General features: G+C 71.7%; 49 protein-coding genes and 1 tRNA gene (2 of these 50 only partly in view). 31 read left to right on the forward strand and 19 right to left on the reverse strand.

From position 1 onward, the window contains the following. The 4 genes from ACIPUC_RS28655 to ACIPUC_RS28670 form a co-directional block, all read left to right on the forward strand. Nucleotides 1-94, forward strand: the 3' portion of a protein-coding gene (locus tag ACIPUC_RS28655; protein ID WP_446593383.1) for a flavin-containing monooxygenase. Its footprint begins 1,430 nt before the window's first position; the window shows 94 of its 1,524 coding nt (coding positions 1,431-1,524); its start codon lies beyond the left edge, outside the window; the stop codon is at nt 92-94. Then, nucleotides 91-1,026 carry an alpha/beta fold hydrolase gene (locus ACIPUC_RS28660; RefSeq protein ID WP_446593208.1) on the forward strand — a complete coding sequence of 312 codons (936 nt, stop codon included), beginning with the start codon at nt 91-93 and terminating at the stop codon, nt 1,024-1,026. Before ACIPUC_RS28655 ends, ACIPUC_RS28660 begins: the two co-directional genes overlap by 4 nt. Continuing rightward, nucleotides 1,023-1,907 (forward strand): SDR family oxidoreductase, encoded by an 885-nt coding sequence (locus ACIPUC_RS28665; RefSeq protein WP_446593209.1) that lies wholly within the window; start codon nt 1,023-1,025, stop codon nt 1,905-1,907. The genes ACIPUC_RS28660 and ACIPUC_RS28665 overlap by 4 nt, the downstream gene beginning before the upstream one ends. Nucleotides 1,908-1,983: 76 nt before the next feature. Further along, nucleotides 1,984-2,253 (forward strand): hypothetical protein, encoded by a 270-nt coding sequence (locus ACIPUC_RS28670; protein WP_446593211.1) that lies wholly within the window; start codon nt 1,984-1,986, stop codon nt 2,251-2,253. A 95-nt stretch (nt 2,254-2,348) separates the two neighbouring features. Here the strand turns inward: ACIPUC_RS28670 and ACIPUC_RS28675 are convergent, their stop codons facing one another. Further along, nucleotides 2,349-5,609 carry a S41 family peptidase gene (locus tag ACIPUC_RS28675; protein ID WP_446593213.1) on the reverse strand — a complete coding sequence of 1,087 codons (3,261 nt, stop codon included), beginning with the start codon at nt 5,607-5,609 and terminating at the stop codon, nt 2,349-2,351. Nucleotides 5,610-5,778: 169 nt separating this feature from the next. Here ACIPUC_RS28675 and ACIPUC_RS28680 point away from each other — a divergent pair, with 169 nt between their 5' ends. Together ACIPUC_RS28680 and ACIPUC_RS28685 are read left to right on the forward strand one after the other, a co-directional pair. After that, nucleotides 5,779-6,369: a TetR/AcrR family transcriptional regulator gene (locus tag ACIPUC_RS28680; RefSeq protein WP_446593214.1), complete on the forward strand. Its 591-nt coding sequence runs from the start codon at nt 5,779-5,781 to the stop codon at nt 6,367-6,369. Between the two features lie 131 nt (nt 6,370-6,500). Continuing rightward, entirely contained in the window at nt 6,501-8,717 is a 2,217-nt protein-coding gene (locus ACIPUC_RS28685) for an MMPL family transporter (protein ID WP_446593215.1), read from the forward strand. 106 nt (nt 8,718-8,823) lie between these two features. Here the strand turns inward: ACIPUC_RS28685 and ACIPUC_RS28690 are convergent, their stop codons facing one another. Beyond that, a complete protein-coding gene (locus ACIPUC_RS28690; protein ID WP_446593216.1) occupies nt 8,824-9,219 on the reverse strand; it encodes an SsgA family sporulation/cell division regulator in 396 nt (131 codons plus the stop codon). Between the two features lie 166 nt (nt 9,220-9,385). Between ACIPUC_RS28690 and ACIPUC_RS28695 the strand changes: the two genes are divergently transcribed. From ACIPUC_RS28695 to ACIPUC_RS28710, 4 genes are read left to right on the forward strand one after another with little or no spacing between them, the layout of a single operon-like run. Beyond that, nucleotides 9,386-10,441, forward strand: coding sequence for an energy-coupling factor ABC transporter permease (locus ACIPUC_RS28695; RefSeq protein ID WP_446593218.1), 1,056 nt, complete (start codon nt 9,386-9,388; stop codon nt 10,439-10,441). A gap of 1 nt (nt 10,442) precedes the next feature. Beyond that, a complete protein-coding gene (cbiQ, locus tag ACIPUC_RS28700) occupies nt 10,443-11,204 on the forward strand; it encodes a cobalt ECF transporter T component CbiQ (protein WP_446593219.1) in 762 nt (253 codons plus the stop codon). Next, nucleotides 11,192-11,950 (forward strand): energy-coupling factor ABC transporter ATP-binding protein, encoded by a 759-nt coding sequence (locus tag ACIPUC_RS28705; protein WP_446593221.1) that lies wholly within the window; start codon nt 11,192-11,194, stop codon nt 11,948-11,950. The genes cbiQ and ACIPUC_RS28705 overlap by 13 nt, the downstream gene beginning before the upstream one ends. Before the next feature lie 22 nt (nt 11,951-11,972). After that, nucleotides 11,973-13,148 carry a serine hydrolase domain-containing protein gene (locus ACIPUC_RS28710; RefSeq protein WP_446593385.1) on the forward strand — a complete coding sequence of 392 codons (1,176 nt, stop codon included), beginning with the start codon at nt 11,973-11,975 and terminating at the stop codon, nt 13,146-13,148. Here the strand turns inward: ACIPUC_RS28710 and ACIPUC_RS28715 are convergent. Both ACIPUC_RS28715 and ACIPUC_RS28720 read right to left on the reverse strand, forming a co-directional pair. Beyond that, the gene (locus ACIPUC_RS28715; RefSeq protein ID WP_446593222.1) at nt 13,145-13,621 is read right to left on the reverse strand and encodes a YbaK/EbsC family protein; all 477 of its coding nucleotides are present in this window, start codon (nt 13,619-13,621) and stop codon (nt 13,145-13,147) included. The two genes, ACIPUC_RS28710 and ACIPUC_RS28715, sit on opposite strands and share 4 nt — an antisense overlap. A 113-nt stretch (nt 13,622-13,734) precedes the next feature. Further along, the gene (locus tag ACIPUC_RS28720; RefSeq protein WP_446593223.1) at nt 13,735-16,455 is read right to left on the reverse strand and encodes an ATP/GTP-binding protein; all 2,721 of its coding nucleotides are present in this window, start codon (nt 16,453-16,455) and stop codon (nt 13,735-13,737) included. A gap of 120 nt (nt 16,456-16,575) precedes the next feature. Between ACIPUC_RS28720 and ACIPUC_RS28725 the strand changes: the two genes are divergently transcribed. Further along, nucleotides 16,576-17,289, forward strand: coding sequence for a 2OG-Fe dioxygenase family protein (locus tag ACIPUC_RS28725; RefSeq protein WP_446593225.1), 714 nt, complete (start codon nt 16,576-16,578; stop codon nt 17,287-17,289). Nucleotides 17,290-17,392: 103 nt separating this feature from the next. Here the strand turns inward: ACIPUC_RS28725 and ACIPUC_RS28730 are convergent, their stop codons facing one another. Then, nucleotides 17,393-19,036 (reverse strand): penicillin-binding transpeptidase domain-containing protein, encoded by a 1,644-nt coding sequence (locus tag ACIPUC_RS28730; protein WP_446593226.1) that lies wholly within the window; start codon nt 19,034-19,036, stop codon nt 17,393-17,395. 168 nt (nt 19,037-19,204) lie between these two features. Between ACIPUC_RS28730 and ACIPUC_RS28735 the strand changes: the two genes are divergently transcribed. Beyond that, on the forward strand, nt 19,205-19,876 hold the full coding sequence (locus ACIPUC_RS28735) for a histone deacetylase (RefSeq protein ID WP_446593228.1): 672 nt from the start codon (nt 19,205-19,207) through the stop codon (nt 19,874-19,876). Between the two features lie 192 nt (nt 19,877-20,068). Continuing rightward, complete coding sequence (locus ACIPUC_RS28740) at nt 20,069-21,001, forward strand: helix-turn-helix domain-containing protein (protein ID WP_446593387.1); 933 nt, start codon at nt 20,069-20,071, stop codon at nt 20,999-21,001. 128 nt (nt 21,002-21,129) lie between these two features. Here ACIPUC_RS28740 and ACIPUC_RS28745 read toward each other — a convergent pair whose 3' ends face one another. Together ACIPUC_RS28745 and ACIPUC_RS28750 are read right to left on the reverse strand one after the other, a co-directional pair. Further along, on the reverse strand, nt 21,130-22,692 hold the full coding sequence (locus ACIPUC_RS28745) for an ice-binding family protein (RefSeq protein WP_446593230.1): 1,563 nt from the start codon (nt 22,690-22,692) through the stop codon (nt 21,130-21,132). Nucleotides 22,693-23,030: 338 nt separating this feature from the next. Then, nucleotides 23,031-24,803: a dolichyl-phosphate-mannose--protein mannosyltransferase gene (locus ACIPUC_RS28750; protein WP_446593232.1), complete on the reverse strand. Its 1,773-nt coding sequence runs from the start codon at nt 24,801-24,803 to the stop codon at nt 23,031-23,033. 87 nt (nt 24,804-24,890) lie between these two features. Between ACIPUC_RS28750 and rsmI the strand changes: the two genes are divergently transcribed. The 13 genes from rsmI (at nt 24,891) to ACIPUC_RS28815 (ending at nt 40,926) form a co-directional block, all read left to right on the forward strand. Then, entirely contained in the window at nt 24,891-25,799 is a 909-nt protein-coding gene (gene rsmI, locus ACIPUC_RS28755; RefSeq protein WP_446593233.1) for a 16S rRNA (cytidine(1402)-2'-O)-methyltransferase, read from the forward strand. A gap of 160 nt (nt 25,800-25,959) precedes the next feature. After that, nucleotides 25,960-26,457 carry a hypothetical protein gene (locus tag ACIPUC_RS28760; RefSeq protein ID WP_446593234.1) on the forward strand — a complete coding sequence of 166 codons (498 nt, stop codon included), beginning with the start codon at nt 25,960-25,962 and terminating at the stop codon, nt 26,455-26,457. A gap of 10 nt (nt 26,458-26,467) precedes the next feature. Further along, nucleotides 26,468-27,364 (forward strand): TatD family hydrolase, encoded by an 897-nt coding sequence (locus ACIPUC_RS28765; protein ID WP_446593235.1) that lies wholly within the window; start codon nt 26,468-26,470, stop codon nt 27,362-27,364. A 127-nt stretch (nt 27,365-27,491) separates the two neighbouring features. Beyond that, on the forward strand, nt 27,492-29,075 hold the full coding sequence (locus ACIPUC_RS28770; RefSeq protein WP_446593237.1) for a ubiquitin-like domain-containing protein: 1,584 nt from the start codon (nt 27,492-27,494) through the stop codon (nt 29,073-29,075). Beyond that, nucleotides 29,072-29,974 (forward strand): 16S rRNA (adenine(1518)-N(6)/adenine(1519)-N(6))-dimethyltransferase RsmA, encoded by a 903-nt coding sequence (gene rsmA, locus ACIPUC_RS28775; protein WP_446593238.1) that lies wholly within the window; start codon nt 29,072-29,074, stop codon nt 29,972-29,974. The genes ACIPUC_RS28770 and rsmA overlap by 4 nt, the downstream gene beginning before the upstream one ends. Continuing rightward, nucleotides 29,971-30,879, forward strand: coding sequence for a 4-(cytidine 5'-diphospho)-2-C-methyl-D-erythritol kinase (locus tag ACIPUC_RS28780; RefSeq protein WP_446593240.1), 909 nt, complete (start codon nt 29,971-29,973; stop codon nt 30,877-30,879). Before rsmA ends, ACIPUC_RS28780 begins: the two co-directional genes overlap by 4 nt. Nucleotides 30,880-31,020: 141 nt before the next feature. After that, the gene (locus ACIPUC_RS28785) at nt 31,021-32,343 is read left to right on the forward strand and encodes an acyltransferase family protein (protein WP_446593242.1); all 1,323 of its coding nucleotides are present in this window, start codon (nt 31,021-31,023) and stop codon (nt 32,341-32,343) included. Nucleotides 32,344-32,371: 28 nt separating this feature from the next. Next, nucleotides 32,372-34,180: an ABC-F family ATP-binding cassette domain-containing protein gene (locus ACIPUC_RS28790; protein WP_446593244.1), complete on the forward strand. Its 1,809-nt coding sequence runs from the start codon at nt 32,372-32,374 to the stop codon at nt 34,178-34,180. A 155-nt stretch (nt 34,181-34,335) separates the two neighbouring features. Further along, entirely contained in the window at nt 34,336-36,009 is a 1,674-nt protein-coding gene (locus ACIPUC_RS28795; protein WP_446593246.1) for an outer membrane protein assembly factor BamB family protein, read from the forward strand. Between the two features lie 41 nt (nt 36,010-36,050). Beyond that, on the forward strand, nt 36,051-37,817 hold the full coding sequence (locus ACIPUC_RS28800) for an outer membrane protein assembly factor BamB family protein (protein WP_446593248.1): 1,767 nt from the start codon (nt 36,051-36,053) through the stop codon (nt 37,815-37,817). Between the two features lie 124 nt (nt 37,818-37,941). Continuing rightward, entirely contained in the window at nt 37,942-38,631 is a 690-nt protein-coding gene (locus tag ACIPUC_RS28805; RefSeq protein ID WP_446593388.1) for a response regulator transcription factor, read from the forward strand. 73 nt (nt 38,632-38,704) lie between these two features. Continuing rightward, a complete protein-coding gene (gene galE / locus ACIPUC_RS28810) occupies nt 38,705-39,664 on the forward strand; it encodes a UDP-glucose 4-epimerase GalE (RefSeq protein ID WP_446593390.1) in 960 nt (319 codons plus the stop codon). A gap of 488 nt (nt 39,665-40,152) precedes the next feature. Beyond that, on the forward strand, nt 40,153-40,926 hold the full coding sequence (locus ACIPUC_RS28815) for a LuxR C-terminal-related transcriptional regulator (protein ID WP_446593249.1): 774 nt from the start codon (nt 40,153-40,155) through the stop codon (nt 40,924-40,926). On the opposite strand, the gene ACIPUC_RS28820 is transcribed toward ACIPUC_RS28815, so the two are convergent. Beyond that, complete coding sequence (locus ACIPUC_RS28820) at nt 40,885-41,382, reverse strand: MarR family winged helix-turn-helix transcriptional regulator (protein WP_362591802.1); 498 nt, start codon at nt 41,380-41,382, stop codon at nt 40,885-40,887. The two genes, ACIPUC_RS28815 and ACIPUC_RS28820, sit on opposite strands and share 42 nt — an antisense overlap. A gap of 161 nt (nt 41,383-41,543) precedes the next feature. On the opposite strand from ACIPUC_RS28820, the gene ACIPUC_RS28825 reads away from it, so the two are divergent. Further along, the gene (locus ACIPUC_RS28825) at nt 41,544-42,401 is read left to right on the forward strand and encodes a trans-aconitate 2-methyltransferase (protein ID WP_446593250.1); all 858 of its coding nucleotides are present in this window, start codon (nt 41,544-41,546) and stop codon (nt 42,399-42,401) included. Between the two features lie 2 nt (nt 42,402-42,403). Next, complete coding sequence (locus tag ACIPUC_RS28830) at nt 42,404-42,781, forward strand: VOC family protein (protein ID WP_446593251.1); 378 nt, start codon at nt 42,404-42,406, stop codon at nt 42,779-42,781. 80 nt (nt 42,782-42,861) lie between these two features. On the opposite strand, the gene ACIPUC_RS28835 is transcribed toward ACIPUC_RS28830, so the two are convergent. Both ACIPUC_RS28835 and ACIPUC_RS28840 read right to left on the reverse strand, forming a co-directional pair. Beyond that, nucleotides 42,862-43,536 carry a TetR family transcriptional regulator gene (locus ACIPUC_RS28835; protein WP_386186608.1) on the reverse strand — a complete coding sequence of 225 codons (675 nt, stop codon included), beginning with the start codon at nt 43,534-43,536 and terminating at the stop codon, nt 42,862-42,864. Continuing rightward, nucleotides 43,533-44,513, reverse strand: coding sequence for an acyl-CoA desaturase (locus ACIPUC_RS28840; protein WP_446593252.1), 981 nt, complete (start codon nt 44,511-44,513; stop codon nt 43,533-43,535). The genes ACIPUC_RS28835 and ACIPUC_RS28840 overlap by 4 nt, the downstream gene beginning before the upstream one ends. 322 nt (nt 44,514-44,835) lie before the next feature. On the opposite strand from ACIPUC_RS28840, the gene ppc reads away from it, so the two are divergent. Beyond that, the gene (ppc, locus tag ACIPUC_RS28845; RefSeq protein ID WP_446593254.1) at nt 44,836-47,607 is read left to right on the forward strand and encodes a phosphoenolpyruvate carboxylase; all 2,772 of its coding nucleotides are present in this window, start codon (nt 44,836-44,838) and stop codon (nt 47,605-47,607) included. A gap of 73 nt (nt 47,608-47,680) precedes the next feature. Here the strand turns inward: ppc and ACIPUC_RS28850 are convergent, their stop codons facing one another. The 7 genes from ACIPUC_RS28850 to ACIPUC_RS28880 all read right to left on the reverse strand — a co-directional run bounded on the left by ACIPUC_RS28850 (nt 47,681) and on the right by ACIPUC_RS28880 (nt 53,736). Next, the gene (locus ACIPUC_RS28850) at nt 47,681-48,439 is read right to left on the reverse strand and encodes an LPXTG cell wall anchor domain-containing protein (protein ID WP_446593255.1); all 759 of its coding nucleotides are present in this window, start codon (nt 48,437-48,439) and stop codon (nt 47,681-47,683) included. A 186-nt stretch (nt 48,440-48,625) separates the two neighbouring features. Beyond that, nucleotides 48,626-49,216, reverse strand: a complete 591-nt coding sequence (pth, locus tag ACIPUC_RS28855) for an aminoacyl-tRNA hydrolase (RefSeq protein ID WP_446593257.1) — start codon at nt 49,214-49,216, stop codon at nt 48,626-48,628. A 90-nt stretch (nt 49,217-49,306) separates the two neighbouring features. Continuing rightward, the gene (locus ACIPUC_RS28860; protein WP_446593258.1) at nt 49,307-49,891 is read right to left on the reverse strand and encodes a 50S ribosomal protein L25/general stress protein Ctc; all 585 of its coding nucleotides are present in this window, start codon (nt 49,889-49,891) and stop codon (nt 49,307-49,309) included. Between the two features lie 176 nt (nt 49,892-50,067). Next, on the reverse strand, nt 50,068-51,045 hold the full coding sequence (locus tag ACIPUC_RS28865) for a ribose-phosphate diphosphokinase (protein WP_031138975.1): 978 nt from the start codon (nt 51,043-51,045) through the stop codon (nt 50,068-50,070). 134 nt (nt 51,046-51,179) lie between these two features. Beyond that, nucleotides 51,180-52,625 carry a bifunctional UDP-N-acetylglucosamine diphosphorylase/glucosamine-1-phosphate N-acetyltransferase GlmU gene (gene glmU, locus ACIPUC_RS28870; RefSeq protein WP_446593260.1) on the reverse strand — a complete coding sequence of 482 codons (1,446 nt, stop codon included), beginning with the start codon at nt 52,623-52,625 and terminating at the stop codon, nt 51,180-51,182. Nucleotides 52,626-52,748: 123 nt separating this feature from the next. Then, nucleotides 52,749-52,819: transfer RNA gene (locus ACIPUC_RS28875), tRNA-Gln, on the reverse strand. Nucleotides 52,820-52,830: 11 nt separating this feature from the next. Next, a complete protein-coding gene (locus ACIPUC_RS28880) occupies nt 52,831-53,736 on the reverse strand; it encodes a hypothetical protein (protein ID WP_446593261.1) in 906 nt (301 codons plus the stop codon). A 131-nt stretch (nt 53,737-53,867) separates the two neighbouring features. Between ACIPUC_RS28880 and ACIPUC_RS28885 the strand changes: the two genes are divergently transcribed. Then, entirely contained in the window at nt 53,868-55,133 is a 1,266-nt protein-coding gene (locus ACIPUC_RS28885; protein WP_446593263.1) for a sensor histidine kinase, read from the forward strand. 41 nt (nt 55,134-55,174) lie between these two features. On the opposite strand, the gene ACIPUC_RS28890 is transcribed toward ACIPUC_RS28885, so the two are convergent. Both ACIPUC_RS28890 and ACIPUC_RS28895 read right to left on the reverse strand, forming a co-directional pair. Continuing rightward, entirely contained in the window at nt 55,175-55,684 is a 510-nt protein-coding gene (locus ACIPUC_RS28890) for an SUKH-3 domain-containing protein (RefSeq protein WP_446593265.1), read from the reverse strand. Between the two features lie 2 nt (nt 55,685-55,686). Next, nucleotides 55,687-56,319 carry a YwqJ-related putative deaminase gene (locus ACIPUC_RS28895; protein ID WP_446593266.1) on the reverse strand — a complete coding sequence of 211 codons (633 nt, stop codon included), beginning with the start codon at nt 56,317-56,319 and terminating at the stop codon, nt 55,687-55,689. Nucleotides 56,320-56,549: 230 nt separating this feature from the next. Between ACIPUC_RS28895 and ACIPUC_RS28900 the strand changes: the two genes are divergently transcribed. Then, nucleotides 56,550-57,385, forward strand: partial view of an SMI1/KNR4 family protein gene (locus ACIPUC_RS28900; RefSeq protein ID WP_446593267.1) — the 5' portion only. 172 nt of this gene lie beyond the right edge of the window; only the first 836 of its 1,008 coding nucleotides appear in the window; its start codon is at nt 56,550-56,552; its stop codon lies beyond the right edge, outside the window.

Raw genomic sequence — 57,385 nt, forward strand, 5'->3', positions numbered from 1 at the left:
GACCGTGGACCTCGCCGAGTACGAGGTCGTACGGCTCCGCGAGCGGATCCCGGCGAACGCCGGCGGGACGGAAGAGGCGGAGGGCGCCGCGTGAGCCGGCTGACGCACGTCACCGCGGGGCCCTACGCCCCGCCCGCCGCACGGCGCGAGCTCGTCGCCGAATCCGCCGACGGGGCCCGGCTGCACGTCGAGGTCCACGGGGACGAGGGCGCGCCGACCGTGGTGCTGGCGCACGGCTGGACCTGCTCCACCGCCTTCTGGGCCGCGCAGCTGCGGGACCTGTCCAAGGACCACCGGGTCATCGCCTACGACCAGCGCGGCCACGGCCGCAGCCCCGCCGCCCGGACCCACAGCACCACCGCCCTCGCCGACGACCTGGTCGCCGTGTTCAAGGCCGCCCTGGCTCCCGGGGAGCGGGCGGTCGTCGCGGGGCACTCCATGGGCGGCATGACCATCATGGCGGCCGCCGCCCGGCCGGAGTTCGCCGAGCACGCCGCGGCCGCGCTGCTGTGCAGCACCGGCAGCGCGCGGCTGGTCGAGGAGGCGCGGGTCCTGCCGCTGCGTCCCGGACCGGCGCGGACCCGTATCACCGCCGCCGTCCTCGGCTCCCGGGCCCCGCTCGGCCCGGTCACGCCCGCCGCCAGGAAGATCCTCAAGTACGCCACCATGGGCGCCGGTTCGGCGCCCGAGAAGGTCGAGGCGTGCGCCCGTATCGTGCACGCCTGCCCCACCAGGGTCCGCCGCGCCTGGTCCGAGGTGCTGGCCGGGCTGGACCTGGACGCCGACGTGGCCCGGCTGACCGTGCCCACCGCCGTCATCGGCGGCAAGGACGACCGGCTCACGCCCGTCGTGCACGCACGGGGACTCGCGGCCGCACTGCCGAACTGCGTGAGCCTCACCGAGCTCACCGGCATGGGGCACATGACCCCGATCGAGGCCCCGGAGGCCGTCACCAACGCCGTGCGCGAGCTGGCCTCGCAGTTCTTGGATCAGCACGGCCTCGACCAGAAGGAGAAGTCGCTGTGAGCGCTCGCAGGAGTCTGGAAGGCCAGGTCGCCGTCGTCACCGGCGCCGCCCGCGGGGTCGGCGAGCTCCTCGCCCGCAAACTCTCCGCGCGCGGCGCGAAGATCGCGCTCGTCGGCCTGGAGCCGGAGGCCCTCAAGGAGGTCTCCGAGCGGCTGCGCACCGACAGCGGCCACTGGTACGCCGACGTCACCGACCACGAGGCCATGGCCCGGGTCGCGCAGGAGGTCAAGCAGCGCTTCGGCAAGGTCGACATCGTCGTAGCCAACGCGGGCGTGGCCTCCGGCGGGCCGTTCGCCGACTCCGACCCCGACGCCTGGCGCCGGGTCATCGAGGTCAACCTCATCGGCGGGGCCGTCACCGCCCGCGCCTTCCTGCCGGTCCTGACCGAGAGCCGCGGCTACTTCCTCCAGATCGCCTCGCTCGCCGCGATCACCCCGGCGCCGATGATGACCGCCTACTGCGCCTCCAAGTCCGGCGTCGAGGCCTTCGCCCACTGCCTGCGCGCCGAAGTCGGCCACAAGGACGTCAAGGTCGGCGTCGGCTACCTCTCCTGGACCGACACCGACATGGTGCGCGGGGCCGACCAGGACGAGGTCATGCGGGAACTGCGCCAGCGCCTGCCGTGGCCCTCGAACCGCACGTACCCGCTGGGCCCGGCCGTCGACCGGATCGTCGCGGGCATCGAGCGGCGCTCGGCGCACGTGTACGCGCAGTGGTGGCTGCGCGGCATGCAGGGCACCCGCGGCTACCTGCCCGGCATCATCGCGACGGTCGGCAAGCGTGAGATGAAGCGGTTCGAGCCGCGGCTGGCCGGTGTGTCCAAGGGGCTCGTCGGGGCCGGCGGGGCGGCGGACGAGCGGGAGCGCACGCAGAGTAACTGATCGAAATGCGTGCTTTGTCCGCCCGTGCCAGTCTGGTCGAGGCCCCACCACCAACACCCCTCATGGAGTGAAGCACATGGGTATCAAGGACCAGTTCAACGAAAAGGCGCAGGAGCTCAAGGGCAAGGCCTCGCAGGCAGCGAAGGGCGTTCGGGACGAGGCGTCCGAGCGCACCCAGCAGCTCAGGGAGAAGAAGCAGCCGCAGCAGCCGCAGACCAAGCAGCCGCAGCAGCCCCAGGCCAAGCAGCCGCAGCAGCCCCAGGCCAGGCAGCCGCAGCAGCCGCAGCCCAAGCGGCCGCCGGCCGACAGGGCCCGCGACGAGCTCGACGAGAACTGGGACGCCTGACCCGATCGAGCCGAAGGGGCGCGACCATCCGGTCGCGCCCCTTCCGCATGCCCCGTCCTGTCCGCATGCCCCGTCCTGCCTGCGGCCTCCGCTGCCTACGGCCTCGGCGGCAGCTTCGGGCGCCGCAGGTCCGGTACGTCGGTGTAGCCGGGCGGCACCGCGGCCGGGTCCTGCTCCAGCAGTTCCAGCGCCAGGTGCACGGCGTCGTCCAGCTGCGCGTGCCGCCCCTCCGCCCAGTCGAGCGGGGTGCGCAGGACCGCGACGTCCGGTTCCACCCCGTGGTTCTCCACCGACCAGCCGTATTCCGGGAACCAGGCGGCGTTCATCGGCACCGTGATCACCGTGCCGTCGCCGAGGGTGTGCCGGCCGGTCATCCCGACCACCCCGCCCCAGGTGCGCTGGCCCACCACCGGGCCCAGCCCGAGCAGTTTGATGGCCGCGGTGATCATGTCCCCGTCCGAGGAGGTCGCCTCGTCGGCGAGCGCGACGATCGGACCGCGGGGCGCGTTGGAGGCGTACGAGACGGGCTGGGCGCCCCGCGTGAGGTCCCAGCCGAGGATGGAGCGGGTCAGCTTCTCCACCACCAGCTCGCTGATGTGCCCGCCCGCGTTGCCGCGTACGTCCACGATCAGCGCGGGCCGGGACATCTCCATCCGCAGGTCGCGGTTGAACTGGGCCCAGCCCGAGCCGCCCATGTCGGGGATGTGCAGGTAGCCGCACCGGCCGCCGCTGAGCTCGCGGACCACCGCGCGCCGCTTCGACACCCAGTCGTGGTAGCGCAGCGGCCGTTCGTCGATCAGCGGTACGACGGCCACCCGGCGGGAGCGGCCCTCGCCCTCCGCGGGCTCGAAGGTGAGCTCGACGGTGGTGCCCCCGGCCCCCGACAGCAGCGGGTAGGGGCCGGTCACCGGGTCCACCGGGCGCCCGTCCACATGCGTGAGCACGGCGCCCTCCCGGATGCCGGTGCCTGCCAGCGGGGAACGGGCCTTGGAGTCGGAGGACTCGCCGGGCAGGATCCGGCTGAGCACCCACGCCCCGTCCCGCGGCACGAAGTTGGCGCCGAGCAGCCCGATCGCCCGCTGGTAGTGCGGGGGGCCCTCGTTGCGGCGGGAGGCGGCGACGTACGCGTGGGAGGTGCCGAGTTCGCCGAGGACCTCGCGCAGCAGGTCGCCGAACTCGTCGGGCGAGGCGACGCGTTCGACCAGGGGGCGGTACTGGCGCAGCACGCCGTCCCAGTCGATGCCGCACATCTTCGGCTCCCAGAAGTACGCGCGGATGATCCGCCCGGCCTCCTCGAAGGCCTGGCGCCACTCGGCCGCCGGGTCCACCTCGTGCAGGATGCGCCGCAGGTCCAGATAGACGGTCGAGTCGCTGTCGCCCGACTCGGTGGCCGGGACCGCCCGCAGGTCGCCGTCGTCGTTGATCACGAGCCGGGTGCCGTCGCCGCTGACCGCGAACCAGTCCAGCCCCGAGGCCAGTTCGGTCTTGCGTGCCTTGGTGAGGTCGAAGTGCTCCAGCGTCGGCTTGCCGCTGATGTCGGCCGGGTTGGCGAAGGTCTCGCCGAGCGCGCCCGAGATCGGCCAGCGCAGCCACACCAGTCCGCCGCCGTGCACCGGGTAGAGGGCCGAGTACTTGGACGCGGTCACCGGGAAGGGCGTGACCCGGCTCTCCAGGCCCTCCACCTCCACGGTCACCGCGCCGTCGCCTTCCGGCTCCCCTTCGGCGGGATCGAGTCCGCCCGCCGCCGGGCGCCCCTCGGCGGACAGGGCGAACGGCGAGGGGGTCGCGGAGGAGAGCGGTACCAGGTAGGGGCGGCAGCCCAGCGGGAAGGACAGGTCGCCGGTGTGCACGTCGTACACCGGGTCGAAACCGCGCCACGAGAGGAAGGCCAGGTAGCGGCCGTCCCGGGTGAAGACCGGATTCTCGTCCTCGAAGCGGCCGTTGGTGACGTCCACGACGGTCCGCGCGCCCGGTCCGGAGATCCGGGCCATCTTGATCTGCCGCAGCGACCGCCCGATGCCCGGGTGCGACCAGGTCAGCCAGGCCCCGTCGGGCGAGAAGGCCAGGTCGGTGACGGGCCCGTTGATGGACCGGATCAGCTCGGTGACCTCGCCGTTGGACTCCTCCGTCGCGTCGATCAGGAGCAGCCGCCCGTCGTTGGAGGCGATGGCGAGCCGCTCCCCGTCCGGGTCCGAGAGGAGCTCGGTCACGCGCCCCAGCTCGCCGGAGGCCAGCCGGCGCGGCTCCCGGTCCCCGGACGCCCGCGGCAGGTAGGCGATCTCGACGGCGTCCTCGCCCTCGGCGTCGGTCACGTACGCGACCTGCCCGCCGCTGCCGAGCATCTCGGGCAGCCGCACCCGTACGCCCGGGGTGTCGGCGATGGTCCGGGCCGGGCCGTCGCGGTGGGTCAGCCAGTACAGGCTGCCGCGTACGACGACCGCGCTGGCCCGGCCGGTGGCGTCGACGGACAGCGAGTCGACGTGGCTGGCGGCCGGTACCTGGTAGGAGCGGCGGCCCGCGCGCGGCCCGCCGAGCCGGACGTCGAGCCGGCGCGGGAGGGCGTCGGGCGCCAGGGACTCCACGAGCCAGATCTCCCCGGCGCACTGGTAGACGATCCGGGTGCCGTCGCTGGAGGCGTGCCGGGCGTAGAACTCCTCGTGGTCGGTGTGCCGGCGCAGGTCGGTGCCGTCGGCAAGGCAGGAGTAGAGGTTGCCGATGCCCTCGTGGTCGGAGAGGAAGGCGATCCGGCCGCCGACGAACATCGGGGAGTCGAGGTGGCCCTCGATGTCCTCCAGCAGCTGCCGGCCGTGCAGCCACAGCCGGCCGGTGGCGCCGCCGCGGTAGCGCTTCCAGGCGGCGGGCTCGTGCGGAGGCTTGCCGGTCAGCAGCAGGGTGCGGTGCTCGCCGTCGATGTCGGCGACCTGGATGTCGGAGCAGGGGCCCCAGGGGAGGCGGCCGCCGGGGCTGCCGTCCGTGGGCAGCTTGTAGGCCCAGGCGAAGTACGAGAACGGCTGGCCGTGCGAGGAGACCGCCAGGACGTTGCCGTCCGGGTCCCAGCCGCAGACCCGGGTGTCGGTGGAGCCCCAGTGGCTGAGCTGGCGGGCCGGGCCGCCGTCGACGGGGGCGAGGTGGATTTCGGGATCGAGGCTGCGCCAGGTGGTGAAGGCGATGTGCCGGCCGTCGGGGGAGAAGCGCGGGTGGCTGACCCGGGTGCGGTCCACGGTGATCCGCCAGGCGCGGCCGACCGGAGCTCCAGGGGGAACCAAGGGCGCCACCCAAAGATCGTCCTCGGTGGCGAAGCACAGGAGGTCGTCGTGCAGGTGCGGGAAGCGGAGGTACGCGACGTCGTGACTCACCCCCCAATGCTTTCCGCGCCAGGGGGGCCCGGCAACTCGTACAGGTGATCCATGCCACTCCCCGAAGCGAAACGGAACGGTTTCGTTTCGCTGGACCCCGGGGTATCGTCGTACACGTACGGAACACATTCGTTTCGATAAGAGGCGCGTTCGGACGGGAGGCACGGAGATGACCGAGGCGATGGCAGCCCGGCGCAGCCGGATCACCCCCGAGCGGGAAGCCGAACTCCACGGAGCGGTCCTGGACCTGCTCCGCGAAGTGGGGTACGAGGCGCTGACCATGGACGCGGTCGCCGCCCGCACCAAGTCCAGCAAGGCCACCCTCTACCGCCAGTGGGGGAGCAAGCCCGAGCTGGTCGCCAAGGCCCTGCGATGCACGCAGCCCGTCTCGCTGCGGGAGATCGACACGGGCAGCCTGCGCACGGACTTCGCGCGCATGGTCGAATGCTCCGACGACGCGCAGATGGCCAAGGACACCGCGCTGATGCGGGGTCTGGCCCATGCCGTCCACGAGAGCCCGGAGCTCCACAAGGCCCTGCGGGACCTGCTGGTCGATCCCGAGATCAACGGCCTTCAGGCGATGCTCCAGCGTGCGGTGGACCGGGGCGAGATCAGCCCGGACTGCCCGGCACTGGACTTCGTACCGCACATGCTCATCGGGGCGTTCATCGCGCTTCCGCTGATCGAGGACCGCCCGGTGGACCGGGACTTCCTCGGCCACTTCATCGACGCCGTGGTCTTCCCCGCCCTCGGCGTCTGAACTCCCCGCCCAGCCCCGTCCCCGCTGTACCTCCTGCTGTTCCTGACACGCCGCTCTCGTCGTCGGGCCGGCTTTCCATGCCCTGATCCGCACCGGATCCATCCCACGACCCGAACGGGAGAACCACCGACGTGGCCACCTTCCTCTACCGCCTCGGCCGGGGCGCCTTCCGGCGCCGCGGCCTTGTCGCCCTCATCTGGGTGGCGCTGCTGTTCGCCGCCGGATTCGGCGCGGCATCGGCGTCCGCACCCACCTCAGGCTCCTTCTCGATACCCGGCACGGAGGCCCAGAAGGCCTTCGACGTGCTGGACCAGAAGTTCCCCGGAATGGCCGCCGACGGCGCCACCGCCCGGATCGTCATCAAGGCCCCGGCCGGGGCCAAGGTCACCGACCCGGAGCCCAAGGCCCAGGTCGAGAAGATCGTCCAGGACCTGAAGTCCGGTCCGGGCAAGGACCAGATCTCCTCGGTCGCCGACCCGTACCAGAGCCAGGCCGTGAGCCAGGACGGCTCCACCGCCTACATCAGCACCAAGTACAAGGTCAGCGGCATGGAGCTGACCGACGCCACCCGCGACGCGCTGAAGGAGTCCGGCAAGGACGCCCAGGCGAAGGGCCTCACCGTCGAGATCGGCGGCGACGCGCTGATGGCGGCCCCCGAGACCGGCTCCGGTGAGATCATCGGCATCGCGGTCGCCGCGATCGTCCTCGTCATCACCTTCGGCTCGCTGATCGCGGCCGGGCTGCCGCTGCTGACCGCGCTGATCGGCGTGGGCATCGGCGTGTCCTCCATCACCGCGCTCGCCAACGTGCTGGACCTCGGCAACACCACCTCCACCCTCGCGATGATGATCGGCCTCGCGGTCGGCATCGACTACGCCCTCTTCATCGTCTCCCGCTACCGCGCGGAGCTCGCCGAGGGCCGCGAGCGCGACGAGGCCGCCGGCCGGGCCGCCGGAACCGCCGGTTCCGCCGTCGTCTTCGCCGGTCTGACCGTGGTCATCGCGCTGGTGGGCCTGGCCGTCGTCAACATCCCGATGCTGACCAAGATGGGCTTCGCGGCCGCCGGAACCGTGGTCATCGCGGTGCTGGTCGCCCTCACGCTGGTCCCCGCCATCCTGGGCTTCGCGGGCAAGAAGGTCCTGCCGGCGGGCGAGAAGAGCAAGCTGTTCGGCAAGGGCACGCGCAACCCTTCTGGTGCCGGCCACGAGAAGAAGGCCAACGGCGGCACCCGCTGGGCCCGCTTCGTCCTGCGCCGCCCGGTCATGGTCCTGCTGGCCGGTGTGATCGGCCTCGGCGTCATCGCCATCCCGGCGAGCAAGCTGGAGATGGGCCTGCCGGACGACGGCGCCCAGCCGGTCTCCACCACCCAGCGCCAGGCGTACGACATGCTGTCCGACGGCTTCGGCCCGGGCTTCAACGGCCCGCTGATGGTGGTCGTGGACGGCGACAAGGCGCTCGCCGACCGGACCGTGGACCGGATCAAGGGCCTGGAGGGCGTGGCCGCGGTCATGCCGCCGATGCCCAACGAGGCCGGCGACGCCTCGATGATCACCGTCATCCCGAAGGACCGCCCGTCCTCCACGCAGACGGAGGACCTGGTCCACACGATCCGCGACGGCAGCGGGGACGACGTCATGGTCACCGGCGCCACCGCGATGAACATCGACTTCTCGCAGAAGATGAACGACGCGCTGCTGCCCTACCTGGCGCTCGTGGTCGGCCTCGCCTTCCTGCTGCTGATGCTGGTGTTCCGCTCGATCCTGGTCCCGCTCAAGGCGGCCCTCGGCTTCCTGCTCTCGGTGGTCGCCGCCCTCGGCGCGGTCGTCGCGGTCTTCCAGTGGGGCTGGCTCGGCTCGCTCTTCGGGGTGGAGCAGACCGGTCCGATCATGTCGATGATGCCGATCTTCATGGTGGGCGTGGTCTTCGGCCTGGCCATGGACTACGAGGTCTTCCTCGTCACCCGCATGCGGGAGGCGTACGTCCACGGCGAGCGCCCGGGCCAGGCCGTGGTGACCGGCTTCCAGTACAGCGCGCGGGTGGTCGTGGCCGCCGCCGTCATCATGATCGCGGTGTTCGCGGGCTTCATCGGAGCCAGCGAGCAGATGGTCAAGATGATCGGCTTCGGTCTGGCCGTCGCCGTCTTCTTCGACGCCTTCGTGGTCCGGATGGCCATCGTCCCGGCGGTGCTGGCGCTGCTCGGGCACAAGGCCTGGTGGCTGCCGCGCTGGCTGGACCGGCTGATGCCGAACGTGGACGTGGAGGGCGAGAGCCTGCGCCGGCACCTCAAGGACGCGGCCGGTGACGGCTCGGAGGGCCCGGACAAGGACCGCGAGCTGGTCAACGCCTGACCCCGCCCCGTACCGCTGCGGCTTTCCGTACGGCTTTCCGTACGGCCGGCACCCCGGCCCCGTACCGTCTGATCACCAGGCGGTACGGGGCCGGGGTGCGTTGCGCCTAACGGGTGGCGGGGGAGTACGTACGGCGCAGGAAGCGGCGCAGGGCCGCGATGTCGAACTGGACCACGGCAACGCCGTCGGGGGAGTGGAACTCCACGACGGCCTGGACGCGGCCGCAGGGCCAGACGCGTACGTCCCCGGTTCCGGTCGGGGCCTGGAGGCCCGCCTCGAGGAGGGCGCGGGGGAAGACCCACTCGTTGTCGGTGCCCTCGGGGGACAGGTCCGCGGGGAAGACGATCCGCACGGCCAGCGGCTCGGACGCGGCGAAGCGCAGGGCCACCGGAACCTTCCGGTAGAGCGGGTCGTCGCTGATCACGCGCGCGGTGACGCGCTCCTCGACGGCGATCGCGGTCGCGGTGGCGGTCGCGGGGGGATTCTCGGCGGTGGCTGACACGACAAGACTCCTCTATTCGGAACATACGCGTCCGTTTATCCTCAAGCCTCGCATACCCACACGAATCCGCACGGATCTTTTTGTGACGGAGACGCTCTTGCCAATCGTTTGCAACTGGGCCCTATTCTTGAACGGTTAAAGACGGTGTGAGGAGCGGAGCCACTCCATGCATGTGCCCGACGGATTCATCAATGCACCCGTATCGGTGGCCGCCGGAGTGGCGGCCGCCGCCGCTGTCGCGGTCAGCCTCCGCGGCGCCCGGCGGGAGCTCGACGAGCGGACCGCGCCCCTGGCCGGCCTCGTCGCCGCCTTCATCTTCGCCGTGCAGATGCTGAACTTCCCCGTCGCGGCCGGCACCAGCGGGCACCTGCTGGGCGGTGCGCTCGCCGCGATACTCGTCGGTCCCTACACGGGTGTGCTGTGCGTGTCGGTGGTCCTGCTGATGCAGGGCATCCTCTTCGCCGACGGCGGCCTGACCGCCCTCGGCGTCAACATCACCGTCATGGGCGTCGTCACCGTCGTCCTCTCCTACGCGGTCTTCCGCGGGCTGCTCAAGGTGCTGCCCGGCACCCGCCGCTCGGTGACCGTCGCCGCCTTCGCCGGAGCCCTGGTCTCCGTGCCCGGCGCGGCCGCAGCCTTCACCGCGCTCTACGCGATCGGCGGCACCACCGACGTCTCCCTCGGCAAGGTGCTCACCGCGATGGTCGGCGTGCACGTGCTCATCGGCATCGGCGAGGCCGCCATCACCGCGGCCACCGTGGGCGCCGTGATCGCCGTACGGCCCGACCTGGTGCACGGCGCGCGCGGCATGGCCGCCCCGCTGAAGCTGCGCGTCGGCGGCGTGCTGGTCGACGCCCCGGCCACCACCCCCGCCCCCGCCCCGGTCGCGGCCCGCTCCACCACCGCGGTGTGGGCCACCGGCCTGGTCACCGCCCTGGCCCTCGCCGGGTTCGTCTCCTTCTACGCCTCCGCCAGCCCCGACGGCCTGGAGAAGGTCGCCGCCGACCAGGGCATCGACGCCAAGGTCGAGGAGCACGCGGCCGCCGGCTCCCCGCTCGCGGACTACGCCGTCAAGGACGTCGCCGACGCCCGCCTCTCCGGCGGCCTCGCCGGCGCCCTCGGCGTCGGGGCGACCGTCGCCGCCGGCACCGGCGTCTTCTGGGTGGTCCGCCGCCGCCGTACGGACCGGCAGGACGCCCCGGCCCAGGCCCCGGCGGTCTGACATGGGTGCGGGCCACGCCCACCGGCTCTACCGGCACGGGCACTCACCGGTGCACGCGCTGCCGCCGCACTGCAAGCTCGCGGCGACCTTCGCCTTCGTGGTGGTCGTGGTCTCCACCCCGCGCGAGGCGATGTGGGCCTTCGGGGCCTACGCCGCCCTGCTCGCCGCCGTCGCGGCCGCCGCCCGGGTACCGGCCGGCTTCCTGCTGAAGCGGCTGCTGATCGAGATCCCGTTCGTGGCCTTCGCCGTGCTGATGCCGTTCGTGGCCGAGGGCGAGCGGGTCGACGTACTGGGCCTGTCGCTCAGCGTCTCCGGACTCTGGGGCGCCTGGAACGTGCTCGCCAAGGGCACCCTCGGCGTCGCCGCCTCCGTACTCCTCGGCTCCACGACGGAGCTGCGGGCGCTGCTGCTGGGCCTCCAGCGGCTGAAGCTGCCGCCGCTGCTGGTACAGATCGCCTCGTTCATGATCCGGTACGGGGACGTGATCACCGGCGAACTGCGGCGGATGTCCATCGCACGGCGCTCGCGCGGGTTCGAGGCGCGCGGGATCCGGCACTGGGGGGTGCTGGCCAAGACGGCGGGCGCGCTGTTCATCCGCTCCTACGAGCGCGGCGAGCGGGTCTACCTGGCGATGGTCAGCCGCGGCTACGCCGGCTCGATGCCGGTGATCGACGAATCCGTGGCCACGCGCGCGCAGTGGGCGTACGCGGCCGCGCTCCCGGTGACGGCGCTCGCCGTCTGTCTGATGGGATGGACCCTGTGACCTCACCTTCGCTGGAAGTCTCCGGACTGGCCTACGCCTACCCCGACGGGCACCAGGCCCTCTTCGGGGTCGACCTCACCGTCGGGCAGGGCGAGCGGGTGGCCCTCCTCGGGCCGAACGGCGCCGGCAAGACCACCCTCGTGCTGCACCTCAACGGCATCCTGGCCGGCGGGATCGGCTCCGTGCGGGTGGCCGGGATGCCGGTGGAGAAGCGCAACCTCGCCGAGATCCGGCGCCGCGTCGGGATCGTCTTCCAGGACCCCGACGACCAGCTCTTCATGCCGACCGTCCGGGAGGACGTGGCCTTCGGCCCGGCCGCGGCCGGGATGCGCGGCGCCGAGCTGGAGGAACGGGTCCGGGACGCGCTGGACCAGGTCGGCATGGCCGGCTTCGCCGACCGGCCCCCGCACCACCTGTCCTTCGGGCAGCGCCGCCGGGTCGCCGTGGCGACCGTCCTGGCCATGAGGCCCGAGATCCTGGTCCTGGACGAGCCCTCCTCCAACCTGGACCCGGCCTCGCGGCGCGAGCTCGCGGACATCCTGCGCTCGCTCGACGTGACGGTGCTGATGGTGACCCACGACCTGCCGTACGCGCTGGAGCTGTGCCCGCGCTCGGTCATCCTGAGCGAGGGCGTGATCGCCGCCGACGGCCGGACCCAGGACCTGCTGTGCGACGAGGAGCTCATGCGGGCCCACCGCCTGGAGCTGCCCTTCGGCTTCGACCCGCGTTCCGTATCGGTGGCATAAGCACCGGTCGGAGGTTGTTGCACTGCGCGTGGACATCCAGGGTGTGGTGACGGAGGGCTTCGAGCCCGTCAGGGACGCGTTCGTACGCAATTTCGAGGTGCTCGGGGACCGGGGCGCGGCCGTGGCCGTGTACCGGGACGGCCGCAAGGTCGTGGACCTGTGGGGCGGCACCAAGGACGCGGACGGCACCGAGCCGCGGTCCCCTTGGACCGCGGACACCGCGCAGATCGTCCGCTCCGCCACCAAGGGCGTGGCCGCCGCCGTCCCCCTGCTGCTGCACCAGCGCGGGCTGCTGGACCTGGACGCGCCGGTGGGTTCGTACTGGCCGGAGTTCAAGGCGGGCGGCAAGGACCGGACCCTGGTCCGCGACCTGCTCGCGCACCGGGCGGGGGTTCCGGCGCTGGAGCGCGGGCTGACCGCGGCCGAGGCCGCGGACGGGGTCACCGGAGCGCACGCGGTCGCCGCGCAGCAGCCGTTCTGGGAGCCCGGCGCCGCGCACGGCTACCACGCGCAGACCTACAGCTGGCTGCTGTCCGAGCTGGTGCTGCGGGCGACCGGGCGCACGGTCGGGGGGATCCTCGCGGAGGAGATCGCCGAGCCGCTGGGTCTGGACTTCTGGATCGGCCTGCCGGAGAGCGAAGTCCACCGGGTGGGGCGGGTGGCTCCGGTCGACCCGCCCGCGAGCGCGGGCATGCTCAGGACCCGGCCGAGGAGAAACGTTTCCGAGGCCTACGCCGACCCGGACTCCCTCACCCGCCGCGCCTTCGCGGCCATCGACCCCCTGCCGGACGAGAACGACCCCGCCTACCGGGCGGCCGAGCTGCCGGCCTCGAACGGCATCGGCACGGCCCGCGCCCTGGCCCGCTTCTACGCGGCCACCATCGGCGTGGTCGAGGACGGCGCCCGGATCTTCACCCCGGCCACCACCGGGCTCGCCGGCAAGGAGCTCTCGGCGGGCCCGGACCGCGTCCTGGTGGTCAACACCCGCTTCGGCCCCGGCTACATGCTGCACGGCCCGGCCTCGCCGCTGCTCTCGCCCGTCTCCTTCGGCCACCCGGGCCGCGGCGGCTCCCTGGCCTTCGCGGACCCGGAGGCCGGCATCGGCTTCGGCTACGTCACCAACGCCCACGCCAAGTCGGTCACCGCCGACCCCCGCGCCCAAGCCCTCGTACGGGCCCTGCGCTCGGCCCTGGCCTAGCCGGCTTCCCGTACGTCGGTCAGGGTGGCGCCCGCGTGCGCGATGAGCTGCCGCGGGTCCATCGGGAACACGGTGTGCGGGGTGCCGGCGGCGGCCCAGACCACGTCGTGGCCGAGCAGCCGCCGGTCGGCGAGCACCCGGGTGCGGGTGCGGTGCCCGAAGGGCGGGACCCCGCCGATGGCGTAGCCCGTCGTCTCGCGGACCACGGCGGCGTCGGCCCGCGTCACCTTCCCGGCGCCCAGCTCCCGGCGTACGGCGTCCACGTCCACCCGCGAGGCCCCGTCCATCAGGACCAGCACCGGGACCCCGTCCGCGGCGAAGACCAGCGACTTGACGATCTGGCTCAGCTCGCAGCCGATCGCGGCGGCCGCGTCGGCCGCGGTACGGGTCCCTTCGGGAAAGGCCCGGACGGTGAGCTCGAGCCCGAGCCCGGCCAGGGCCTCGGCGAACAAGGGGTGCGTGGACGTCGTCATACGGGGACGCTACCGCCGTACGGCACCGGGACGCGAGGCACTTGGTCCAGCGGAAGGGCCTCGTGCGCGGCGACGATCGCACGTACGCCCATGTCAGCCCCTCTGCGAGGTGGCTAGGCCGGCGCGGCCCGGCGGTGTGCGATCGCGTCGAGCCATCGCTGCCGTACGGCGTCGACGCCTCCGATCCAGTCGGCGCGGGGGAGGCCGTCGTCCGGGGCGGCGTCGCCCAGCCAGAAGTCGATGATCTCGCACAGGTAGGCGAACTCCGTTCCGGTGACCCGCTCCCGCACTCCGGCCCGTGCCAGCAGCAGTCCGGCCTCGTCACCGACCACCGCGCAGTGGAAGCCCCGCGCAAATTCGGCGTGTGCGGCGGAGGAGTTGACGCCGTTCTGCTCGCAGTCGGCCACGACGGCCCGGGTGCGGCGCTGTACTTCGGAGGCGTCGCCTGCCGCCGCCAGGATGCCGGCGCAGGCGGAGAACCTCCTGGCCCAACTCACATTGGTCGTCTCCAGGACCCCCCGCGCCGCCGCGAAGCTCTCGGGTAGCACGGTGCCCGCCCGGAAGGCGTGTACGAAGTGCAGTGAAGAGGCCGAGATGGCGATCTCGCCGGGAACCTTCTGCTCGAGCGCCCACCGCAACGATGCGTCGAAGTCTCGGATGGCGTCGTCGAACCTGGCGTGCAGCCACCAGATGTCGCCGAGCATGCGGGGCCAGACACCACCCGGCTCCTGCGCCGCGATGTAGTCCGCCATCTCACCGAAGCGGCCGGTCTGCCGAAGCATGTGAAGGTAGCCGCGCAGTGCGGTCTTGCCGATCCGCCGACCGGAGGACATGAGCGCGTACATGGCCTGCTCGGACTCGTCCGGGCGGCGGAGCTCACGCAGGCACTCGGCGTGGAAGTACTGGAGGAGGTCGCGGAGGTCCCCGTCGAGCAGTCCTGCCGACAGAACCCGCTCGATCGCTTCCGCACTGGCCCGCCGGGGCTGCCGTTGCCGGGCACCGACCGCCGCCAGCCCGCTGGCCAGTGCCTGGGCTGGGGTCGTGGGGATCGCCGGATCGGCGGCATCGACGCCGCTGATGCGTGGGCGGAGCGTGGGCTCCCAGGTCATGTCGTCGACGTACCAGAAGGCTCCTTCGACAAGCCAGCCGAGCGGAAGGCCCTGCTCGTGCGCCAGCAGCATGCCCTGGTTCAGGCAGCTGATGAGGGTGCGCCTGTCGTGCGCGCGCTGCGCCGTTCGCGCCGTGTCGGCGAGCTCGTCGAGCATGCGCTGGGCGGCGTTGCGCCAGTCACGGGTACTCCAGGAGTCGTCCAGTCCCTGATCGGCGTCCCGTACGAGGGAGCGGACCAGCGCGTGCATGTGGAAGGGCCACTGGGCCGCGGAGTCGAACTGGACGAAGGGGCGGTTCGTCAGGCGCAGTGCGGCCGCTTCACTGGTCAGGCCGGCACCTGCCGTGACGATCTCGATGCTGAACCCGTCGAGCATGCTGGCCGCGCGCATGACTTGCCGTTCGTCTCCCCGCAGGTCCCTGAAGAGCCGGGAGACTATCGCGGGGAAACTCGCGTCGAAGTCCTGCGTGGTCGGTGCTGTTGCCCCACGGGAGAGATGGATGAAGCGCATGACGGACAGGTCCAGGTAGAGCGGCAGGCCGTGCGACCGCTCTTTGATCATTTGCCTGATGTCCTCGGGTATGGCGGGGCTCCCGCCTTGGCGCACCCGGTTCAGGAGATAGCGTTCGGAGTCCTCCGGGGAGAGGTTCCCGACCAAGTGCTGGCGGGGTTCCGATGCCTGCCCCTCGGCAATCCCCGGCCAGCTCACCGGGCCCACCCAGTCCAGCTGGTGGACGAGTTGGGGATCGTCCCAGTCGAGCCTGTTCCGGCCTGTGATCACGAACAGCACGTTGGGCATGAGCCAGACCAGCCGCTGCATCAGCCGTTCCACGTCGCGGTGGCGCCGCGTCGCCGCATCCTCGAACGTGTCGATGAACACGACGACTCCCCTCCGCGCCTTGCGCTGCAATTCGTGCAGGTCCCAGGCGAGGAGATGGGGGAAGTAGCTCAGAGTCTCAAGGTCGGCTTCCGCTTCCAGCAGATGGGGAAGCCGGGCGCACCGGGCCAGTGCGCTGCGCTGCCGTGAACGGTCCCGCAACGCAGTGACGATGTCGACGGTGCTGCCGGCCAGGGTACTCAGGCCGGGGATGCCGAGTGAGGAAACGGCCTCCGACAGTGCACCGCGCAACTGCTCGGGGAGTCTGCCGGCATTCGAGGACGTGCGCAGGATGCCGTGCTGCTGGATGTGGTTCTCGATCGGCTGGTTCGGGTGGGCCATCTCCCAATAGCGTGCGAACGCGAGGTCGAAAGCCACCATCGGCTGCCCGGTGGAGCACAGTGACGACCGGACGAGGAGCATGACCGTCTCGAAGTCGAGTCCGTTCTCGCGCGACATGTCGAGCCGCACCGTGTGCAGCCGGTCGCAGTCCACCGTCGACCGGGGCCACTCGGTGGGCGCACCGTCCGTCCCGTTGCACCGGTGCTCGAACTGGCGTGAGAGGGCACTCTTCCCGACACCTCCGACGCCGTAGTAGGCAAGGACATTCCGCCGGGGGCTGGTCAGGTCCTGAGGATCGAAGGAGGAGGCGTCGACCAGGGACAGGTATCGGGCGAGTGCGGTGTCGAAGCTGTGCCGTTCGTCGTGCCGATTGGTGAAGACCTGTACGGCATCCAGGTGGATGGAGTTCGACGAGAACAGCGCGCGTAAGTCCCTGTCGGAAATGATCTCTCCCCCGTCCGGTCCGGTCTCGGTGGACCCGTTACGCAGGCACGATAGCTCCGCCATAAGTCGCTGTGAACTGCGGCGGCCGACAGGCCGATACGGGCATCTTGCGCAGGCCGCTCATGCCTGCCATTCTCTGCGGTCCGGGAGCGGTGGGGGGCTGCGCTGGTGTCTTCTTCGGGTGTGAACGTGAAGGCTGACATTCCGAATGGTGTCCGGTCCGGCGGGTTCATGTTCGTCGACGGAGCCGACTTCCTCCTGGACGACGCATGCGCGCGGGCACTGGACGTGCTGTGCGGCGCCTGGAGTGAGCTGCCTCCGGACCCGTATCTTCCGCGCGGCGCAGCGTACCGACAACGACGCCATGCGCGCTTCTTGCTGCATGATGACGGCGGGATCCAGCAGGACGATGCGGCGGGGTACTTCCAGTCGGTTGAAGCCAATAGATTGGCAGGGGGCGTCGTCCGGTACTTCGCGCCCTTCGAGGAGGAGCAGGCCCGCAATCGTTTCCTACACGGCCTCATGTACCGCAATGCAGCGCTGTTCACGAGCTGCCGGCGCACGCCGCCTGCCAGATGGACGATCAACGTTCACATGATGCGCACCACCGCGTCGCCCGGAACCGTCGGCTTTCCCTCGCCCGAAGGAGTGCACCGGGACGGGTTCGACTTCATCGCCGTACACCACGTCTCCCAGAAGAACATATCCGGCGGCTGTACGGAGATCCGGAGTACGGGCGGGGTACTCCTCACCCGCCGTACTCTCACGCGGCCTTTGGACACCCTGTACGCGGATGACGCTCGCGTCCTCCACGATGTCACGCCCGTCGTGTGGGACGGCCGAGGAGGCAGCGGGCACCGGGACATGCTCCTGATGAGCTACGAAGCCGGCTACTGATCAGCTCGGCCGCTCGTGCCCGACCGCGCGACCGAGGCCGGCGCCCGCACGGCATCCGGCTCAGGCGAGGCGGAAGCCGTGCGGGTGGCGCCGCGGCAAGAGGTCAGCCCGCGTTCAGGACCGAGGCGACGATCGGGCCCGCCGAGTCGCCGCCGTGGCCGCCGGCTTCGACCATGGCCGCCGCGGCCAGGTCGCCGCTGAAGCCCGTGAACCAGCTGTCGGGGCTGCCCGCGCCGTCGACCTCCGCGGAGCCGGTCTTCGCGCCCTTGTCCGAGCCGCCGACCTTGGACATCGCCTCGCGGCCGGTGCCGCTGGTCGCCGTCAGCTTCATCATCGAGACCAGCTGCTGCTGCACCGAGGGCTTCATGCGGCGCTGCGCCGTCGCGATCGCGCGGCCGTCGAGCTCCGGGGAGACCAGCAGCGGCTGGCGGAAGACGCCCGTGCGGGCGGTCGCCGTGATGGACGCGACGTTCAACGGGTTCATGGTGATCTGGCCCTGGCCGATGTACGCGGCGGCCGCCGCCGCGCCCGTCGCCGGCGGGACCTTGCCGTCGGTGGTCGCGACGCCCGTCTTCCAGACCAGCCCGATGCCGAAGACCTCCTTGGCCTCCTTCGGCAGCGCGGCGTCGTCGTCTACGGGCTTGATCTGCTTGATGAACGCGGTGTTGCAGGACCGGGCGAACGAGGTCGCGAAGCTGGTGCCGGCCGGCAGCTCGAAGTTCTTCAGGTTGTGGAACGGCCGGCCGCCCCACGACACCTCCTTCGGGCACTCCGCGGGCTTGTCGGCGGCCACCAGGCCGCGGTCCAGCAGCATCGCCCCCGTCACGATCTTCATCGTGGAGCCGGGCGCCCGGTTGCCCGCCATCGCCGCGTTGTAGCCGTCCTTGCGGTGGTTGGCCACGGCCAGGATGTGCCCGCTGCTCGGCTTGATCGCGACCACCGAGGCTTCGGGGAACTTGGCCACCGCCTGCTCGGCCGCCGCCTGGACCTTCGCGTCCAGGTACGTCTTGAGGACGCTCGGCTCCCCCTCGACCAGGGTCAGCAGGGTCCGCTTCGGCATGCTCGGGACCGCCGGCTCGATCCAGACCTCGGCGCCCGCCTTGCCGCCCGCCTTCGCCCCGTACGTCTCGCGCAGCTCGGCGAGGACGGGCCGCAGGGAGGGGTACTTCTCCGCGGTCAGCTCCTCGCCGTTGCGGTCGACGGCCTTGACCGGCGGGCTCGCCGGGGTGCCCGCGCGCAGCTTCTCGTCCTTCTGCAGCTGCGGGTGGAGCACCGAGGCCTGCCAGTCGACCAGCGGCTTCCCGCTGGTCACCCCGCGCACCACGGTGAGCTGGGACTCGTACGCGAGGGGCTTGGCGGTGCCCTCGTACGTGATCTCCGCCTCGACCTTGAACGGCACGGTGGTGCCGGTCGGCGTGCCCGGCGTGATCACTGCCTTGGACACGTGCGCCTTGGCCTTGTAATCGGCCACGGCGGTCTGCGCGGCCTGCGGGTTGTTCGTCAGATCGGCGGCCGCCCGCTCGTCCCCGGCGGCCCACGCGGCCAGGAAGGCCTTCGCGGTCGCCGCGGTCTCCTTGTCGGTGACGGGGCCGCTGCCCTTCTGCGACTGGACGGCGGTGTCGTTCTTGGAGCCCCCCGTCCCGTCGTCGCCGGAATCCCCGACCAGGGCGTACACCCCGTATCCGGCGCCGCCGACCAACGCGAGGAATACCCCGCCGACGATGGCGCCCTTCGCTGCCCCGTTCACTTCTTTCAGTCCCTCCCCCGGAACCAACCATTCTCTGAACGTGTTCAAAGAACCTGTGGTGCGGACATTACGCTGCGCGACTCTCCTCCCACTCGCTTGTTACCGGACCGGAACATCGATGGCCGAAAAGGAGCGGTGAAAGGCGCGCAGGGCGGTATAGATCGCCCGATGAACGTCGTGCGCACGGTGGAAGCGGCCCGCATCGACATCGACGGGGCCGCGCCCGAACTGATCTGGTACACGTCCTACGGCTCGAACATGCACGCGGACCGGCTGGCCTGCTACCTCGCCGGCGGCACCCCGCCGGGCGCCGCACGCCGCTACCCCGGATGCCGCGACCGCCGCCCGCCGGCCCGCTCGGTGCCGGTCGAGCTGCCGGGGCGCCTGTACTTCGCCACGACGTCTCCCGTGTGGACGGGCGGCAGGGGCTTCTACGACCCGGCGGCGCCGGGACGCACCCGGGCCCGAGCCCACCTGGTGACGGCCCAGCAGTTCTCCGACATCGCCGCCCAGGAGATGTACCGGGAGCCGGGGGCCGACGTCGACCTGACCGAGGTCCTGCGTTCGGGACGGGACGAGTGGGGGCCCGGCCGGTACGAGACGCTGATCTGCTGCGGCGCCCTGGAGGGCGTCCCCGTGCTGACCTTCACCGCCCCCTGGGTCATGCACGACGTGGACTGGGTCAAGCCGTCCGCCCCGTACGTGAAGTACCTCGCGGCGGGCCTTCTGGAGTCCGGGGCCTGGACCGGCCGGTCCATCGCCGGCTACCTCGCGCGGTGTCCGGGCGCGGCCGGCCACTGGAGCGCGGCTCAGATCCTGGATCTCCTGACGGCCCCATGAGGTCCGCATGAAAAATTTGTACTGGAATGGGTCTATCCGCAGTGGAAAATATGGTCAGTGTGAATTCCTTTTGGAAGTGAAGGTGAGAAGTGTAGGAAGCGTCAGGGCGTTCTTCGCTCGGTGCGCGTCACCGTGCACGACACGGTGAAAGGGCGGAGCCGACCAGCCGCCGGCTGTGACAATCTGCTCGCCATGGCGAGGTCTTTTGAGCGAGGTAAACGGCCCGGTGTCAATGCCAATCCCACCGTCAGCAGGCGCCGGCTGGGGTCGGAGCTCCGTCGGCTCCGGGAGATCAGGGGCATGACGACGCCGCAGGTGGCCGAGAGCCTGCTGATCTCCCAGCCCAAGATCAGCCTCATGGAGAACGGCCGCCGCCTCATCAAGCCGCGCGACGTGCGCGATCTCTGCGGGCTGTACGGAGTCCAGGACCGGCGGCTCGTCGACCATCTGATGCAGCTGGCCAGGGAATCGGGGCAGCAGGGCTGGTGGAACACCTACGGCGATGTCCCGTACGGCGCCTACATCGGCCTGGAGGCCGAGGCCGCGGCGATCCGATGCTACGAGCCCCTGGTGATCCCCGGCCTGCTGCAGACCCCTGCCTACGCTCGGGCCGTCATTGCAGGAACGATCCCTCAGGCCGCCGCCGAGCAGGCCGCCACACGTCTCCAGGTACGGCTGCGGCGCCAGCACCGGCTGAGCGCCCCGGGCAACCCCCTGCGCTTATGGGCCGTACTGGACGAATCGGCACTCCGGCGCGTCGTGGGCAGCCGTGCGGTCATGCGCGAGCAGCTGGAGCATCTGACCCGCCTCGGGGCCCAGCCGCACATCACCCTGCAGGTTCTCCCCCACGACGTGGGGGCGCACCCTGGTGTCTCGGGACAGTTCGCGCTGCTCGAGTTCACCGACGCCGCCGACGTGAGCGTGGTGTATTTGGAAAGGTTCACCAGCGATCTCTATCTGGAGAAGCGATCCGACGTCAGGATCTACCGCGATATGTATGCGCACCTGCAGGCCGGGGCCCTGAGCCCGGACAGTACCCGGCATTTCATCAACGAAGCCATCGGGGTGTACGCCGGCACGGAATTCAGGCCAGGCGTCCGCGCGCCGTCCCAGCCGAATCCGTGAGCGCTGTGCGGCACGCATCCTGACATCGAGAACCGAGCCCCTGGACGACGTGTCCAGGGGCTCGGCTTCGGGCCCTGTCGAGACCGATCGGTCAGAGGCGTGAGGCTGTCACGCCTGCCATGTGCCGGCTAGTCCTGTCGAGTCCCTGTACCTCGGCGGGTTCTCTTCATCGTGAAGAGGGCCGAGCCTCCGACGAATGCCACCGCCGCCGCAAAGGCGGCCATGATCCCGGTCTCGCTGCTCGTGCCGGTAGCGGCGAGGTCGGGCGACGCCTCCTTCGGCTGCTGGCCGATGGTGGCGCTCACGGGGGCGAAGTTGACGCTCTTGGCCGTGTGGCCGGGGAGCGCGTGGCCCAGAGCATCGTCGAGGCCGCCCGGCAGGAAGTCGGCCCACGGAGGCTTGCCCTGGTCGTGGTTGTCGTGACCGTGGCCGGGGTTGCCCTGATCGTGGTCGTCGGGACCGCCGTGCTCGCCCTCGTCGCCCTCGTCGTGGCCGGGGTGGCCGTGGCCGTGATCGCCCGCGTCACCGTTTTCGCCCTTGTCGCCGCGGGGCCCCGTGGGCCCTGCGGGTCCGGTGGGTCCGACGGGTCCAGCAGAACCGGTGGGGCCGGCAGGTCCGGCGGAACCGGTGGGCCCGGGCGAACCCGTCGGGCCGGGCGAGCCGTCCGGACCAGGCGAGCCGGTCGGGCCGGGCGAACCCGTCGCGCCGGGGCTGCCGGTCGGGCCGGGGGCGCCGTCCGGGCCGGGGCTGCCGGTCGGGCCAGGCGAACCCGTCGGGCCGGGCGAGCCGGTCGGGCCGGGTTCGCCGGTGGGGCCGGGGCTGCCGGTCGGGCCGGGTTCGCCGGTCGGGCCGGGGCTGCCGGTCGGGCCAGGTGAGCCGGTCGGGCCGGGTTCGCCGGTCGGTCCGGTAGGCCCGGTCGGCCCAACAGGACCAGTGGCGCAGGTCGGCACCGTAATGGTGTTGTCGTCCAGCGTGACCGCGCCCTCACGCGCCAGGGCGCGGCCTTCGACGTCGGCGTTGTTGTTCAGCGTGATGGACTGCAGGGCCAGGATGGTGCCCTTGAAGTCGGTGGTCGTGCCGAGGGTGGCGGAGCTGCCCACCTGCCAGAACACGTTGCAGGCACTTGCTCCGTTGATGAGTTCCACGGAACTCGACGAAGCCGTGGTCAGGGTCGAGGGGATCCGGAAGATGAAGACGGCGTTGGGGTCGTTCTGGCCGTCAAGTGTGACCGTCCCGGTGAGTTGGATGAACGACGGGGCCGTGTAGACGCCGGGCGCCAGCGTCAGTCCGCCGATCTCGGACGAAGCGAGCGTGGTCCCGGGTCCCCGGCCTGCCGCGTCGTCGTAGGCGACGATGAGGTCTTCCTTTGCCCGACCTGCGGCGGCGTTGGGGAAGACGCGCGTCACTCCGTTGACGATGCCGGGCGGGAAGCCGGTCACCGACGTACCCGGATAGAGCCCCAGGTCGCCGTTGATGACGGTTGCATTCGTGTTGGTGACCGTCGAACCGGCCAGGACCCCGTAACTGGCGGTGGTCCCCAGCAGCACGGGGGATTCTGCGGCGTAGGCGAGGGTTGGTACCAGGGTGACCGCCGCCAGGAACGCTGCGGGGAGCAGGGCAAAGGCTCCCCGTTTGAACAGCGTGAGTTGAGGGCTGTCGGGTGGAGCCGACCGGAGGACATCCAATGCCATTGCAGGACCTTTCTTGTTGCTGTTCAGAGCCGCCGGCCCGCTGCCTGCACCGACACGCAGGCCCACCCCGAGCAGGGACGCGGATCCGCACCGCGCCAGAGGAGGTGATGGGTCGTCACGCGGGAGCATTCCCGCATATTTCACAGCAATAGACAGCAAATCGGAAAAAGCGTCTGCATGAGTGACGTGGCATCAGAAAAGCGAACACCTCGTACGCCTGTGTGTACTCGTTGCATCGCCGAAGCGGTGTCACAGCCTCATCCGGCCCGCCGGCAACGACGACGACCCCGGCGCGGGTGAGCGCCGGGGCCGTCGTATCGGGCCTTTCTGTCGGGTCGCTAGACCCAGGTGTCCAGCCACATCCGGGCCCGCCACGAGTCCATCGGCAGGGTCTGGCCCGTGAAGATCGGCCAGAAGTAGATGAAGTTCCACACGATCAGCAGGACCAGGACCCCGGCCCCGATCGCGCCCAGCGTCCGCCGCCGCTCGCTCGATCCGGCCGGGCCCAGCAGGGCCCCGATCATCATCGCCACCGCCAGGCACAGGTACGGGACGAAGACCACCGCGTAGAAGAAGAAGATGGTCCGCTCCTGGTAGTTGAACCAGGGCAGCAGGCCGGCGCCCAGCGCGCACGCGATCGCCCCCGCCCGCCAGTCGCGGCGGAAGAACCACCGCCACAGCACGTACAGCAGGGCGAAGCAGCCCGCCCACCACAGCAGCGGAGTGCCCAGCGCCAGCACCTCGCGGGCGCACTTGCCGGCCTCCGTCGCCGGGCAGCCGTCGGTGCCGGGCTCGGGGGACTCGTAGAAGTACGACACGGGCCGTCCCAGGACCAGCCAGCTCCACGGGTTCGACTCGTAGGTGTGGCCCGAGGTCAGGCCGACGTGGAACTTGTACACCTCGGTCTCGTAGTGCCACAGGCTGCGCAGCCACTCCGGGAGGAACGACAGCGCGCTGCCCTGGTCGTGCTTGGCGGCCCAGTCGCGCAGGTAGCCGCCCTTGCCGTTGTCCGGGCTGAGGATCCAGCCCGACCACGAGGCCACGTACGTCACCACCGCGACCGGGACCGTGGACAGGAACCCGGGCAGCGCGTCGCGGCGCAGCATCGCCGCGTACGGGGCGCCCGCGCCCGCCGTCCGCCGTGCGGCGGCGTCCCACAGCACGGTGAGGATGCCGAAGAACGCCAGGACGACGAAGCCGTTCCACTTCGTGCCCGCGGCCAGACCCAGACAGACCCCCGCCAGGATCCGGTACGGGCGCCACCCCAGCCGCAGCGTCTCGGCGATCTTCACGTCGGGCCGGGTCCGGCCCTCGTCGTCCACCGGGAGCGCGTCCGCGAGCCGGGCCCGGACCCTGTCCCGGTCGATGAGCAGCGCCCCGAAGGCGGCCAGCACGAAGAACATCAGCACCAGGTCGAGCAGCGCCGTGCGGCTCATCACCAGGTGCAGGCCGTCCACCGCGAGCAGCGCCCCCGCCAGGCAGCCCAGGAAGGTCGAACGGAACAGGCGCCGCCCGATCCGGCACAGCATCAGCACGGAGAGGGTGCCGAGCACGGCGGTCATGAACCGCCAGCCGAAGGGGGTGAGGCCGAACATCCACTCGCCGAGCCCGATGACCCACTTGCCGACGGGCGGGTGCACGACGTACCCCGGGTCCAGCGGGAGGGGGACCGAGCCGGGGTCGGCGAGGATCGACTTGTCGATGTCCTTGGGCCAGCTCGCCTCGTAGCCCTGCTTGATCGTGGCCCAGGCGTCCTTGGCGTAGTACGTCTCGTCGAATATCACCGCCTTCGGGCTGCCCAGGTGCACGAACCGCAGCGCCCCGGCGACGAGCGCCACCAGCAGCGGCCCCGCCCACGCCGCGATCCGCTGCCAGGTGCCCCACACATGCTGCGGCAGCCCGAAGGTCATCCACAGCTGGGCGGACGGCTGGGCGTACGGGGGCACCAGGCGGGCGCGCACGTCGCCGCTCCCCGCCCCGGCACCGGCGCGCGGCGTATAGCCGAAGGCGCGCAGCCGGCGCAGCCAGGTGGACGGCTCTTCTTCGCGTCCCGCCGGCGGGGCGGGCGGGGCCCCCGCGGGGCTGGGCGGCGGCGTCGCGGTCTTGGTCACCGGCACATCGTAGGGAACGGATCTGTGGGAACCCCAGCAGCGGGGGCGTACGGACGCGGGACCGGGCGGGACTGAGAGGATGGGCGGGTGACCACTGACCAGCCCCGCGGTACCGAGCCCAGCTCTCAGCCAACCTCTGCGCCAGGAGTCCTCGTACTCGCCGGCACCCCCATCGGCGACCTCACGGACGCCCCGCCGCGGCTCGCGGCGGAGCTGGAGCGGGCCGACGTGATCGCCGCCGAGGACACCAGGCGGCTGCGCCGGCTGACCCAGGGGCTGGGCGTGCACACCACCGGGCGCGTCCTGTCGTACTTCGAGGGCAACGAGTCCGCGCGCACCCCCGAGCTGGTCGAGGCCCTCCAGAACGGCAAGCGGGTCCTGCTGGTCACCGACGCCGGCATGCCCTCGGTGTCCGACCCCGGCTACCGGCTGGTCGCCGCCGCCGTCGAGAAGGACATCAAGGTCACCGCCGTCCCCGGGCCGTCCGCGGTGCTCACCGCGCTGGCCATGTCCGGACTGCCGGTGGACCGCTTCTGCTTCGAGGGGTTCCTGCCGCGCAAGGCGGGCGAGCGCCTCGGCCGGCTCCGCGAGGTCGAGGCCGAGCGGCGCACGCTCGTCTACTTCGAGGCCCCGCACCGGCTCGACGACACCCTGGCCGCCATGGCCGAGGTGTTCGGCGCCGAGCGCCGCGCCGCCGTGTGCCGCGAGCTGACCAAGACGTACGAGGAGGTCAAGCGCGGCGGGCTCGGTGAACTGGCGGCCTGGGCCGCCGAGGGCGTCCGCGGAGAGATCACCATCGTCGTGGAGGGCGCCCCGGCGGCCGCCCCCGGCGACGTGGACGACGAGGAGCTGGTGCGCAGGGTGCGCGTGCGCGAGGAGGCGGGGGAGCGGCGCAAGGAGGCCATCGCCGCGGTCGCCGCCGAGGCCGGGGTACCCAAGCGCGAGGTGTTCGACGCCGTCGTCGCGGCAAAGAACGCGGCACAAAAGGTGCCGTAAGTCGGTAAAGGGCTAACCTGAAAGGCAAAGCTCAGACCGCGCACCGGGCGCTTTGGGCATGAGCCGCCCAAGGTTCGTCCAACAACAGACAGGGCCTGATGCGCTCCCGCCCGAAGAGGCGTCCACTGGCCATGGCACCAGTGGAACAAGAGGAGCTGGCATGAGTGAGACCGCTGACACCCCGGTAACCGTGACCGCGCCCGGGGCACCCGGCACACCCGTCGGCGCCCCGGTGCAGACGGTGCACGAGGCGTACTCCTTCGCCTGCATGAGGTGCGCGTACGCCTGGGAGCAGGCCTACGACATCGAGCACCACGTGGACGGCAAGGGCGAGCCGTTCATCATGTACAAGGTCGACGGCGAGCGGGTGCCGTCCCCGCTGTCCAACCCGACCTGCCACAACTGCGGCAGCCACGTGGTCCGGATCATGCGCGCCGGCCAGGTCTCCTCCGTCCTCGGCATGCTCGACGAGCTCTACCACCACCGCATCGCACCGGGGATCGCCGGACCCGTCCCGGCGGGCGCGAACGTCCCCCGGCCCCCCAAGCCGCACAAGGCGCCCCCGGCGCACGACGCCCCCGGACCCGTCCTCATCGACGAGGCCGAGAAGAACCCGGGCCTCCTCTCCCGCCTGCTGGGGATCTTCCGCCGGTCATAAGATCGGCCGTATGAGCACTTCGCCAGCCTCGTCCTCCAAAGCCTCCAAGGACGCACCGCCACCGCTGCCCGAACCCCTTCGGGTGGCGGTGGCGGACTCGCACACCCACCTGGACATGCAGTCCGGAACCGTCGAGGAGGGCCTCGCGAAGGCCGCCTCGGTGGGCGTGACCACGGTCGTCCAGGTCGGCTGCGACGTGAAGGGCTCCCGCTGGGCCGCCGAGACGGCCGCCGCGTACGAGAACGTCCACGCGGCCGTGGCCCTGCACCCGAACGAGGCCCCCCGGATCGTGCACGGAGACCCCGACGGCTGGTCCCGCCAGGGAGCCAGGACCGGCGGCGGAGAGGCCGCGCTCGACGAGGCGCTGGCCGAGATCGAGGCCCTGGCCGCGCTGGACCACGTCAAGGCGGTCGGCGAGACCGGACTGGACTACTTCCGCACCGGGCCGGAGGGGATGGCCGCGCAGGAGCGTTCCTTCCGCGCCCACATCGAGATCGCCAAGCGCCAGGGCAAGGCCCTCGTGATCCACGACCGCGACGCCCACGCGGACGTGCTGCGCGTGCTGCGCGAGGAAGGCGCGCCGGAGCCCACCGTCTTCCACTGCTACTCGGGGGACGCCGACATGGCGCGGGAGTGCGCCGCCGCCGGTTACTACATGTCCTTCGCCGGAACGGTCACCTTCAAGAACGCGGCTCCGCTGCGCGAGGCCCTGGCCGTGGCACCCCTGGAGCTGGTGCTCGTCGAGACGGACGCCCCGTACCTGACCCCGGCGCCGTACCGCGGACGGCCCAACGCCCCGTACCTCATTCCGCTGACGGTACGGGCGATGGCGGCGGTCCGCGGCATCGACGAGGACGCGATGGCCACCGCGCTGGCGGCCAACACGGCGCGCGCCTTCGCCTACTGACCGCGCGCCCGCCACCCCCGGCCGGACGACACGCTGTGTAGTCGTCCGGCTTTGGTGCGTGACGACTCCTCCGCTATGGTGCCGTGCCCGAACCAGCGGGCGGCGGAACACCAGTGGAGCGAGCGTCGTGAGCGATACGCAGGGCAGTCACCGCCGTGGCGGTCCCGTTCCGGGGCCGTACGAGCCCACCCTCCCGGCCTGGCCCCCCGGTGCGGACGCGGCGTGGGAGCCCGCGCCGGGCGTCCCCGCCCCGCGCGCCGACCACCGCCCCTCCCGCCGCCGGGCCCGCGGCCAGGCAGCCGCCGAAACCGTGCCGGAGCCCGACCCGACCGGGTCCGGCCGCCGCCCGGACGCCGGGCGGGCCCCCGCAGGACCCGGGGCCCCGCCCCCCGCCGTGCCGGGCACCGGCCGCCGCCGGAGCCCGGCAGCCGGCTCCGTGGCCACGGCCCCCACCGTGCCGGGACCCGGGCGGCGGCGCGGCCCGGCGGCCGAGACGCCGGGCTCCGCGGCCCCGCCCGGGACCGGCCGCCGCCGGAGCGGGGAGCCCGCCGTCCTCCTGGCCCCCGCCGGCCCCGGCACCGGCCGCCGACGGGCCGCAGCCGTACCCGCGCCCACCCCCGGAGGGACCTGGCGGCGCATGGTGCCGCAGGCCCTGGTCGTCGCCTTCCTCGCCGGCGGCACCACCGCCTTCGTCGCCGCCGACAAGGCGGTACGGCTCACCGTCGACGGGGTCCCGCGCACCCTGCACACCTTCGCCGACGACGTCGACGAACTCCTCGCCTCCGAAGGCCTCGACGTCGGACCCCACGACCTCGTCGCCCCCGCCCCCGGCGAACCCCTCGACGACGGCGAACAGGTCGTCGTCCGCTACGGCCGCCCCCTGCGCCTGACCCTCGACGGGCAGCAGCGCCAGGTGTGGACCACCGCCCGCACCGTCGAGGGCGCGCTGCGCCAGTTCGGCATCCGCGCCGAGGGCGCCTACCTCTCCGCACCGCGCACCGCCCCCGTCCCGCGCGCCGGGCTGGCCCTGAGCGTCCGCACCGAACGCAGCGTCACCTTCATGGCCGACGGCCGCGAACGCACCATCCGCACCAACGCCGCCACCGTCCATGAGGCCCTCGACCAGGCCGGCATCACCCTGAACGGGCAGGACACCACCTCCGTACCGCCCACCGCCTTCCCGCGCGACGGCCAGACCATCACCGTGCTGCGCATCACCGGCACCCGCGAGGTCCGCGAGGAGCGCATCCCGTACGCGACGCAGAAGGTCAGGGACGACACCCTCTTCGCCGGCACCGAGGTCGTCGAGCGGGCCGGCCGGCCCGGGGCCCGCCGGGTCACGTACAGCCTGCGCACCGTCAACGGGGTCCGCCAGAAGCCCCGCCGCATCGCGGAGGAGACCGTCCGAGAGCCCGTCACCCAGCTCGTCAAGGTCGGAACGAAGCCGCTGCCGACGTCCGTCTCCGGCGCCGACGGCCTCAACTGGGGGGCCCTCGCCCAGTGCGAATCGGGCGGCCGCCCCTCGGCCACCGACCCCTCGGGCACGTACGGCGGCCTCTACCAGTTCGACGTACGGACCTGGCAGAGCCTCGGCGGCACCGGCCGCCCCCAGGACGCGCCCGCCGGGGAACAGACGTACCGGGCGAAGAAGCTCTACGTGCAGCGGGGGGCGAGTCCGTGGCCGCACTGCGGCCGTAGGCTTAGCGGGTGAGCACCGCAGAGCAGCAGCCCAACGAGCACCCTTCCGACGCCCTCCTCGGGCCGGCCGACATCCGGGAACTGGCGGCCGCACTCGGTGTGCGCCCGACCAAGCAGAAGGGGCAGAACTTCGTCATCGACGCCAACACGGTGCGCCGGATCGTGCGCACCGCCGAGGTGCGGCCGGACGACGTGGTGGTCGAGGTCGGCCCCGGCCTGGGCTCGCTGACGCTCGCGCTGCTGGAGGCCGCCGACCGGGTCACCGCCGTCGAGATCGACGACATCCTCGCGGCGGCGCTGCCCGCCACCATCGAGGCCCGGATGCCCGAGCGCAAGGACCGCTTCGCGCTGGTCCACTCCGACGCGATGCTGGTGACCGAGCTGCCCGGCCCGGCGCCGACCGCGCTCGTGGCGAACCTGCCGTACAACGTGGCCGTGCCGGTGCTGCTGACCATGCTCGACCGGTTCCCCACCATCGAGCGGACCCTGGTGATGGTGCAGGCGGAGGTCGCCGACCGGCTCGCCGCCGAACCCGGCAACAAGGTCTACGGGGTGCCCTCCGTCAAGGCCAACTGGTACGCGCACGTCAAGCGCGCCGGGGCCATCGGCCGCAAGGTGTTCTGGCCCGCGCCGAACGTCGACTCCGGGCTGGTCTCGCTGGTGCGGCGGGCGGAGCCGATCAAGACCACCGCCTCGAAGGCGGAGGTCTTCGCGGTCGTGGACGCGGCCTTCGCGCAGCGCCGCAAGACGCTGCGCGCGGCGCTGGCCGGCTGGGCCGGGTCGGCGGCGGGAGCCGAGGCGGCGCTGGTCGCCGCCGGAGTCTCGCCGCAGGCGCGCGGTGAGTCGCTGACGGTCGAGGAGTTCGCCGCGATCGCCGAGCACAAGCCCGAGGCGCAGAGGCCGGCGCTGTGAGCTCCCGTACGAGCGTGACCGTACGCGTCCCCGCGAAGGTCAACGTCCAGCTGGCGGTGGGCGCGGCGCGCCCCGACGGCTTCCACGACCTGGCGAACGTCTTCCTCGCCGTCTCCTTGTTCGACGAGGTCACGGCGACGGCGGCGGACGAGCTGACCGTGACCTGCGCGGGTCCGGACGCCGACCAGGTGCCGCTGGACCGCACCAACCTCGCGGCGCGCGCGGCCGAGATCCTGGCGGCGCGCAACGGTCTCGCCCCCTCGGTCCACCTCCACATCGCGAAGAACATCCCGGTCGCGGGCGGCATGGCGGGCGGCAGCGCGGACGGGGCGGCGGCGCTGCTGGCCTGCGACACCCTGTGGGGGCTGGGCACACCGCGCGCCGAACTGCTCGACATCTGCGCGGAGCTGGGCAGCGACGTGCCGTTCAGCCTGGTCGGCGGGGCGGCGCTCGGCACCGGGCGCGGCGAACTGCTGACCCCGGTGGACGCGGGGGCGTTCCACTGGGTGTTCGCGGTGGCCGACGGCGGCCTGTCGACCCCGGCCGTCTTCCGGGAGTTCGACCGGCTCACGGCCGGTACGGGGATCCCGGAGCCGGTTGCCTCGCCGGCCCTGCTGGCGGCCCTGGCCTCGGGGGATCCGGACGTGCTGGCGCCTGTCCTGGCCAACGATCTCCAGGCGGCCGCGCTGTCGCTGCGGCCCGCGCTGGCCGCGACGCTGGCGGCCGGCAGGGAAGCCGGGGCGCTGGCCGCGCTGGTCTCCGGGTCCGGCCCGACGACGGCCTTCCTGGTCCGGGACGCGGAGGCCGCCGCCAAGGTGGCCGCCGCCCTGGAGGCCTCGGGCACCTGCCGTGCCACTCGCGCGGCCTCGTCCCCGGCCCCGGGCGCCACGGTCCTGCCGTCCTGACCCCGCGCCGCCGTCGCCGGGGGCGGGAGCCGGGGGCGGGAGCCGGGCGGAGCCCCGGTAGCGGCCCGCACCGGGTACCTAGCCGGGAGTTGAGTATGTGCGCCCTGCCGGGAGACGCCCCGCGGCGGCGACCGTAGGGCCATGACAGTCAGCGCACGCGCCATGGCCGCAGCCACGCCCGCCACGCGGGACCGGTACGTCGACCTCTTGAGGGTCGCCTCGCTCGGGACCGTCGTGCTCGGGCACTGGCTGATGGCCGTCGTCAGCGGCGACGGCATCGGGAATCTGCTCGCGGTCCTGCCCGGGCTCCAGGTGCTCACCTGGGGGCTCCAGGTCATGCCCGTCTTCTTCTTCGTCGGCGGGTTCTCGCACGCGCTGTCCTACCGCTCACTCGCCCGGCGCTCCGACCGGCCCCTCTACGCCGTCTTTCTGCGGGCCCGGCTCCGGCGGCTGCTCCGGCCCACCCTCGTGTTCGTCCTCGTCTGGGCCGCCGCCGCGTTCGCCGTGCAGCTCGCCGGGCGGGGCGCGGGCGGGCTGAGCGGGGCCGCGCTGCGGCTGGTCACCCAGCCGCTGTGGTTCATCGGGATCTACCTCGCGATGGTCGCCTTCACCCCCCTGCTGCTCACGCTGCACGAGCGCCACGGCTGGGCCGCCTTCGCGGGGCTGGCCGGCGCGGCCGCCGCCGTCGACGCGCTGCGCTTCGCGCTCGGGGTCCCGTACGTGGAGTTCCTCAACTTCGCCTTCGTCTGGCTCGCCGTCCACCAGCTGGGCTTCCTGCGCGCCGACGGCCGGATCCGCCGGCCCGCCGCACTGGCCGCCGCCGGGCTCGCCGGGGCGGTCCTGCTCGTCGCGTACGGCCCGTACCCGCTGTCCATGGTCGGGATGCCGGGCGAGAAGGTGTCCAACATGGCCCCGCCGACCCTCGCGCTGCTCGCGCACGGCATGTGGCTCGTCGGCGCCGTCCAGCTGCTGGCCCGGCCCGCCACCGCCTGGCTCGCCCGCCCCCGCGTCTGGCGGGGCGTGGTCGCCGCCAACGGGATCGCCATGACCGCCTTCCTCTGGCACCTCACCGCGATGCTCGGCGTGTACGGGGCCCAGCTCGCCCTGGGCGTCCCGCTCCCCGAGCCCGCGAGCGCCGCCTGGTGGGCGCAGGTTCCCGTACGGATCCTGCTCGCCGCCGCGCTGACCGGCGTACTCGTCGCCCTCTTCCGGCGCTTCGAAGCCCCCGGCGGAGCCGCCGCCACGGCCCCCGGCAGCGGCCCCCGCGCCGCCCTCGGCATCGCCCTGTGCCTGCTCGGCATCCTCGGCCTGTCGATGACCGGTCTCGGCGGCCTGCTCGAGGGGCACAGCGCCACGCTGATAGCCCTCCCGGTCACCGCCCCGGCCGCGATCGGCATGGCCCTGGGCGGCTGGCTCCTCGTGGAACGGTCCGGCACGGCCCGGAGGGTTAGGCTGAGGGGCTGATCCACACCCTTTCCCTGGAGCGCGTCTGATGGCCGTCAATCTGGTCAATGTCGAGGCAGTCAGCAAGGTGTACGGCACACGTACCCTGCTCGACGGCATCTCCCTCGGCGTGTCCGAGGGAGACCGGATCGGTGTCGTCGGCCGCAACGGCGACGGCAAGACCACCCTCATCCGGATGCTCGCCAAGCTGGAGGAGCCCGACAGCGGTCGGGTCACCCAGTCCGGCGGCCTGCGCATGGGCGTGCTCACCCAGCACGACTCCCTCGACCCGGCGGCCACCATCCGCCACGAGATCATCCGGGACATGGCCGACCACGAGTGGGCCGGCAACGCCAAGATCCGCGACGTGCTGACCGGCCTGTTCGGCGGGCTCGACCTGCCCGGCTTCGGGCAGGGCCTCGACACCGTCATCGGCCCGCTCTCCGGCGGCGAGCGCCGCCGCATCGCGCTCGCCCAGCTGCTCATCGCCGACCAGGACATCCTCGTCCTCGACGAGCCCACCAACCACCTCGACGTCGAGGGCATCTCCTGGCTGGCCAAGCACCTCCAGGAGCGCCGCTCCGCGCTGGTCTGCGTCACCCACGACCGCTGGTTCCTCGACCAGGTCTGCACCCGCATGTGGGACGTGCAGCGCGGTGAGGTGCACGAGTACGAGGGCGGCTACAGCGACTACGTCTTCGCCCGCGCCGAGCGCGAGCGCATCGCCGCCACCGAGGAGCAGAAGCGGCAGAACCTGATGCGCAAGGAGCTGGCCTGGCTGCGCCGCGGCGCCCCCGCGCGCACCTCCAAGCCCCGCTACCGCATCGAGGCCGCCAACGAGCTGATCGCCGACGTGCCGCCGCCGCGCGACCGGTCGGAGCTGATGCGCTTCGCCAACGCCCGTCTCGGCAAGACCGTGTTCGAGCTGGAGGACGTGACCGTCCAGGCCGGTCCCAAGACCCTCCTCAAGCACCTCACCTGGCACCTGGGCCCCGGCGACCGCATCGGACTCGTCGGCGTCAACGGCGCCGGCAAGACCTCCCTGCTGCGCGCCCTCGCCGAGGCCGCCCGCACCCAGGGCGAGGCCCAGCCCGCCGCGGGCAAGGTCTCCGTCGGCAAGACCGTCAAGCTGGCCTACCTCTCCCAGGAGGTCGGCGAACTCGACCCGTCGCTGCGCGTACTGGAGGCCGTCCAGCGCGTCCGCGACCGGGTCGACCTCGGCAAGGGCCGCGAGATGACGGCGGGCCAGCTGTGCGAGCAGTTCGGCTTCACCAAGGAGAAGCAGTGGACGCCGGTCGGCGACCTCTCCGGCGGTGAGCGGCGCCGGCTGCAGATCCTGCGCCTGCTGATGGACGAGCCGAACGTGCTCTTCCTCGACGAGCCCACCAACGACCTCGACATCGAGACCCTGACCCAGCTGGAGGACCTCCTCGACAGCTGGCCGGGTTCGATGATCGTGATCTCCCACGACCGGTTCTTCATCGAGCGCACCACCGACACGGTGATGGCGCTGCTCGGCGACGCGAGCCTGCGGATGCTGCCGCGCGGCCTGGACGAGTACCTCGAACGCCGTCAGCGGATGATCGAGGCGGCCGCCCCGGCGCCCGCCCCGCCCGCCGCGGCCGCCGCGAAGTCCACCACCTCCTCCGGGGACTCCCGCGCCGCGAAGAAGGAGCTCCAGAAGATCGAGCGGCAGCTGAACAAGCTCTCCGACCGCGAGAGCAACCTGCACGCGCAGATCGCCGAGAACTCCACCGACTACGACAAGGTCGCCAAGCTCGACGCCGAGCTGCGGGAACTGCTCTCGGAGCGCGACGACTTGGAGATGCGCTGGCTGGAGCTGGCCGAGGAGGCGTAGCCTCGGCTCCGCCCGCGCGGCCAACTGGCCGGATAACGACGTCATCACGGCCCGGTCCGCCCTTGGGAACAGGGGGCGGACCGGCCCGGCACAAGGCCTGCGCGAGTGATAGAAAGGTCATCTTCCCCGACCCCTGACTTCGAAGGTACGCGCTGATGACCGAGCCGCCCCAGCCGCCGAACCAGCCGCCGACACCTTCGGGTTACGGGCACCTGCCCGGCCCGCCGCCGTCCGGTTACAGCCAGCCGCCGCAGGGTGCGAACCCCTACGCCCAGCAGCCGCCGACCGTCGCGCAGCAGCCGGCCGCTCCCGGATGGGGGCACCACCCAGCGGTAGCTGGGGGAGGCTATCCGCCCCCGCCCCCCGGCGCGCCGACGATGCCGATGGGCGCCCCCGGCATGCCGCCGGGCACTCCGCCGAAGAAGAAGGCGACCGTGCTGATCGCCGCGGCGGTCGCGGGCGTCCTCGTCCTGGGTGCCGGCACGTACTTCGCCTTCTTCCGGGGCGACGACAAGGACCCCAAGCAGCCCGTTGCGCAGGAGTCCGCCTCCCCCGACGCCAAGCCCTCCGGCTCGCCCTCCGTCGACAAGGGGGACGGCAGCGGCAACGGCGGCGCCGACGCCGACCTCAACTCCGGCCGCAAGCAGGGCGAGGACAAGGTCCTCTGGCTCAAGACCGCCAAGATCGACGGCCCCGGCGCCGGAGTGAAGACCGACGGCCAGTGGGTCGTGGGCGACACCGTCGTCAAGACCGTCGACAAGGCCGTCACCGGCTACGCGGTCGCCGACGGCAAGCAGAAGTGGTCGCTCACCCTTCCCGCCGCGGTCTGCGCCGTCACGCGCCAGACCAGCGCCGACGGCAAGACCGTCGTCATGTACCGGGACGGCGAGTCGGACACCGCCAACTGCAACCAGATGCGGCTGATCGACCTCAAGGCCGGCAAGGAGGGCTGGTCGAAGGAGGTGCCCAAGGAGGGCGCGTTCGACCTCTTCGTCGACCCCAGCCTGGCCATCACCGGAGACACCTTCTCCGTCAGCCGCCTCACCCGCGCCACCGCCTTCAAGCTCAGCACCGGCGACAAGCTCTTCGCCAGCCCGACCGAGGGCTGCATGCCCGGCGCGTACCCCGCGGGCAGCGGCAAGATGCTCGGGATCGCCACCTGCCACGACGCCGACAGCACCGTCGAGGTCCAGGACGTCGACCCGGCCACCGGCAAGAGCACCTGGTCCTACCGGCTCCCCAAGGGCTGGAAGGTCAACCGGGTCTTCTCGCTCGACCCGATCGTCCTCGACCTCGTCAACAGGAACAACTCCAAGGAACGCTCCATCGTGGTCCTCGGCCCCGACGGCAAGCAGCGCGCCACCGTCACCGGCGAGGGCAAGTTCTCGACCCAGTGCGGGATGAAGCACGACGACTCCCTGCAGGGCTGCGCCACCGCCGTCGTCGACGCGGGCACCCTCTACCTGCCCACGGACACGGACCTCCTCACCGCCAACGAGATCGTCGCCTTCGACCTGGCCACGGGCAAGGCCAAGTGGCGTGTTCCCGCAGGGGACAAGCGCACCATCGTGCCGCTCAAGGCCGCGAACGGCCAGCTGGTCGCCTACCGCAAGGCGTTGGACGCCATGGGCGGCGAGGTCCTCACGATCCCGGCCGGCGGCGGAACGCCCACCGCGGTGCTGCGCCACCCGTCCGGCCCGGCCGCCGAGGTGGAGAGCACCTTCTACGCCCCGGAGGTCGACTACGTGGACGGGCGGTTCTTCATCTCCACCGTCCGTCTGCTCGCCCAGGGCAAGGACGAGAAGTTCCTGATGGTCTTCGGCAAGTGAACGCGACCCCCGAGCCGCCCAGCGAGAGGCAGTAGCAACCCATGAGCACCCCGCCGCCCCCCAGCCAGCCGCCGTCCGGCGGCTTCGGAGCGCCGCAGGATCCCCAGCAGCCGCCGTCCGGCGGCTTCGGAGCGCCGCAGGATCCCCAGCAGCCGCCGTCCGGCGGTTTCGGAGCGCCGAAGGACTTCCCGCCCGCGCCGCCGGTGGCGCCCGCCCCGCCGCAGCAGCCGCCCGCGCAGCCCGCGTACGGCTACCCGCAGCAGCCCGATCCGGGATACGGCTACCCGCAGCAGCCCGGTACGCCGCCGCCCTTCGGCCCGCCCACCACGCCCATGTACGCCGCCCAGCCCGCGGCCGGCGGTACGGGCGGCGGCGGCAACGACGTGCGCAACCAGCTGATGATCGTCGGCGCGGCCCTGCTGGCCATCGTCCTCATCGTCGGGGGCGGCTTCTGGTACGTATCCGGCGACGGCGACGGCACGAACGACACCGCGGACAGCGGTCCGGCCAAGCCGGGCGAGGACAACGGCAAGCCCGGCGCGGGCGGCACCGAGAAGGTGCCCGCCAACCCCAAGTCGAAGGTGCTGCTCAACCAGCCGAGCCCGACGCCGGAGGAGATGGTCCAGGTCCCCGGCTCCTGGCTGACCGACTCCACCTACGTCAAGTCCGACGTGTACAAGATCGTCGGCTACAACCTCGTCGACGGCGGCAAGAAGTGGGAAGTTCCCCTCCCGGGCGAACTCTGCGGCGCCACCCCGCACGTCACCGACAAGAAGTCGGCGGTGCTCTTCCGGCCCGCGAAGCCCACGCCGGAGGCCAAGTACCCGCCGTGCAGCGAGGTCGGCGTGATCGACCTGGAGGCCGGCAAGCTCCTGTGGTCCGGCAACGCCAAGAGCGCCACCAGCGGCGACAAGCCCGTCTCCTACTCCGAGATCACCCTCAGCGGGCAGACGGTCGCCGCGGGCGGCACCTCGGGCGGCGCCGCCTGGAACCTCGCCGACGGCAAGTCCCTGTGGCTGCCCAAGACCGACGGTGAAGGCTGCCGCGACGCCGGCTACGCGGGCGGCGAAGCCCTCGCCGTCATGCGCCAGTGCGGCCAGAGCTCCAGCCCGACCCTGTACGCGCAGGTCCTCGACCCGGCCACCGGCGCGCCGCAGTCCTCGTACAAGCTCTCCGCGGGCATCGACTACGCCAGCATCATCTCCACCAAGCCCCTGATCGTCGCCGCCAACGTCGGCAAGACCGCCAAGAACGCCAGCAACGTCAGCGACCTCTTCGTCATCGACGCCGCCGGCCAGCTGAAGGCGCGCATCTCGCTCTCCTCCGGCACCTTCGGCGGCGAGTGCGAGACCGAGGTCGAGCGCTGCTCCGGCTTCGTCGTCGGCAACGGCAAGCTCTACCTGCCCTCGTACGAGCACCAGGGCAAGGACGCCTACGGCAAGACCAACGAGCTGCTGTCCTTCGACCTGGAGACCGGCAAGCAGACCAACGACGCCGCCCCCGCGGGCGAGCGGTACAAGCTGTTCCCGCTGCGCATGGACGGGTCGAACATCATCGCCTACAAGGAGCCCCCGTACGACAAGGGCGGCCAGATCGTCAGCATCGACGGCAAGACGATGAAGGAAACCCTCCTGATGGAGAACCCGGCCGACAAGCCGCAGCAGCGCATCGAGACGGCCTACTCGCCCGACCACCACGAGTACCGCTACCACAACGGCAAGCTGTTCCTCGCCCGTACGTCGGTGAAGAAGCCGTACTCCGCCACGTCGGACCCGGAGTACATCTTCTCCTCGTTCACCGCGAGCTGACCGGCCCGCGTCCACGAAGCCCCCGGAAGGTCCGCCTTCCGGGGGCTTCTGCGCGGTAACCCCCGCGCACCGTCGAACAAGCGTGTAGCTTGCCGGGTCAGAAGGGTCGGGGGTGGGTGCCGCAATGGGCGTACGGGTCGTGGTGGTCGACGAGCACCGGCTGCTGGCCGAGGCGCTCGCCTCGGCCCTGAAACTGCGTGGTCACCGGGTGCTCGCCGCCGCCGCACCGGCCGCGGGAGCCGCCGAACTGGTCATCAGCCGCGCCCCGGAGGTCTGCCTCCTCGGCACCGCCGTCCCCGCCGAGCCGGGCGTGTTCGAACCCGTCGTCCGGATCAAGCGGGAGCGCCCGCAGATCGCCGTCGTCGTCCTGGGCCCGGTGCCCAGCCCGCGCGGGATCGCGGCCGCCTTCGCCGCGGGCGCCTCGGGGTACGTGCGCCACGACGAGCGGATCGAGGGCGTGGAGCGGGCGCTGGCCAAGGCCCGGGCGGGCGAGGTGGCGATCGCCCCGCAGCTGCTGCAAGGCGCCTTCGCCGAGCTGCTCAACCCCGCCGCCCAGCCCGACGACGAGGGCAGCAGGCTGCTGCGGCTGCTCACCCCGCGCGAGGTGGAGGTGCTGGTCCGGGTCGCCGAGGGCGAGGACACCCGGCTCATCGCCGCGGGCATGGCCATCGCGCCGAGCACCGCCCGTACGCACGTGCAGCGGGTGCTGATGAAGCTGGGCGTGGGCTCGCGGCTGGAGGCGGCCGCGCTGGCCGCCCGTACCGGCCTGCTGGACCGGGCGGCACCGGCGGGGGCCGGGCAAGCGGTAGTTTGACGGGAGACCCGGCACGCGCGCGGACCCGCGCGTGTCCCCCGCGAGAGGCAGTAGGCGAGTGAGCGAGACGGCGATGCACAAATACCTGGTGACCGGCGGCGCCGGCTACGTCGGCAGCGTGGTCGCGGCCCATCTGCTGGAGGCGGGCCACGAGGTCACCGTCCTCGACGACCTCAGCACCGGCTTCCGCGAGGGGGTCCCGGCGGGCGCCGCCTTCATCGAGGGGCGGATCCAGGACGCCGCACGCCACCTGGACTCCTCCTACGACGCGGTGCTGCACTTCGCCGCCTCCTCGCAGGTCGGAGAGTCCGTGGTGAACCCGGGCAAGTACTGGGAGAACAACGTCGGCGGCACCCTCGCCCTGCTGGCGGCGATGCGCGGGGCGGGCGTGGGCAAGCTGGTGTTCTCCTCCACCGCCGCCACGTACGGGGAGCCGGCGGAGGGCCTGCTCACCGAGGCCTCGGTGACCGCGCCGACCAACCCGTACGGGGCCTCGAAGCTGGCCGTGGACCACATGATCGCGGGGGAGTGCGTGGCGCACGGCCTGGCCGCGGTGTCCCTGCGCTACTTCAACGTGGCCGGCGCGTACGGGGAGTTCGGCGAGCGGCACAGCCCCGAGACCCACCTGATCCCGCTGGTCCTGCAGGTGGCGCTGGGCGAGCGCGCGTCGATCTCGGTGTTCGGCGAGGACTACCCGACCCCCGACGGCACCTGCGTGCGCGACTACATCCACGTCGCGGACCTGGCGGAAGCCCACCTGGCCGCCCTGGAGCACGCCACCGCGGGCGAGCACCTGATCTGCAACCTGGGCAACGGCAGCGGGTTCTCGGTGCGGGAGGTCGTCGAGACGGTCCGCAAGGTGACCGGCCACGAGATCCCCGAGGTCGTCGCCCCGCGCCGGGCGGGCGACCCGGCGGCGCTGGTCGCCTCGGCCAGGACGGCCCACGAGCGGCTGGGCTGGACGCCGAGCCGCTCGGACCTCACCGGCATCATCACGGACGCGTGGAACTTCGCGCGGACGCACACCTCCTGAACCCTGCACACCTGCTGAACCATCCGGAACACGTTCTTCCTGCGCGCCCCCCGTACCGGTCCCGGTGCGGGGGGCGCGCGCATGCCGCCGGCGCGCTGTGGGCGGGCGCTGTGCGCGGGCGCCCGGCGTGCACACGCCGGGTGAAATGCGCGCCGTGCAACTGCCCGTGGCACGCGCCGGTCCGGAAGCCGCCAGCCGAACCTTCGGTGCAGGCGAAATCAGGCCATCGCAAAGGCCGTTCAGGACGGGCTCGCCGGAAAATCCCCGGGAAAACTTCTGCTATTCGGCCAACCGCGCGCCACGGCGCGCCCTACGCTGATGCGTGACACCGGTGGGGGCCGGTGTTGATTCAGGGGTCGAGACAAGTCGGGTACGGCGTCCGGTCCGGGGTAGTGCAGAGATGTCACGGCGGCGGCCGCGGCAGCTGCGGATCACCCGGTCCGGGCGCCGTACCCGCCGTCGTCCGTTCCCCGACCCTTGGGGGTTTTGTGGTTCGTATCCGGGTTCTCGTGGTCGACGATCACCGCATCTTCGCCGAATCGCTCGCCGCCGCACTCGCGGCCGAGCCGGACGTGGAGGTGTCCGCGGCCGGCAGCGGCCCCGCCGCGCTGCGCTGCCTCGAACGCGCGGTGGCCGAGGGCCGCCGCTTCGACGTCATGCTGGTCGACGCCGATCTCGGCGCCGTCGCCGGAGGCGTGCCCGCCCAGCGGGAGCCGGGGTCCGGTTCCGGGCCGCCACCGCCCTCCTCCGACGGGATCGCTCTGGTCGCGGGCGTGCGCGTGTCCCACCCCGGGGTGCGCACCGTCGTCCTCGCCGAGCGGGACGACCCCCGCAGGGCGGCCCTCGCCCTGCAAGCAGGGGCTTCGGGCTGGGTGGCGAAGGACTGCTCGCTGCAGCGGCTGCTGGCCGTCATCCGGGGGGTCCTGCGCGAGGAGACCCACCTTCCGCCCGCGCTGCTGACGGGAGTGCTCCGTGAGCTGACCGCCGCGCGCAAGCACCGTACGGACAGTGAACGGCTCGTCGAGTCGCTCACCCCGCGCGAACACGAGGTGCTGCGCTGCATGGTGGCGGGGCTGGGCCGCAAGGACGTGGCGGCGCGGCTGTTCCTGTCCCCGCACACCGTCCGCACCCACATGCAGAACGTGCTGGGCAAGCTCGGGGTGCACTCCACGCTCGCGGCGGTGGCTCTGGCCCGGCGGGCCGGCGTACGACCGGCCGACCTAGCCGGGGATGTTGTCGAACGGAGCGGTCAACTGGCGTAGCAGCGCGGCGAGGTCGCCACGCTGGATGCGCGAGAGCTGGGCCAGGATCGCCCGCTCCTGGGCCAGCAGCCCGGCGAGGGCCTGGTCGGCACGGTCGCGGCCCTCGGGGGTCAGCCGCACCAGGACCCCCCGGCGGTCGCTGGGGTCGGGCAGCCGCTCGACGAGGCCCTTCTTGGCGAGCCGGTCGATCCGGTTGGTCATGGTCCCGGAGGTGACCAGGGTCTGGGTCAGCAGCTGTCCGGGGGAGAGCTGGTAGGGCGCGCCGGCGCGGCGCAGGGAGGTGAGGACGTCGAACTCCCACGGCTCCAGGCCGTGCTCGGAGAAGGCGAGCCGGCGGGCGCGGTCGAGGTGGCGGGCGAGCCTGCTGACGCGGCTGAGCACCTCGAGCGGTTCCACGTCGAGGTCAGGGCGCTCCCGCCGCCATGCCGCTACCAGTCGGTCGACCTCGTCCTCCATGCCGATCAGTGTAAGGGGTCTGTCGATGTGAAGTCTCTTCATGTCATGTATCTCGTGATCAAGTATCTTGACATCGAGATATAAATGTGGCCACCATGGGGCATGGAGGGGGCCGGAACTGATTCCGCTTCCGACCGCCCCGCCAGCAGGGAGGCTCGAACATGTATTCCGATACGGCACAGGCCGGCATCCCCACGGCCACCGCGCCATCGGCACCCACCTGGGATCCCCAGCAGTACCTCCGGCATGCCGGACACCGCACACGACCCTTCCTGGACCTGCTGACCCGTATACCCGAACTCCCCACCCGGCCCGCCCGCATCGCCGACCTCGGCTGCGGCCCCGGAAATGTCACCACCCTGCTCGCCGACCGCTGGCCCGAGGCCCGCATCACGGGCTTCGACCTTTCGCCGCAGATGCTCCACCGGGCCGCCCAGGAGTACGCCGGCCCCACCAAGGGCGGCGGCAGCCTCGAGTTCCGCCACGGCGACCTCGCCACCTGGCTGCCCGAGGAGCCCTACGACCTGATCGTCTCCAATGCCGCCCTCCAGTGGGTCCCCAGCCACCCCGGCTCCTTCGGTGCCTGGATCAACGGCCTGCGCCCCGGCGGCACCTTCGCCTTCCAGATCCCCGGCAACTTCAACGCCCCCAGCCACGCCCTGCTCGCCGAACTCTGCGACGCCCCGCGCTGGCGGGACCGGCTCGCCGGACACGGCGCCCGATACATCCACCTGCTCGAACCCGCCGAATACCTGGCCCGGTTCACGGAGCTCGGCTGCGCCGTGGACGTCTGGGAGACCACCTACCACCAGATGCTCCCCGGTCCCGATCCGGTGCTCGACTGGGTCAAGGGCACCGCGCTGCGGCCCGTCCTCACCGCCCTCGGGGACGACCGGGACGCCGTGGACGCCTTCCTCACCGAATACCGCGACCGGCTGCGCGAGGCCTACCCGCCCGGCCCGCGCGGCACCGTCTTCCCCTTCCGCCGGATCTTCGCCGTCGCCCGCAAGGAGGCCTGACCGTGCTCACCGCAGTCGACCACGTCCAACTCGCCGCGCCCGCCGGGTCGGAGGACCGGCTGCGCGCGTACTACACAGACGTCCTCGGCATGACGGAGGTCTCCAAACCGGCCGTCCTCGCCGCGCGCGGGGGCTGCTGGTTCGCCGCCGGACCCGTACAGCTGCACCTCGGCGTCGAGCATGATTTCCGGCCCGCCCGCAAGGCCCACCCCGGCCTGCGGGTGACCGGCATCGAGGCCTACGCGAGGAGACTGGAGGAACGCGGCGCCGAGGTCGTCTGGGACGACGGCCTGCCCGGCCACCGCCGCTTCTACTCCGAGGACCCCGTGGGCAACCGGCTCGAGTTCCTGGAGCCGCGCGGCCCGCAACCCGCGACCTGAGGTGTCCGCACCACGCGACGGCGCCCCGCCACCGGACCTGCCGGTGACGGGGCGCCGTCGTACCCCGCGCACACAGGGGCTCAGCTCTTGCGGCGGCCCACCAGCTGCGGCTTCGACTCCAGGCCGTCCAGCCCGTGCCAGGCCAGGTTCACCAGGTGCGCCGCGACCTCCGCCTTCTTCGGGCGGCGGACGTCCAGCCACCACTGGCCGGTCAGCGCCACCATCCCGACCAGCGCCTGCGCGTACAGCGGCGCCAGCTTCGGGTCGAAGCCCCGCGCCTTGAACTCCAGGCCCAGGATGTCCTCGACCTGCGTGGCGATGTCGCTGATCAGCGAGGCGAAGGTGCCGGTGGACTGGGCGACCGGGGAATCCCGTACGAGGATCCGGAAGCCGTCCGTGTAGGACTCGATGTAGTCCAGCAGCGCGAACGCCGCCTGCTCCAACAGCTCCCGCGGGTGCCCGGCCGTCAGCGCGCCCGTCACCCCGTCCAGCAGCTGGCGCATCTCCCGGTCGACGACGACCGCGTACAGGCCCTCCTTGCCGCCGAAGTGCTCGTACACCACCGGCTTGGACACCCCGGCCTTCGCCGCGATCTCCTCCACCGAGGTGCCTTCGAAGCCCTTCTCCGCGAACAGGGTCCGGCCGATGTCCAGCAGTTGCTGGCGCCGCTCCGCGCCCGTCATCCGAACCCGGCGGCCACGCCTGGGCTTGTCGCTGCTGGAATTACCGCCGTCGATCGCCACGCCTCCCATCATGCCGCGTTCGGCTCGGTTTCCCTGCGCCGGGCTTCGATGCGCTCCGCCGAGGGCCAGCGCACGTCCGTGGCCCAGCCCAGCTGCTCGAACCAGCGGATCAGCCGCGCACTGGAGTCGACCTGGCCGCGCAGCACCCCGTGCCGGGCCGAGGTCGGGTCGGCGTGGTGCAGGTTGTGCCAGGACTCCCCGCAGGACAGCACCGCCAGCCACCACACGTTGCCCGAGCGGTCACGCGACTTGAACGGCCGCTTGCCCACCGCGTGGCAGATCGAGTTGATCGACCACGTGACGTGGTGCAGCAGCGCGACCCGCACCAGCGAGCCCCAGAAGAACGCCGTGAAGGCGCCCCACCAGGACATCGTCACCAGACCGCCCACCAGCGGCGGGATCGCCAGCGAGAAGATCGTCCAGTAGATGAAGTCGCGCGAGATCCGCCGGATCGCCGGGTCCTTGATCAGGTCGGGGGCGTACTTCTGCTGGTCGGTCTGCTCCTCGTCGAAGAGCCAGCCGATGTGCGCCCACCACAGGCCCTTCATCAGGGCCGGCACGCTCTCGCCGAACCGCCACGGCGAATGCGGGTCGCCCTCGTGGTCCGAGAACTTGTGGTGCTTGCGGTGGTCCGCCACCCAGCGCACCAGGGGGCCCTCCACCGCCATCGAGCCCATCACGGCGAGGACGATCCGCAGCGGACGTTTCGCCTTGAAGGAACCGTGCGTGAAGTAGCGGTGGAAACCGATGGTGATCCCGTGGCAGGCCAGGAAGTACATGAAGACCATCAGGCCGAGGTCGAGCCAGCTCACTCCCCAGCCCCACGCCAGCGGCACCGCCGCCAGCAGCGCCAGGAAGGGAACGGTGATGAACAGCAGAAGGGCGATCTGCTCGATGGACCGCTTGTTCTCGCCGCCGAGGGTGGCGGACGGCTCAGGTGTGCCGGAGGACGCGGAGGCGTCCTCGATCAGATCGGGACTGGTGGTCATGGGTGTCCCCTGGGGGGTGAGAGATGGTCGGCAGGCTCCCGGTTACGGACCTACGGACCCGTAACCTACGGCATCGTAAGTATGGCAAAGCCCCGTCGCGGGGCAAGAGGAGCGCGGCCGAGGGGGCCGTGCGGCACCCGAGCGGTTCACGAGCCGCCTGATGAGACATTTGCCCAGGCACGCGCGTCGGACACCTATCCTGTTGTCGTCGGACAGCGCGGTCCGCACGGGCAGCCCGAGCTGCGCATCAGGACCGGCATCGCCGTGCGCGGTCGGGAGCCCACCGCCCAGTAGCGCTCGAACACTGCAAGGAGCCGCACCTGTGAGCAGTGCTGACCAGGCCCCCCTGGCCACCCAGCCGGCCGCCCCCGTCACCCCGGCCGCCACCGCCAACGCAGAGTTGCGCGCGGACATCCGCCGGCTCGGTGACCTCCTCGGCGAGACCCTCGTACGCCAGGAGGGCCAGCACCTCCTCGACCTCGTCGAACAAGTGCGCGCACTGACGCGCACCGACGGCGAGGCCGCCGCCGCCCTGCTCGGCGACACCGACCTGGAGACCGCCGCCAAGCTGGTGCGCGCCTTCTCCACCTACTTCCACCTCGCCAACGTCACCGAGCAGGTGCACCGCGGCAAGGAGCTGCGCGCCCACCGCGCCGCCGAAGGCGGGCTCCTGGCCCGCACCGCCGACATGCTCAAGGACGCCGACCCCGAACACCTGCGCGAGACGGTCAGGAACCTCAACGTCCGCCCCGTCTTCACCGCCCACCCCACCGAGGCGGCCCGCCGCAGCGTCCTCAACAAGCTGCGCCGCATCGCCGCGCTGCTCGAGGAGCCCGTCACCGGCGCCGGCGACCGCCGCCGCCACGACCTGCGCCTCGCCGAGAACATCGACCTCGTCTGGCAGACCGACGAACTGCGCGTGGTCCGCCCCGAGCCCGCCGACGAGGCCCGCAACGCCATCTACTACCTCGACGAGCTGCACGCCGGCGCAGTGGGCGACGTACTCGAGGACCTGGCCGCCGAGCTCCAGCGCGTCGGCGTCGAGCTCCCCGCCGGCACCCGCCCGCTCACCTTCGGCACCTGGATCGGCGGCGACCGCGACGGCAACCCCAACGTCACCCCCGACGTCACCCGGGACGTGCTGATCCTCCAGCACGAGCACGGCATCACCGACGCCCTCGAACTCATCGACTTCCTGCGCGGGCTGCTGTCCAACTCCATCCGCTACACCGGCGCCACCGAGGAACTCCTCGCCTCCCTGCAGGCCGACCTCGAACGCCTCCCCGAGATCAGCCCCCGCTACAAGCGGCTGAACGCCGAGGAGCCGTACCGCCTCAAGGCCACCTGCATCCGCCAGAAGCTCGTCAACACCCGCGAGCGCCTCGCCAAGGGCACCCCCCACGAGGAAGGCCGCGACTACCTCGGCACCGCCGAGCTCCTCACCGACCTCACCCTCATCCAGACCTCCCTGCGCGAACACCGCGGCGCCCTCTTCGCCGACGGCCGCATGGACCGCACCATCCGCACCCTGGCCGCCTTCGGCCTCCAGCTCGCCACCATGGACGTACGCGAGCACGCCGACGCCCACCACCACGCGCTGGGCCAGCTCTTCGACCGGCTCGGCGAGGAGTCCTGGCGCTACGCCGACATGCCGCGCGACTACCGGCAGAAGCTCCTCGCCAAGGAGCTCCGCTCGCGCCGCCCGCTGGCCCCCACCCCGGCCCCGCTCGACGCCGCCGGGCACAAGACCCTCGGCGTCTTCTTCGCGATCAAGGACGCCTTCGAAAAGTTCGGCCCCGAGGTCATCGAGTCCTACATCATCTCGATGTGCCAGGGCGCCGACGACGTCTTCGCCGCCGCCGTCCTCGCCCGCGAGGCCGGCCTCATCGACCTGCACAGCGGCTGGGCCAAGATCGGCATCGTGCCGCTCCTGGAGACCACCGACGAGCTGCGCGCCGCCGACGTCATCCTCGACGAGATGCTCGCCGACCCCTCCTACCGGCGCCTGGTCTCCCTGCGCGGCGACGTCCAGGAGGTCATGCTCGGATACTCCGACTCCTCCAAGTTCGGCGGCATCACCACCTCCCAGTGGGAGATCCACCGCGCCCAGCGCCGCCTGCGCGACGTCGCGCACCGCTACGGGGTCCGCCTGCGCCTCTTCCACGGCCGCGGCGGCACCGTCGGCCGCGGCGGCGGCCCCTCCCACGACGCGATCCTCGCCCAGCCCTGGGGCACCCTCGAAGGCGAGATCAAGGTCACCGAACAGGGCGAGGTCATCTCCGACAAGTACCTCGTGCCGTCACTGGCCCGCGAGAACCTCGAACTGACCGTCGCGGCCACCCTGCAGGCCTCCGCCCTGCACACCGCACCCCGCCAGTCCGACGAGGCCCTCGCCCGCTGGGACGCGGCCATGGACACCGTCTCCGACGCCGCGCACGCCGCCTACCGCGCCCTCGTCGAGGACCCCGACCTGCCGGCGTACTTCTTCGCCGCCACCCCCGTCGACCAGCTCGCCGACCTGCACCTCGGCTCCCGCCCGTCCCGCCGCCCCGACTCCGGCGCCGGCCTCGACGGCCTGCGCGCCATCCCGTGGGTCTTCGGCTGGACCCAGTCCCGCCAGATCGTCCCCGGCTGGTACGGGGTCGGCTCCGGCCTCAAGGCCCTGCGCGAGGCCGGCCAGGAAGGCATCCTCGCCGAGATGGGCGGGCGCTGGCACTTCTTCCGCAACTTCCTGTCCAACGTCGAGATGACCCTGGCCAAGACCGACCTGCGCATCGCCCGCCACTACGTCGACACCCTCGTACCCGACCACCTCAAGCACGTCTTCACCCGCATCGAGGCCGAGCACGAGCTCACCGTCCGCGAAGTCCTGCGCATCACCGGCGGCGAGAAGCTCCTGGACTCCCACCCGGTGCTCCAGCAGACCTTCGCGGTCCGCGACGCCTACCTGGACCCGATCTCCTACCTCCAGGTCTCCCTGCTGGCCCGCCAGCGCGCCGCGGCCGCCCGCGGCGAGGAGCCGGACCCGCTGCTCGCCCGCGCCCTGCTGCTCACGGTCAACGGCGTGGCCGCCGGCCTGCGCAACACCGGCTGACAGACGCCGTACGCACGACAGGGCCCCCGCGCCACCATGGTGCGGGGGCCCTGTCATTGCGGGGCTACGCGGCTCAGCCCGCGGCGCCGGCCTTGCGGCGGCGGACCACCAGCACGCCGCCGGCGGCGATCAGCGCGGCCGCCATCGTGGCGATCAGGCCGATCGGCGCGTCGGAACCGGTCTTGGCCAGGTCACCGCCGCCCGTGGAACCGCCGGTCGTGGCAGCCGGACCGGTCGCAGCCGGAGAGGAAGCCGAGCCGGACGGCGACACGCTCGACGAAGCCGAGGCGGACGCGCTGACCGAAGCCGAAGCCGAAGCCGAAGCCGACGTCGAGGCCGACGCGGACGTGGAGACCGAGGAGGACGGCGAGACGGTCGTCGTCTTCGTCGGGGTCGGCGTGGCCGTGGCCGGGCAGGTGTGCGACAGGTTGAACCACTCGAGCTTCTTGCCGCCGCCCGTGGTGCCCTCGACCTCGGCAACCGCCGAGACCAGCTTCGCGCCGGCCTCCGAAGCCGCGTACGCGTGGTTCTCGTTCGGCGGACCGAAGGTCGTGATGACCTGCTCGCCACCGGGCTCGAACTTCACCGTCAGCTTCACGAACGAGACCTCGTTCGGGCTGCCCGGCGCGATGAAGTGCCAGCCGTCCTGCGTCGCCGGGATGTCGGCGCACTTGGCCTCCGGCTTGCCGAAGGAGTCCGCCGAGATCGGAACGGGCTGGTGCAGCGGAACGGTGTACGAGTCGGTCGCGAACGCGGGGGCCGTACCGGCGGCGACGAGGAGCGAGGACGCGGCGACGGCGAAGGCCGCCCGGCGGATCCTGGAAAGGGCCATGAAGTACCTCTGACACTGATGAGGAGGAAGAGCCGTGGGGGGCGGCGCTCAGCTTCGTGACAGGAAGCCGCTCCGGTCAAGAGGTACTCGTCAGTATTCGTACGGAGTTGGGCCCGTGGACACCGCTTTGTCCGGTGTAACGATCCCTGCACGGCGGCACCCTGACGGAGCGCCGCCGCGACCGCGTCAGGAGTTGTACGCCGACTGGGCGCGCTCCAAGCCCTCCTGGATCAGGCACTCCACCGAATCGGCGGCCCGGTCCACGAACCAGTCCAGCTCCTTGCGCTCGGTGGAGGAGAAGTCCTTCAACACGAAGTCCGCCACCTGCATCCGGCCCGGCGGCCGGCCGATCCCGCAGCGCACCCGGTGGTAGTCCGGGCCCAACGACTTGGTCATCGACTTCAGCCCGTTGTGGCCGTTGTCCCCGCCGCCCAGCTTCAACCGCAGCGTCGGGTAGTCGATGTCCAGCTCGTCATGGATCGCCACGATCCGCTCCAGCGGAACCTTGTAGAAATCGCGCAGCGCCGTCACCGGCCCGCCCGAAAGGTTCATGTACGTCATCGGCTTCGCCAGCACCACCCGGCGGTTGGCCGGTCCCGGCGGGCCGATACGGCCCTCGACCACCTGCGCCCGCGCCTTGTGCGCCTTGAACTTCCCCCGGATCCGGTCCGCCAGCAGGTCCGCCACCATGAATCCGATGTTGTGGCGGTTGCCCGCGTACTCCGGTCCCGGGTTGCCGAGACCGACAATCAGCCAGGGCGCCGCATCGTCCGACATCAAAAGCTCCTTAAACGAGACGACCGCCGTCCCGCTCCAGTGGAGCCGGACGGCGGTCGGTCAGCAACTGCTGAGCGGGAGGGGTGAGGCTCAGGCCTCGGTGCCCTCGCCGGCCTCGGCGGACGGCTCCTCGGCCTGCGGGGAGACGACCTGCAGGACGGCGATGTCGCCGTCGACGGCCAGGGTGGTGCCCGCCGGCAGGACCAGGTCCTTGGCGTGGATGGTGGTGCCGGCCTCGAGACCCGCGATGGAGACGGTGACCTCGGTCGGGATGTGGGTGGCCTCGGCCTCCACGGAGATGGTGTTCTGGAGCGTCTCCAGCATGTTGCCGCCCGCGGCCAGCTCGCCCTCGGTGACGATCGCGACGTCGACGGTGACCTTCTCGCCCTTCTTGACGATCAGGAAGTCGACGTGCGAGATCGAGCGCTTCAGGGGGTGCTTCTGCACGGCCTTCGGGATGACCAGCTCGGTGCCGCCGTCCTTGATGTCCAGGGAGATCAGGACGTTCGGGGTACGCAGCGCCAGCTGAAGGGCGTGGGCGTCGACGTTGACGTGCTTCGGGTCGGTGCCGTGGCCGTAGATGACGGCCGGGGTCAGGGCGTCACGACGCGCCTGACGGGCAGCGCCCTTGCCGAAGTCGGTGCGGGACTCGGCGGAAAGCTTGATCTCGGACATGCTCACTCCTCGTGGGGTGACGGAAAACGGACGACAGTCACCCGGCCGGAACGGCCTGCTACGAAGAGCGCGTCGATAACGGAGTGCCCGCACATGAAAGTGCGGCCTCCCTCGCCGAGCAACTTCATGAGTCTACCCGGCAGGGAGGCCGCCTTCAAAAGGATCTACCGTGACGCCTACTGCTGCTCTTCGAACAGGCTGGTGACCGAGCCGTCCTCGAAGACCTCGCGCACCGCACGCGCGATCATCGGGGCGATCGACAGCACCGTGATCTTGTCCAGCTCCAGGTCGGACGGATCCGGCAGCGTGTTCGTGAATACGAACTCGCTGACCTTGGAGTTCTTCAGGCGGTCGGCGGCCGGACCCGACAGGATGCCGTGCGTGGCCGTCACGATGACGTCCTCCGCGCCGTGCGCGAACAGCGCGTCGGCCGCGGCGCAAATGGTGCCGCCCGTGTCGATCATGTCGTCGACCAGGACGCAGACGCGGCCCCGGACCTCACCGACGACCTCGTGGACCGTCACCTGGTTGGCGACGTCCTTGTCACGGCGCTTGTGCACGATGGCCAGCGGCGCGTCCAGACGGTCGCACCAGCGGTCCGCCACGCGCACACGGCCGGCGTCCGGAGACACGATCGTCAGCTTCGTGCGGTCCACCTTGGCACCCACGTAGTCCGCGAGGACCGACAGGGCCGAAAGGTGGTCGACCGGGCCGTCGAAGAAACCCTGGATCTGGTCGGTGTGCAGGTCCACCGTGAGGATGCGGTCCGCACCCGCGGTCTTCAGCAGATCGGCCACCAGGCGCGCCGAGATCGGCTCGCGCCCCTTGTGCTTCTTGTCCTGTCGCGCATACCCGTACGACGGGACGATCACGGTGATGGAACGTGCCGACGCGCGCTTCAGCGCGTCGATCATGATCAGCTGCTCCATGATCCACTTGTTGATCGGAGCCGTGTGGCTCTGGATCAGGAAGCAGTCCGCGCCACGAGCCGACTCCTGGAAGCGAACGTAGATCTCACCGTTCGCGAAGTCGAAAGCCTTGGTCGGCACGAGGCCGACTCCCAGCTGGTGCGCGACCTCCTCGGCCAGCTCGGGGTGGGCGCGGCCGGAGAAGAGCATCAGCTTCTTCTCGCCGGTCGTCTTGATCCCGGTCACAGCACTGTCTCCTCAGACGTGTTGAAAGCTGCTCGCCCCCATGTGCGTCCGTCCCGCACACGGTGAGCCAGCCGAATTGCGTGCACCTATCACGGTACGCCGTCGCGGGCGCACTCGTTTCCGGTCGGTTCACCTCAACGGCTGTCGGAGTCCACCTGGACCGCCGACTGAGCCGCCGTCGCGGCAGCGCTTCCCGGACGCTTGCGGGCCACCCAGCCCTCGATATTCCGCTGCTGGCCACGGGCCACGGCCAGCGCACCGGGCGGCACGTCCTTCGTGATCACGGACCCGGCGGCCGTATAGGCGCCGTCCCCGATGGTGACGGGCGCCACAAACATGTTGTCCGAGCCCGTCTTGCAGTGTGAGCCGACGGTGGTGTGGTGCTTGTGCTCACCGTCGTAGTTCACGAAGACGCTCGCCGCACCGATGTTCGTGTACTCGCCGATCGTCGCGTCGCCCACGTACGACAGGTGCGGCACCTTGGTGCCCTCGCCGATCGTCGCGTTCTTCATCTCGACGTACGTGCCGGCCTTGGCCTTCGCGCCGAGCACCGTGCCCGGACGCAGGTACGCGAACGGACCCACGGAGGCCCCGTCGCCGATCACCGCGCTGTCGGCCACCGTGTTGTCCACCCGGGCCCCCTCGCCCACGCGGGTGTCCTTCAGCCGGGTGTTCGGGCCGACCTCGGCCCCCTCGGCGACGTGCGTGGCGCCCAGGAGCTGCGTCCCCGGGTGGATCACGGCGTCCTGCCCGAAGGTGACCGTCACGTCCACGAACGTGCCGGCGGGGTCGACGACCGTCACCCCCGCGAGCATGGCCCGCTCCAGCAGCCGCGCGTTCAACAGGGCGCGGGCCTCCGCGAGCTGGACGCGGTTGTTGATACCGAGGATCTGGCGGTGGTCGGCGCCGACGGCCGCGCCGACCCGGTGGCCGGACTCGCGCAGGATCCCCAGCACGTCGGTGAGGTACTCCTCGCCCTGGCTGTTGTCGGTGCGCACCTTGCCGAGGGCGTCGGCGAGCAGCGCGCCGTCGAAGGCGAAGACGCCGGAGTTGATCTCGCGGATGGCGCGCTGGGAGTCGGTGGCGTCCTTGTGCTCCACGATGGCCGTCACGGCGCCGCCGGCGTCGCGCACGATCCGCCCGTAGCCGGTGGCGTCCGGCACCTCCGCGGTGAGCACGGTGACGGCGTTGCCGTCGGCCTCGTGGGTCGCCGCGAGCTGCTGCAGCGTCTCGCCGGTCAGCAGGGGGGTGTCGCCGCAGACGACGATCACGGTGCCGTCGACGACCCCGCCGAGCTCTTCGAGGGCCATCCGGACGGCGTGCCCGGTGCCGTTCTGTTCGTACTGGACGGCCGTGCGCACACCGGCGTCGATCCCGGCCAGGTGTGCGGTGACCTGCTCGCGGGCGTGCCCGACGACCACGACGAGGTGGGCGGGGTCCAGCTCGCGGGAGGCGGCGACGACGTGACCGACGAGCGAGCGCCCGCAGATCTCGTGCAGAACCTTCGGAGTGGCCGACTTCATGCGGGTGCCTTCACCCGCTGCGAGTACGACGACGGCTGCCGGGCGGTTGGCGCTCACGGGGATGCCCTTCGGCTTCGGGGGTGGACCCGCCAAGGATACCGGGGGCTTAGTGCCCGGTAACGAGGCCGGGTCCCGACCATGAAGGTCAGGACCCGAATCTGAGCACTAGTGCTCTGTGAGCTCCCGGAGAAGGATTCGAACCCTCATTCAATGGACCAAAACCATTTGTCCTGCCCTTAGACGATCCGGGATGGTTCGCCCGCTACGTCCGATTCCGGTGATCGGATTCGGATGCAGCCCCTACTATGCCGCACCACCAGCCTTCGATGCGACGATACAGATCCGCACTTTTGAGGACGCGAACGGCAAGGCAGCCGCGGTACTCCTCGCCGGTGTTCTTGCGGCGGGTCGTCGGGTTATGGCGCTTCAGCGTGGTCTTGGTGAACTGGGACGGGTCGGCGCCGACAAACCCCGCCCAGAAGCTCTCCGCCTCCGCGACGTCGGCGCTCTCGTGAATCATCAGGAAGTAGCGCACGTGCTCCTTCTCGACGCCGAGGAGGCGCAGCCAGGCGAGGTAGACGCTGATCATGTCGGGGTCGCTGTTCACGAAGACGGCCCGTTCGCGCCGCTCGTAAGGCTTGTCCTTGCTGCCCTCGGCCCAGTACAGGCCCACTCCGAGGATGAACAGCTCGCGATCCGAAAGGACCCCGATCTCTGCCGCCGCCTGTTCTTTGGTCCGACACCTTTCGGTGTCGCGCAGCTGGAGAGTCCGTTCCCATCCGCGTTTCGCGATTGCGGAGGCCTCTTCGGAGCTACGCCGACGCTCCGGCTTCGGGAGGTCGCGGACCCAGAGGGAGATCGAGCTCTTCGAGCAGCCCAGCTCGAGCTGGATCTGGTCGTAGGTCAGGCCTTGGAGGCGGAGTTCGCGGGCCTTCGCGCGGAGGTCGTCCTTCGCGTTGGGGCGCTTCGCCCATTCCGGTGGCGGCTCGCCCTCCAGGAGGCGGTTGAGGAGGTCGTTGTTGTGGACGGCCAGGCGGTCGCGGATGTCTCGGCGGCTGAGGCCCTCTCGGCGTAGGGCCACCGCCTGCTCGCGGAGGGATTCGAAGGTCGCGGTTCCGGTGCGGAGGCCGCCGGTGCCGTCGCCGGGGCGACGTCGGGTGTCGGTCATGACGCCAATGTCGTCCGGAATGTGGGATTCAGGTCTCGGTCAGCGGATGATTCCGTCGTACGTGCGATTGCCGCTGGTTTGCTGGAATTTTGGTCGGCGGTGTGCTGAGGGGCGCCCGTACGCTGGACGGCATGACCAGTACGGGGGATGTGGAAGGCCGCGCTGGGCCGCCGTTGTGGTGGGCGCGGCGGCGGGATGCCGTGGTGGACGTGGGGCTCGGCGGGGTGTCCGTCGTCGAGTGCGCGTGGGAGGGGGTGGCCTTCGCCGGTGCGGCGGGGGTGCCGACGGCGGTCGGGGTGCTGTTCGGGCTCCTGGTGGGGTCCACGCTGGTGCTGCGGCGGCGCTGGCCGGTGGCCGTGGTGCTGGTGGGGATCGCCGTGGCGCCCGCCGCGATGGGGTTCCTGCTCGGGGTGGTGGGCCTGTACACGCTGGCCTCCTCCGAGGTGCCCCGGCGGATCATCGCCACGCTGGCCTCGATGTCCCTGGCGGCGACCTTCGTCGTGATGTACCTGCGGACCCGGGGCGACGTCGAGGCCGACCACCTGCTGGTGGTGGCGCTGTCCGGGTTCGTGGCGGTGGCGCTGACCGTGCCGCCGGTGCTGTTCGGGCTGTACATCGGGGCCCGGCGGCGGTTGATGGAGAGCCTCCAGGAGCGGGCGGACTCGCTGGAACGGGAGCTGTCGCTGCTGGCGGACCGGGCCGAGGAGCGGGCCGAGTGGGCTCGTACGGAGGAGCGCACCCGGATCGCGCGCGAGATGCACGACGTGGTGGCGCACCGGGTGTCGCTGATGGTGGTGCATGCGGCTGCGCTGGAGGCGATAGCGGCCAGGGATCCGGCGCGGGCCGTGAAGAACGCGGCGCTGGTGGGGGACATGGGGCGGCAGGCGCTGACGGAGCTGCGGGAGATGCTGGGCGTGTTGCGGGCGGCCGAGAAGCCGGCGCGGCAGACGCGGGCGCAGGCGCAGGCGCGGCCGGTGCCGGTGGCGTTGGCGGGGAGCTTCGAGGACGGGCCCTCGCTCCTCGAGCTGGAGGCGCTGGTCGGGCAGTCGAAGGCGGCCGGGATGGTCGTGGAGATGGTGGTGCACGGCGAGGGGGCGGCGTACGCGGCGGAGGTGGAGCAGACGGCGTACCGGGTGGTGCAGGAGGCGCTCACGAACTGCCACAAGCACGCTCCCGGCGCGCGGGTGACCGTACGGCTCGCGCACCGGGAGGGGGAGGTGGCCATGCAGGTGGAGAACGGGCCCTGTGACGGGAAGGCTGCCGAGCCCGGTCTGCCGAGCGGGGGCAATGGGCTGGTCGGGATGCGGGAGCGGGTGCTGGGGCTGGGCGGGGTGTTCGTGTCGGGACCGACCGACGAGGGGGGCTTCAAGGTGTCGGCGGTGCTTCCGGCCGGCTAGTCGGCCGGTCGGCGGGTGGCCGGCCGGTGGTCAGCCGGTGGTCAGCCGGTGGTCAGGCGGGTCGGCTGGAGGCCGGTGAGGAGCAGGGTCAGGGCTTCGTCGATGCCCGCGCCGAGGTACCAGTCGCCGGTGTGGTCGATGCCGTAGACGCGGCCTTCGCGGTCGAGGGCGAGGTGGGAGCTCCCGTCGGCTTCGACGCCCAGGGGGCAGAGCTGTGTGGAGAGGGCGCGGCCCAGGTCGGCGAAGGTGCGGGCGAGGTGCAGGCCGGTCAGCGGGTCGAGCCGGACGGTGGCGGGTGCTATCTGCCGGCCGGGGCCGGGGGCGCCGATCGTGAGGCCGCCGAACTCGGCCCAGGCCTCGACGGCGGCGGGGAAGACGGTGTGCTGGTGTCCGGCGGGGGTGGTGTGGTCGCGGAGCGCGTCGGCCCAGAATTCGGCCTGTTTGATGTCCCAGCGGCCGGGTTCCCAGCCGGCGGTGCGCAGGGCGGAGTCCACGGGGACGGGGAAGCGGGTCGCCGAGGAGCGGTCGTAGGAGGCTGAGGCGGTGGTCATGGCTACTCGGAGGGGGTGAGGTCGACGGGGCGGACGCCGAAGTGGGTGAGGAGTGCGTCGCAGGATCGGCATGGGGGTGCGTAGCTGCCGTGGAGGGGGTCGCCGTCCTCGCGGATGCGGCGGGCGGTGATTTTCGCGTGTTTGAGGGAGCGGCGGGCTTCGCTCGGGGAGAGGGGCTTGCGCGAGGCGCGCCGGGAGCGGGCGCCTTCGACGGCGGCGAGGTGGCGGGAGAGCAGGATCGCCTCTGGACAGCGGCCGGTGAAACGTTCGCGCTGGCCGCTGGTGAGGGTGTCGAGGAAGTCTTGTACGAGGGGGTGGAGTACGGGCGGCTGGTCGGCCTTTCCGGCGGTGCCGGTGAGGGTTTCGCCGCGTACGGAGAGGGCGGCGGCGACGGTGGGGAGGATGCCGTCGCGGCGGAAGCGCAGGACGGGCACGGCGGGGCGGCCGTCGGTGCTGCTCCAGCGCAGGCGTGGGTCGCCGGCGGGGCCGCCCGTTTCGGGAGCGGTTCCTGACGGTCCGGCGGCTTGCGGGCTTCCGGGGCTTCCCGTGGTGACCGGGATGGCCGGGATACCGTCGGTAGCCGCGGTTTCCGGGATGGCATCGCCCGGATTCGTGCGTGTTGCCGTGTTCTGCATGGTCGCGCTTTCCCTCCCGTGGCGGCGGTGGTGGCCGCTGTCGCGCACGCCCCCGTGCTGCGGGGACAGCCTGCCAAATGTCTCCTGTCATGCGGAAGCGGGGTCGAATATTCGTATCAATTCGGATGTTCCCGGCCGCCGGCCGGGCGTGCGGGTCGCGTGCGGGTGAGCCCCTTGCCCCAGCGCATAGGCTGTGGTGAACCAGCCAGATCCAGCAGGGGGCTACCGCCATGACGACAGGTCGGCTCGGGCAGCAGGCCGCGCCACCCAACGCCGCTTATTCGGGGCAGGTCGTGCATTTCCCGGACCCGGTCCGGGCCGCTCGGCATCCCCACGGAGTGCGGATGGACGGCAACGGGCATCCGGACTTCTCCGCGTACGCGCGCGCCGCGGTGGAGATCGCAGAGCCGCCGGAGGGTTTCGGCGTCGACGAGCTGCGGCTGACGGACTACGTCTCCGCGAATGCGGCCATGCGGGCGGCCGGGCACGAGTTGTGGGACACGGTCGGCCCGGTGGCGACCCCGCACGGCTGGACCTGGCACCACGTCGGGGGTTCGCGGCGCATGGAGCTGGTCCCGGTCGAGGTGAAGGCGCTGCTGAGGCATCACGCGGGGCTGGCGACGGCGCCGGTGGACCACGGCAAGCGCGGGACGCGGCCGTTGCAGGAGGTGCGCCCGGTGCACATGGGGCTGCCGAAGTCCGTGGTGTCGGTTTCCGAGGAGCAGGTGCAGGGGGTCGAGGAGGACCTCGGCTACCGGCTGCCGGAGGCGTACCGCTCCTTCCTCAAGGCCGCGGGTGGCTGCGCGCCGGTGGGTGCCGGGCTGGACGTGGATCTCGGCCTGCTGGTGGACCAGCCGTTCTTCACGGTGCGTGAGGAGGCGGCGGTCAACGACCTGGTCTACGTCAACAAGTGTCTGCGGGACCACCTGACGAAGGACTACCTGTGCGTGGCCTTCGTGCAGGGCGGGCTGCTCGCCCTGAAGGTGAAGGGGGAGGGCATCGGTTCGGTGTGGTTCTCCCCGTACGACGATGCGCGCGACCAGGACGGCTGGTCCGTGCAGGAGCG

Source organism: Streptomyces sp. LARHCF249 (assembly GCF_052871255.1).

Bases quoted from the DNA above. Each gene is read 5' to 3' on its own strand.
- ACIPUC_RS28790 (WP_446593244.1), top strand. From the start codon at position 32,372: ATGGCCGTCAATCTGGTCAATGTCGAGGCAGTCAGCAAGGTGTACGGC.
- ACIPUC_RS28680 (WP_446593214.1), top strand. From the start codon at position 5,779: ATGACCGAGGCGATGGCAGCCCGGCGCAGCCGGATCACCCCCGAGCGG.
- ACIPUC_RS28745 (WP_446593230.1), bottom strand. From the start codon at position 22,692: ATGGCATTGGATGTCCTCCGGTCGGCTCCACCCGACAGCCCTCAACTC.
- ACIPUC_RS28890 (WP_446593265.1), bottom strand. From the start codon at position 55,684: ATGACCACCGCCTCAGCCTCCTACGACCGCTCCTCGGCGACCCGCTTC.
- ACIPUC_RS28720 (WP_446593223.1), bottom strand. From the start codon at position 16,455: ATGGCGGAGCTATCGTGCCTGCGTAACGGGTCCACCGAGACCGGACCG.
- ACIPUC_RS28825 (WP_446593250.1), top strand. From the start codon at position 41,544: ATGTATTCCGATACGGCACAGGCCGGCATCCCCACGGCCACCGCGCCA.
- ACIPUC_RS28740 (WP_446593387.1), top strand. From the start codon at position 20,069: ATGGCGAGGTCTTTTGAGCGAGGTAAACGGCCCGGTGTCAATGCCAAT.
- ACIPUC_RS28820 (WP_362591802.1), bottom strand. From the start codon at position 41,382: ATGGAGGACGAGGTCGACCGACTGGTAGCGGCATGGCGGCGGGAGCGC.
- ACIPUC_RS28705 (WP_446593221.1), top strand. From the start codon at position 11,192: ATGGACCCTGTGACCTCACCTTCGCTGGAAGTCTCCGGACTGGCCTAC.
- pth (WP_446593257.1), bottom strand. From the start codon at position 49,216: ATGTCGGACGATGCGGCGCCCTGGCTGATTGTCGGTCTCGGCAACCCG.
- ACIPUC_RS28800 (WP_446593248.1), top strand. From the start codon at position 36,051: ATGAGCACCCCGCCGCCCCCCAGCCAGCCGCCGTCCGGCGGCTTCGGA.
- galE (WP_446593390.1), top strand. From the start codon at position 38,705: ATGCACAAATACCTGGTGACCGGCGGCGCCGGCTACGTCGGCAGCGTG.
- ACIPUC_RS28860 (WP_446593258.1), bottom strand. From the start codon at position 49,891: ATGTCCGAGATCAAGCTTTCCGCCGAGTCCCGCACCGACTTCGGCAAG.
- ACIPUC_RS28765 (WP_446593235.1), top strand. From the start codon at position 26,468: ATGAGCACTTCGCCAGCCTCGTCCTCCAAAGCCTCCAAGGACGCACCG.
- ACIPUC_RS28805 (WP_446593388.1), top strand. From the start codon at position 37,942: ATGGGCGTACGGGTCGTGGTGGTCGACGAGCACCGGCTGCTGGCCGAG.
- ACIPUC_RS28880 (WP_446593261.1), bottom strand. From the start codon at position 53,736: ATGACCGACACCCGACGTCGCCCCGGCGACGGCACCGGCGGCCTCCGC.
- ACIPUC_RS28785 (WP_446593242.1), top strand. From the start codon at position 31,021: ATGACAGTCAGCGCACGCGCCATGGCCGCAGCCACGCCCGCCACGCGG.
- ACIPUC_RS28850 (WP_446593255.1), bottom strand. From the start codon at position 48,439: ATGGCCCTTTCCAGGATCCGCCGGGCGGCCTTCGCCGTCGCCGCGTCC.
- ACIPUC_RS28760 (WP_446593234.1), top strand. From the start codon at position 25,960: ATGAGTGAGACCGCTGACACCCCGGTAACCGTGACCGCGCCCGGGGCA.
- ACIPUC_RS28695 (WP_446593218.1), top strand. From the start codon at position 9,386: ATGCATGTGCCCGACGGATTCATCAATGCACCCGTATCGGTGGCCGCC.
- ACIPUC_RS28895 (WP_446593266.1), bottom strand. From the start codon at position 56,319: ATGCAGAACACGGCAACACGCACGAATCCGGGCGATGCCATCCCGGAA.
- ACIPUC_RS28795 (WP_446593246.1), top strand. From the start codon at position 34,336: ATGACCGAGCCGCCCCAGCCGCCGAACCAGCCGCCGACACCTTCGGGT.
- ACIPUC_RS28715 (WP_446593222.1), bottom strand. From the start codon at position 13,621: ATGACGACGTCCACGCACCCCTTGTTCGCCGAGGCCCTGGCCGGGCTC.
- ACIPUC_RS28840 (WP_446593252.1), bottom strand. From the start codon at position 44,513: ATGACCACCAGTCCCGATCTGATCGAGGACGCCTCCGCGTCCTCCGGC.
- cbiQ (WP_446593219.1), top strand. From the start codon at position 10,443: ATGGGTGCGGGCCACGCCCACCGGCTCTACCGGCACGGGCACTCACCG.
- ACIPUC_RS28835 (WP_386186608.1), bottom strand. From the start codon at position 43,536: ATGATGGGAGGCGTGGCGATCGACGGCGGTAATTCCAGCAGCGACAAG.
- ACIPUC_RS28885 (WP_446593263.1), top strand. From the start codon at position 53,868: ATGACCAGTACGGGGGATGTGGAAGGCCGCGCTGGGCCGCCGTTGTGG.
- ACIPUC_RS28735 (WP_446593228.1), top strand. From the start codon at position 19,205: ATGAACGTCGTGCGCACGGTGGAAGCGGCCCGCATCGACATCGACGGG.
- ACIPUC_RS28670 (WP_446593211.1), top strand. From the start codon at position 1,984: ATGGGTATCAAGGACCAGTTCAACGAAAAGGCGCAGGAGCTCAAGGGC.